The organism is Streptosporangium sp. NPDC051023, from assembly GCF_040689595.1.
Lineage (GTDB): Bacteria > Actinomycetota > Actinomycetes > Streptosporangiales > Streptosporangiaceae > Streptosporangium.
Window position 1 is genome coordinate 1 of record NZ_JBFBCE010000047.1, and the last position, 57166, is coordinate 57166.

Annotated in this window: 53 protein-coding genes (1 of these 53 cut by a window edge); 18 read left to right on the plus strand and 35 right to left on the minus strand. The window is 69.6% G+C overall.

The annotated features are described in order from the left end of the window. Window positions 1-327: 327 nt before the first annotated feature. On the minus strand, window positions 328-1194 hold the full coding sequence (locus AB0395_RS27860) for a potassium channel family protein (protein WP_366285794.1): 867 nt from the start codon (window positions 1192-1194) through the stop codon (window positions 328-330). 79 nt (window positions 1195-1273) lie between these two features. Between AB0395_RS27860 and AB0395_RS27865 the strand changes: the two genes are divergently transcribed. Both AB0395_RS27865 and AB0395_RS27870 read left to right on the plus strand, forming a co-directional pair. Continuing rightward, complete coding sequence (locus tag AB0395_RS27865) at window positions 1274-1822, plus strand: TetR/AcrR family transcriptional regulator (RefSeq protein ID WP_366285797.1); 549 nt, start codon at window positions 1274-1276, stop codon at window positions 1820-1822. Further along, window positions 1819-2343: a DUF2867 domain-containing protein gene (locus AB0395_RS27870; RefSeq protein WP_366285800.1), complete on the plus strand. Its 525-nt coding sequence runs from the start codon at window positions 1819-1821 to the stop codon at window positions 2341-2343. The genes AB0395_RS27865 and AB0395_RS27870 overlap by 4 nt, the downstream gene beginning before the upstream one ends. Here AB0395_RS27870 and AB0395_RS27875 read toward each other — a convergent pair. Genes AB0395_RS27875 through AB0395_RS27890 form a run of 4 tightly spaced genes read right to left on the minus strand, consistent with a single transcriptional unit; the run spans window position 2321 to window position 5503 of the window. Beyond that, on the minus strand, window positions 2321-2713 hold the full coding sequence (locus AB0395_RS27875; protein WP_366285803.1) for an Rrf2 family transcriptional regulator: 393 nt from the start codon (window positions 2711-2713) through the stop codon (window positions 2321-2323). The genes AB0395_RS27870 and AB0395_RS27875 overlap by 23 nt on opposite strands. A gap of 5 nt (window positions 2714-2718) precedes the next feature. Further along, window positions 2719-3609 (minus strand): ABC transporter permease, encoded by an 891-nt coding sequence (locus AB0395_RS27880; protein ID WP_366285805.1) that lies wholly within the window; start codon window positions 3607-3609, stop codon window positions 2719-2721. Then, window positions 3599-4390, minus strand: coding sequence for an ABC transporter ATP-binding protein (locus AB0395_RS27885; protein WP_366285808.1), 792 nt, complete (start codon window positions 4388-4390; stop codon window positions 3599-3601). Before AB0395_RS27885 ends, AB0395_RS27880 begins: the two co-directional genes overlap by 11 nt. A 30-nt stretch (window positions 4391-4420) precedes the next feature. Continuing rightward, entirely contained in the window at window positions 4421-5503 is a 1083-nt protein-coding gene (locus tag AB0395_RS27890; protein WP_366285811.1) for an ABC transporter substrate-binding protein, read from the minus strand. Window positions 5504-5812: 309 nt separating this feature from the next. On the opposite strand from AB0395_RS27890, the gene AB0395_RS27895 reads away from it, so the two are divergent. Further along, the gene (locus AB0395_RS27895) at window positions 5813-7636 is read left to right on the plus strand and encodes a DUF11 domain-containing protein (RefSeq protein ID WP_366285814.1); all 1824 of its coding nucleotides are present in this window, start codon (window positions 5813-5815) and stop codon (window positions 7634-7636) included. A 172-nt stretch (window positions 7637-7808) separates the two neighbouring features. Here AB0395_RS27895 and AB0395_RS27900 read toward each other — a convergent pair whose 3' ends face one another. Then, a complete protein-coding gene (locus tag AB0395_RS27900; protein ID WP_366285817.1) occupies window positions 7809-8480 on the minus strand; it encodes a hypothetical protein in 672 nt (223 codons plus the stop codon). 86 nt (window positions 8481-8566) lie between these two features. Continuing rightward, window positions 8567-9919: an LCP family protein gene (locus AB0395_RS27905; RefSeq protein WP_366285820.1), complete on the minus strand. Its 1353-nt coding sequence runs from the start codon at window positions 9917-9919 to the stop codon at window positions 8567-8569. 254 nt (window positions 9920-10173) lie between these two features. Here AB0395_RS27905 and AB0395_RS27910 point away from each other — a divergent pair, with 254 nt between their 5' ends. After that, complete coding sequence (locus AB0395_RS27910) at window positions 10174-11064, plus strand: hypothetical protein (RefSeq protein ID WP_366285823.1); 891 nt, start codon at window positions 10174-10176, stop codon at window positions 11062-11064. A 50-nt stretch (window positions 11065-11114) separates the two neighbouring features. Here the strand turns inward: AB0395_RS27910 and AB0395_RS27915 are convergent, their stop codons facing one another. From AB0395_RS27915 to AB0395_RS27935, 5 genes are all read right to left on the minus strand, one after another. Next, window positions 11115-12032: an NAD(P)-dependent oxidoreductase gene (locus AB0395_RS27915; protein WP_366285826.1), complete on the minus strand. Its 918-nt coding sequence runs from the start codon at window positions 12030-12032 to the stop codon at window positions 11115-11117. A 63-nt stretch (window positions 12033-12095) separates the two neighbouring features. After that, complete coding sequence (locus tag AB0395_RS27920; RefSeq protein ID WP_366285829.1) at window positions 12096-13727, minus strand: class I adenylate-forming enzyme family protein; 1632 nt, start codon at window positions 13725-13727, stop codon at window positions 12096-12098. Continuing rightward, window positions 13724-14845, minus strand: a complete 1122-nt coding sequence (locus AB0395_RS27925) for a cytochrome P450 (protein ID WP_366285832.1) — start codon at window positions 14843-14845, stop codon at window positions 13724-13726. Before AB0395_RS27925 ends, AB0395_RS27920 begins: the two co-directional genes overlap by 4 nt. Then, window positions 14842-15573 carry a glycosyltransferase gene (locus AB0395_RS27930; protein WP_366285834.1) on the minus strand — a complete coding sequence of 244 codons (732 nt, stop codon included), beginning with the start codon at window positions 15571-15573 and terminating at the stop codon, window positions 14842-14844. Before AB0395_RS27930 ends, AB0395_RS27925 begins: the two co-directional genes overlap by 4 nt. A gap of 51 nt (window positions 15574-15624) precedes the next feature. Further along, a complete protein-coding gene (locus AB0395_RS27935) occupies window positions 15625-16587 on the minus strand; it encodes a ketoacyl-ACP synthase III (RefSeq protein ID WP_366285837.1) in 963 nt (320 codons plus the stop codon). Between the two features lie 181 nt (window positions 16588-16768). Between AB0395_RS27935 and AB0395_RS27940 the strand changes: the two genes are divergently transcribed. Both AB0395_RS27940 and AB0395_RS27945 read left to right on the plus strand, forming a co-directional pair. Next, on the plus strand, window positions 16769-18211 hold the full coding sequence (locus AB0395_RS27940) for an MFS transporter (protein WP_366285839.1): 1443 nt from the start codon (window positions 16769-16771) through the stop codon (window positions 18209-18211). 195 nt (window positions 18212-18406) lie between these two features. Beyond that, on the plus strand, window positions 18407-18775 hold the full coding sequence (locus AB0395_RS27945; protein WP_366285842.1) for a metalloregulator ArsR/SmtB family transcription factor: 369 nt from the start codon (window positions 18407-18409) through the stop codon (window positions 18773-18775). Window positions 18776-18878: 103 nt separating this feature from the next. Here the strand turns inward: AB0395_RS27945 and AB0395_RS27950 are convergent, their stop codons facing one another. After that, window positions 18879-19877: a helix-turn-helix domain-containing protein gene (locus tag AB0395_RS27950; RefSeq protein WP_366285844.1), complete on the minus strand. Its 999-nt coding sequence runs from the start codon at window positions 19875-19877 to the stop codon at window positions 18879-18881. A gap of 103 nt (window positions 19878-19980) precedes the next feature. On the opposite strand from AB0395_RS27950, the gene AB0395_RS27955 reads away from it, so the two are divergent. After that, window positions 19981-21267 (plus strand): peptidoglycan-binding protein, encoded by a 1287-nt coding sequence (locus AB0395_RS27955; RefSeq protein ID WP_366285847.1) that lies wholly within the window; start codon window positions 19981-19983, stop codon window positions 21265-21267. Window positions 21268-21298: 31 nt separating this feature from the next. On the opposite strand, the gene AB0395_RS27960 is transcribed toward AB0395_RS27955, so the two are convergent. The 3 genes from AB0395_RS27960 to AB0395_RS27970 all read right to left on the minus strand — a co-directional run bounded on the left by AB0395_RS27960 (window position 21299) and on the right by AB0395_RS27970 (window position 27011). Then, on the minus strand, window positions 21299-22606 hold the full coding sequence (locus AB0395_RS27960; protein WP_366285850.1) for an ATP-binding protein: 1308 nt from the start codon (window positions 22604-22606) through the stop codon (window positions 21299-21301). A gap of 186 nt (window positions 22607-22792) precedes the next feature. After that, complete coding sequence (locus AB0395_RS27965) at window positions 22793-25483, minus strand: AAA family ATPase (RefSeq protein WP_366285853.1); 2691 nt, start codon at window positions 25481-25483, stop codon at window positions 22793-22795. A gap of 115 nt (window positions 25484-25598) precedes the next feature. Then, window positions 25599-27011 (minus strand): LCP family protein, encoded by a 1413-nt coding sequence (locus AB0395_RS27970; RefSeq protein ID WP_366285854.1) that lies wholly within the window; start codon window positions 27009-27011, stop codon window positions 25599-25601. A gap of 382 nt (window positions 27012-27393) precedes the next feature. Between AB0395_RS27970 and AB0395_RS27975 the strand changes: the two genes are divergently transcribed. Beyond that, window positions 27394-27963, plus strand: a complete 570-nt coding sequence (locus tag AB0395_RS27975) for an NAD(P)H-dependent oxidoreductase (protein ID WP_366285855.1) — start codon at window positions 27394-27396, stop codon at window positions 27961-27963. 183 nt (window positions 27964-28146) lie between these two features. Here AB0395_RS27975 and AB0395_RS27980 read toward each other — a convergent pair whose 3' ends face one another. The 8 genes from AB0395_RS27980 to AB0395_RS28015 form a co-directional block, all read right to left on the minus strand. Beyond that, window positions 28147-28923 carry a glycoside hydrolase family 16 protein gene (locus AB0395_RS27980; protein ID WP_366285858.1) on the minus strand — a complete coding sequence of 259 codons (777 nt, stop codon included), beginning with the start codon at window positions 28921-28923 and terminating at the stop codon, window positions 28147-28149. Continuing rightward, complete coding sequence (locus tag AB0395_RS27985; RefSeq protein ID WP_366285860.1) at window positions 28923-30434, minus strand: hypothetical protein; 1512 nt, start codon at window positions 30432-30434, stop codon at window positions 28923-28925. The genes AB0395_RS27980 and AB0395_RS27985 overlap by 1 nt, the downstream gene beginning before the upstream one ends. Window positions 30435-30451: 17 nt before the next feature. Continuing rightward, on the minus strand, window positions 30452-31213 hold the full coding sequence (locus tag AB0395_RS27990) for a hypothetical protein (RefSeq protein ID WP_366285862.1): 762 nt from the start codon (window positions 31211-31213) through the stop codon (window positions 30452-30454). Further along, a complete protein-coding gene (locus AB0395_RS27995; protein WP_366285865.1) occupies window positions 31213-32205 on the minus strand; it encodes an AAA family ATPase in 993 nt (330 codons plus the stop codon). The genes AB0395_RS27990 and AB0395_RS27995 overlap by 1 nt, the downstream gene beginning before the upstream one ends. A gap of 51 nt (window positions 32206-32256) precedes the next feature. Continuing rightward, window positions 32257-34455: a hypothetical protein gene (locus AB0395_RS28000; RefSeq protein ID WP_366285867.1), complete on the minus strand. Its 2199-nt coding sequence runs from the start codon at window positions 34453-34455 to the stop codon at window positions 32257-32259. Beyond that, window positions 34452-36230, minus strand: a complete 1779-nt coding sequence (locus AB0395_RS28005) for a hypothetical protein (protein ID WP_366285870.1) — start codon at window positions 36228-36230, stop codon at window positions 34452-34454. Before AB0395_RS28005 ends, AB0395_RS28000 begins: the two co-directional genes overlap by 4 nt. Before the next feature lie 30 nt (window positions 36231-36260). Then, entirely contained in the window at window positions 36261-37436 is a 1176-nt protein-coding gene (locus AB0395_RS28010; protein ID WP_366285873.1) for a hypothetical protein, read from the minus strand. Between the two features lie 711 nt (window positions 37437-38147). Beyond that, complete coding sequence (locus tag AB0395_RS28015; RefSeq protein ID WP_366285875.1) at window positions 38148-39704, minus strand: MFS transporter; 1557 nt, start codon at window positions 39702-39704, stop codon at window positions 38148-38150. Between the two features lie 214 nt (window positions 39705-39918). Here AB0395_RS28015 and AB0395_RS28020 point away from each other — a divergent pair, with 214 nt between their 5' ends. The 3 genes from AB0395_RS28020 to AB0395_RS28030 all read left to right on the plus strand — a co-directional run bounded on the left by AB0395_RS28020 (window position 39919) and on the right by AB0395_RS28030 (window position 43900). Beyond that, entirely contained in the window at window positions 39919-40797 is an 879-nt protein-coding gene (locus AB0395_RS28020) for an NAD(P)-dependent oxidoreductase (RefSeq protein ID WP_366285878.1), read from the plus strand. Between the two features lie 634 nt (window positions 40798-41431). Then, window positions 41432-42544 carry a TauD/TfdA family dioxygenase gene (locus AB0395_RS28025; protein ID WP_366285880.1) on the plus strand — a complete coding sequence of 371 codons (1113 nt, stop codon included), beginning with the start codon at window positions 41432-41434 and terminating at the stop codon, window positions 42542-42544. A gap of 234 nt (window positions 42545-42778) precedes the next feature. Beyond that, complete coding sequence (locus AB0395_RS28030; protein WP_366285883.1) at window positions 42779-43900, plus strand: epoxide hydrolase family protein; 1122 nt, start codon at window positions 42779-42781, stop codon at window positions 43898-43900. Window positions 43901-44139: 239 nt separating this feature from the next. On the opposite strand, the gene AB0395_RS28035 is transcribed toward AB0395_RS28030, so the two are convergent. Together AB0395_RS28035 and AB0395_RS28040 are read right to left on the minus strand one after the other, a co-directional pair. Beyond that, window positions 44140-44748, minus strand: coding sequence for an anthrone oxygenase family protein (locus AB0395_RS28035; RefSeq protein WP_366285886.1), 609 nt, complete (start codon window positions 44746-44748; stop codon window positions 44140-44142). 6 nt (window positions 44749-44754) lie between these two features. Then, window positions 44755-45585, minus strand: coding sequence for an NAD(P)H-binding protein (locus tag AB0395_RS28040; protein WP_366285888.1), 831 nt, complete (start codon window positions 45583-45585; stop codon window positions 44755-44757). Between the two features lie 181 nt (window positions 45586-45766). Between AB0395_RS28040 and AB0395_RS28045 the strand changes: the two genes are divergently transcribed. Next, window positions 45767-46690 carry a LysR family transcriptional regulator gene (locus AB0395_RS28045; protein ID WP_366285890.1) on the plus strand — a complete coding sequence of 308 codons (924 nt, stop codon included), beginning with the start codon at window positions 45767-45769 and terminating at the stop codon, window positions 46688-46690. Between the two features lie 133 nt (window positions 46691-46823). On the opposite strand, the gene AB0395_RS28050 is transcribed toward AB0395_RS28045, so the two are convergent. The 6 genes from AB0395_RS28050 to AB0395_RS28075 form a co-directional block, all read right to left on the minus strand. Next, the gene (locus tag AB0395_RS28050) at window positions 46824-47693 is read right to left on the minus strand and encodes an alpha/beta hydrolase (protein ID WP_366285892.1); all 870 of its coding nucleotides are present in this window, start codon (window positions 47691-47693) and stop codon (window positions 46824-46826) included. Window positions 47694-47769: 76 nt separating this feature from the next. After that, entirely contained in the window at window positions 47770-48420 is a 651-nt protein-coding gene (locus AB0395_RS28055; RefSeq protein WP_366285895.1) for a TetR/AcrR family transcriptional regulator, read from the minus strand. Between the two features lie 246 nt (window positions 48421-48666). Next, the gene (locus AB0395_RS28060) at window positions 48667-48870 is read right to left on the minus strand and encodes a BldC family transcriptional regulator (RefSeq protein ID WP_366285941.1); all 204 of its coding nucleotides are present in this window, start codon (window positions 48868-48870) and stop codon (window positions 48667-48669) included. Between the two features lie 239 nt (window positions 48871-49109). Next, window positions 49110-49355, minus strand: coding sequence for a hypothetical protein (locus AB0395_RS28065; RefSeq protein ID WP_366285896.1), 246 nt, complete (start codon window positions 49353-49355; stop codon window positions 49110-49112). 44 nt (window positions 49356-49399) lie between these two features. Next, window positions 49400-49786 carry a hypothetical protein gene (locus AB0395_RS28070; protein WP_366285899.1) on the minus strand — a complete coding sequence of 129 codons (387 nt, stop codon included), beginning with the start codon at window positions 49784-49786 and terminating at the stop codon, window positions 49400-49402. Continuing rightward, window positions 49783-49998, minus strand: a complete 216-nt coding sequence (locus AB0395_RS28075) for a hypothetical protein (protein ID WP_366275632.1) — start codon at window positions 49996-49998, stop codon at window positions 49783-49785. The genes AB0395_RS28070 and AB0395_RS28075 overlap by 4 nt, the downstream gene beginning before the upstream one ends. A gap of 887 nt (window positions 49999-50885) precedes the next feature. On the opposite strand from AB0395_RS28075, the gene AB0395_RS28080 reads away from it, so the two are divergent. After that, window positions 50886-51698 (plus strand): GntR family transcriptional regulator, encoded by an 813-nt coding sequence (locus tag AB0395_RS28080; protein ID WP_366285901.1) that lies wholly within the window; start codon window positions 50886-50888, stop codon window positions 51696-51698. 6 nt (window positions 51699-51704) lie between these two features. Then, the gene (locus tag AB0395_RS28085) at window positions 51705-52436 is read left to right on the plus strand and encodes a protein phosphatase 2C domain-containing protein (RefSeq protein ID WP_366285903.1); all 732 of its coding nucleotides are present in this window, start codon (window positions 51705-51707) and stop codon (window positions 52434-52436) included. Between the two features lie 41 nt (window positions 52437-52477). Here AB0395_RS28085 and AB0395_RS28090 read toward each other — a convergent pair whose 3' ends face one another. Both AB0395_RS28090 and AB0395_RS28095 read right to left on the minus strand, forming a co-directional pair. After that, window positions 52478-53152, minus strand: a complete 675-nt coding sequence (locus AB0395_RS28090) for a RibD family protein (protein WP_366285904.1) — start codon at window positions 53150-53152, stop codon at window positions 52478-52480. Continuing rightward, window positions 53145-53957, minus strand: coding sequence for a hypothetical protein (locus tag AB0395_RS28095; protein WP_366285906.1), 813 nt, complete (start codon window positions 53955-53957; stop codon window positions 53145-53147). The genes AB0395_RS28090 and AB0395_RS28095 overlap by 8 nt, the downstream gene beginning before the upstream one ends. Before the next feature lie 264 nt (window positions 53958-54221). Here AB0395_RS28095 and AB0395_RS28100 point away from each other — a divergent pair, with 264 nt between their 5' ends. The 4 genes from AB0395_RS28100 to AB0395_RS28115 are packed head-to-tail and all read left to right on the plus strand — an operon-like array spanning window position 54222 to window position 56838. Beyond that, a complete protein-coding gene (locus AB0395_RS28100; protein WP_366285908.1) occupies window positions 54222-54965 on the plus strand; it encodes a hypothetical protein in 744 nt (247 codons plus the stop codon). A 12-nt stretch (window positions 54966-54977) separates the two neighbouring features. Then, the gene (locus tag AB0395_RS28105; RefSeq protein ID WP_366285911.1) at window positions 54978-55868 is read left to right on the plus strand and encodes a hypothetical protein; all 891 of its coding nucleotides are present in this window, start codon (window positions 54978-54980) and stop codon (window positions 55866-55868) included. After that, window positions 55811-56305, plus strand: coding sequence for a class I SAM-dependent methyltransferase (locus AB0395_RS28110; protein ID WP_366285913.1), 495 nt, complete (start codon window positions 55811-55813; stop codon window positions 56303-56305). The genes AB0395_RS28105 and AB0395_RS28110 overlap by 58 nt, the downstream gene beginning before the upstream one ends. Beyond that, window positions 56302-56838 (plus strand): hypothetical protein, encoded by a 537-nt coding sequence (locus AB0395_RS28115; RefSeq protein ID WP_366285915.1) that lies wholly within the window; start codon window positions 56302-56304, stop codon window positions 56836-56838. The genes AB0395_RS28110 and AB0395_RS28115 overlap by 4 nt, the downstream gene beginning before the upstream one ends. Here the strand turns inward: AB0395_RS28115 and AB0395_RS28120 are convergent. After that, a protein-coding gene (locus AB0395_RS28120) for a CRISPR-associated endonuclease Cas3'' (protein WP_366285918.1) crosses the window boundary here: on the minus strand, window positions 56816-57166 show its 3' end. It continues 1005 nt past the right edge of the window; 351 of the gene's 1356 nt are visible here — the last part of the coding sequence; its start codon lies beyond the right edge, outside the window — the gene reads right to left on this strand; the stop codon is at window positions 56816-56818. The two genes, AB0395_RS28115 and AB0395_RS28120, sit on opposite strands and share 23 nt — an antisense overlap.

Below are 57166 nucleotides of genomic sequence, written 5' to 3' on the forward strand. Positions count from 1 at the left end.
CTCGCCACGTATCTCGTGAACAGCGCCGACAGCGTGGTCTTGCCACTGCCGCCCTTACCGACGAATGCCACCCTCACGACGACGATCCAATCTGATTATGAAAATCATTGCAAGAGTTGGGAGTGATAATCATGTCACGATCGCCGGGCGTGTGACGCCACCGCGAGAGGAAAGGCGCGGGGAGTTAGGTGATGGCACGCCTGATAGTGGCGCTTTCTAGTTGATAGAACGCATGGGGTGATCCATCACTGATGAGGATAGATCAGATGAAATATCCCTAATAGGGATGAATATGGTGGCAAGTGGTCAAATGGGTAGCCTGGGTGATCACCCTGGAGGTTCTTCGCGCGGGGCTTCCTCGCGTGGGGTTCTCTCGCCCGGGAGCTCGCTACCTCCGGTCTCCCCCGGCCTGGCCTGCTCATCCCTGGCTCGCCCGGCGAGGTCCTCCTCGCGGAGGCTGTCGAAGCGGGAGACGAACCACGAGGCGAAGGAGGCCGTGACCACGCCCAGCAGGCCGACCCCGCCCAGCATCAGGATGCCGCCGACCCATCGGCCCCGTGCTGTGACCGGATACACGTCGCCGTAGCCCACGGTGGTGATTGTGCTGACCGCCCACCACGCGGCGTCGCCGAAGCTCTTGATGGTCGCCTTCGGCGCGTCACGCTCCAGGCGGAGTACGGCGAGGGCCGAGGTCAGCCCGAGCAGCAGGGCGGTGAGGCCCGCGTAGGCCGCGACCTGCGCCTGGAACTCCAGTCTGCGCCGCCGGTGCCTGATCGTCGCCCTGCTGATCATGCCGACCGTCCGCAGGGGGCAGAGCATCGGCACGGACAGGATCACCAGTACCAGCCAGTTGCTCCGCAGGAACGCCGCGCGGTCGGAGGTGAGGGCCAGCCGTACGACGACGTCGGTCACGAGCAGCGCCCAGGTGCCCACGATGACCGCCCAGCACGCCGTGGTCAGCGGGGGAGGCATGTCCGGTTTCAGGGACAGTGCCGCGAAGGCCGTCAGGAAGGCCAGGGAGGCGAGGACGAGCGGGAACTCGCTCGCTCGTTCCCAGCGCTCCCTCGATGACGGGGCGCCGTCCTGGCGGGATGGCAGGTGTTCCGTCAGGGACTCCCCTCGCCTCGGCGCCCACCCGGCGGTGTCGCTCCGCCGGAGCTCGGCGGGCGCGCGCTCGATGTCCGTCCGTGGCAAACATCATACGGAACGTCACATCGGGATCCTCGTCTCCGAAACCCGGTCAACATACCAAACCATATGGCATGGTGAATGTATGGCGACAGAGCAGGACTGGCTTGACGAGGGGCTCGTCATCCTGGCGGCCCAGGGGATACCGGCACTGACGATCGAGTTGCTGTGCGAGCGGCTCGGGCTGACCAAGGGCTCCTTCTACCACCATTTCCGGGGGATGGCGGCTTACCGGGCCGCGTTGCTCGACCACTTCGAGGCCAGGTTCACCACGGAGTTCATCGACGCCGTCGAGTCGGGCGCGGGGGACTCGGCCGCGGTTCAGATGGAACGGTTGCTCGGCCTGGTCACCGCGGCGGACGACAGGGCGGGCCTGGAGATCGCCGTGCGGGCGTGGGCCCAGCAGGACGGGCAGGCCCGTGCCGTCCAGGAGCGGGTCGACCGGCGCAGGATCGACTACCTGAGCACCCTGTGGCGGCGGCGCGGCGGGCAGAAGCCCGAGACCATGGCGCTGCTGCTCTATCTGATCCTGGTTGGCGCGGGCCACCTGGTCCCCTCGCTGACGGGCGAGGAACTCCGCGAGGTCTACGACCTGGCCCTGCGGCCTTACTCCTCAGAACGGGAGCGGTCGTGACGCGAATCCGTGAGGTGGCCCTGTTTGACACCCTGACCGGCGACCTGCCGAAACTTCGCGCGCTGGCCACGGGCGCCGACCACGTCGACGTCAAGACCGTCGAGGGAGACCTCACCCTCAGGGAGTTCCTTCACGGGTTCCTCTCCTGGCAGCCCGGCTGGCTGCGCTTCCTCTATCGGATCCGCGCCGGGTTCGTGCGCCTGCTCGGCATGCGGCAGGAGGGTGTCCCGGCCGCCCTCGAGATCCGTCCCGAAAACATCTCGTTCACCCCCGGCGACAGAGCGGCGTTCTTCAGCGTCGCGGAGGCGGAGGAGGGGCGCTACTTCGCGGCGGTCGCCGCCGAGTCGCACCTCACCGCCCACCTCGTGGTCGTGGCTGAGCCGGGGATCTTCCACGTCGTCACGGTCGTGAAGTACAACCGCTGGACGGGGCCGGTCTACTTCAACGCGATCCGGCCCTTCCACCACCTGGTGGTCCGCGGCATGGCCAGGGCGGCCGTCAGGGGAGGGCGTCCTTCATGATGTGGGCGAAGGTGATCTCGCTCAGCAAGGTCTCCTCGTGCTCGCGCAGCGCGCTCCACACGTCGGCCAGGGGCCTGGCGACCCCCGGGTAGTCGGCGCGCTGGGAGTGCTCGGGATTGCCCTCGACGACCATGATCACATCGGCCAGGGTGATCTCCTCAGGGGGGCGGGCGAGCCAGTAGCCCCCTTCGGGGCCGCGCTGGCTGTTGATGATCCCGGCCCGCCGCAGCTGCAGCAGGATGTTGTCCAGGAACCTCCGGGGAATGTTCTGCGCGACGGCGATTTTCTCTGCGGGTACGGGACCCGGGGGCGCCGCGGCCAGTTCGGTGACCGCCCGCAGCGCGTACTGAGTTCTGGCGGAGATCCGCATATCGGTTAGTTACGCACCTGCTGGAGACCCCAGCGGCGGCGCAGCGCGTTGTCGCCGGTCTCGAACAGCAGGTCGATGCCGATGCCGATCACCAAAATCACGATCATCGTGCCGAGCAGGCCCGCCGAGTCCGCGAGCTCGCGGTCGTAGTAGAGCCGCTCGCCCAGCGAGGACTGGTGGGCGATGATGACCACCAGCTCACCGGCCATCAGCGAGCGCCAGGCGAAGGCCCAGCCCTGCTTGAGCCCGGCGAGGAACGACGGCAGCGACGCCGGCAGGATCACGTGGCGGTAGAGCTGCAGGCGGCGGAACCCGAGCACGTGGCTCGCGCGCAGCAGGATCGGCGGGGTGTAGTCAACCCCGGTGATCAGGCCGTTGGCGATGGACGGCGCGGCGCCGAGGATGACCACGAAGGTGATCGCGCTCTCGGTCAGCCCGAACAGCAGGATGGCCAGCGGGAACCAGGCGATCGACGGCATGGTCTGCAGGCCGGTGATCAGCGATCCGAAGGCGGCCCTGAGCACCTTGATCCGGGAGACCAGGGCGCCGATGACCAGGCCGACCAGTACGGAGATCGCGAACCCGGTGACCGCGCGGCGCATGGTCACCCCGATGGCCTGCCAGTACTCGGCGTCCGAGAGGCGCTCGCCCAGCTTGCCGAAGGTCTCGGCCGGGCCCGCGAAGACGTACTCGGGCCAGCGTCCGCTCCACACGATGCCCTGCCAGATCGCCAGCACGATGGCGACCGCCAGGAGCATCGGCCACAGGCGGCCCCAGAGCCGTACGGCCAGCCCGCTGCTCGTGGCGCCGCCCAGTTCGAGGGCGTCGAGGCCCGCGAGCTGCCTGGCGTGGACGTCGGCGGGCCGGTCGGCGGCGGATGCCTGGTCAACGGCCATGGCGGAGGACCTCCTGGCGCAGCCGGTTGGTGATGGCCGAGGCCAGCTCGGCGACCTCGGGCGAGTCCGTGACGCGGGGCCGCTCGATGTCCACGGGGAACTCCTCCGCGACCTTGCCCGGCCTGCTGCTCAGCAGCACGACCCGGTCGCCGAGCCGTACGGCCTCGCGCACGTTGTGGGTGACGAACAGCACGCTGAGCCCGCGCTTCTGCCAGATCCGCTCAAGCTCGTCGTGGAGCAGGTCGCGGGTCATCGCGTCCAGCGCGCCGAACGGCTCGTCCATCAGCAGCACGTCGGCCTCCTGGGCGAGCGCGCGGGCCAGGGAGACCCGCTGGCGCATGCCGCCGGACAGCTCGTGCGGGCGCTTGGCGCCGAATCCGCCCAGGTGGACGATGTCCAGGAACTCGGCGGCCCGTTCCTGCCGCTCCTTCTTGCCCACACCCTGCACCCGCAGCGCCATCTCGACGTTGGCCGCGACGGTGAGCCACGGGAACAGCGCGGGCTCCTGGAACATCATGGCGATCTTGCGGCCGCCGGTGCCCAGCGTGCCCGCCGTCGGCTTGTCCAGCCCGGCGACCAGCGACAGCAGCGTGCTCTTGCCGCAGCCGGAGGCGCCGAGCAGGCTGACGAACTCGCCCGGCTCGACGGAGAGCGAGATGTTGTCGAGGGCCAGTAGCCCGTTCTTGCCCTGGCCGTAGATCTTGGAGACGCCGTCCAGCCGGACCGCGGGCTCTTCGCCCTTGGTCCGGCGGGACGCCCGCTCCGTGAGCGGAGCTGTCACTTTGCCCTCCTGGGTTTTCGGATCAGGCGTTTACTTGTCGGCTACCTCTGGCTGCCCCTGGGCCTTGAGGACCTCGTTGAGGGGCTTGAGGTCGTAGATGCCGTTCAGGTCGACGGGCTGCAGCAGGCCGATCTTGATCGCGTGGTCGGCGCTGCCGACGAGGGAGGAGGCGATCGGGTCGTTGGTGAAGGTGATGTTCTTGAACGCGCTGTCCAGGACCTCCTGCTTGAGCGGCTTGCCGCTCAGCTTCTCCAGCGCGGCGTTCACGGTCTTCGCCGCGTCCGCGGGGTCCGCGTTGATCGCGGCGTTCGCCTCGACGTGCCCCTCGAGGAGCTGCTTGACCGTCTCCGGGTGCTGGGCGGCGAACTCCTGGCGGACGATCAGGTGCGTGATCACGAACTGCTTGTTCGGCCAGAGGTCGCGCTCGTCGACGAGGATCTTGCCCTTGCTCTCCTGGACCAGGCGGCTGGCGAACGGCTCGGGCACCCAGGCGCCGTCGATGTCGCCGGTGGCGAAGGTCTGCAGGGTCTGCGAGTTCTCCTGCGGGACGATGCTGACGTCGCCGCCGCCCTTGGTGTCGGTCTTCAGGCCCTTCTCCTGCAGCCAGTAGCGCAGGGCCACGTCCTGGGTGTTGCCGAGCTGCGGAGTGGCGATCTTCTTGCCCTTGAGGTCCTCCGCGCTGTTGATCTCGGGCTTGACGACCAGGAAGACGCCTCCAGAGGCCGCACCTGCGATGATCTTGATCGCCTTGCCCTTGGACTTGGCCCAGGCGTTGATGGCGGGGTTGGGGCCGATGTAGGTGGCGTCGATCGCGCCGGAGAAGACCGCCTCGATCGCGGCGGGGCCGGCGTTGAAGGTGCTGGTCGTGAGCTTGGTGCTGCCGAGGTGCTTGGCGAAGAAGCCCTTCTCGACGCCGACGAGCGCCGTGGAGTGAGTGATGTTCGGGAAGTACCCGAGCCGGACCTCCGCGAGTTTGTCTCCGCTGCTGCTGCCGCTGGAGCCCCCGCTGCCAGGCGTCGCCGTCGTTCCCGAGCTCCCGCAGGCGGTTGCCAAGGTCGTGAGCGCCAGTACGGCGAGTGCCGCCACCACCCCGCGAACACCGCGAGCGTTCATAACTACTCCCTAATTCCTACTTAATAAGTCGGTTAGATGCATATAAGAGCCGTGCGGGGGTGTGTGTCAAGCCGAACCGATAAGGGAGGGGGCACTGTTACCGCTTCGTGTTCTTCCGTGCGGTCTCGGTGACTCTTTTTGGGATTGGTGTGACAGATGTTTATTGATGATGCTGGTGGGACGTGTGTGACCTGGGTATTCAGAAGTCGGTATTGGATCTTGAGCCCCCCGAGCGAGGTCGGACCCTGAGAACTCGGGTGACAAGGGGCTTTGGTGGTGTTTGCCGGTGCCTGGTCGCGTTGCGGCCGTGTGCGATGGATCGGTGGGTTTGTCGCGTGCTGCGTCGCGCTCTCCATGGTCGTGACGCCTTCGGTCGCCGTCGCCGTCGGATCGCGCGCGGGGGGCGCCGAGGCGTCCCGTGCGGGAGGCGAACGGGCGGAGGGGACGCTCCGCGCGGGAGGCGGGCGGATAGAGGGGGTGTCCCGTGCGGGAGGCGGACGGGCGGAGGGGGCGTTCCGCGCGGGAAGGGTGCGAGCGGAGGTCGTTGGGGCGTTCCGCCCGGGAGAGGTCGCGATCCGGTCGGTGAGGGCCTCCGATCCCGGGCACGGGGACGTGGCCGTCCCCAATCTGCGGATCATCAAGACCGCCGCCCCCCTTCCGGTCAGGAAGGGCGCCAAGCTGCTCTACATGATCACAGTGGTCAACGACGGCGCGGCCGACTGTCCCGAAGCCACGATCATCGACGACCTGTCCGGTGTCCTCGACGACGCGGACTACAACGGCGACGGGGACGCGCCCAGCGGCACGGTTTCCTACGCCGCGCCCAGGCTGACCTGGACGGGCGGCGTGGCCAGGGGGCAGACAGTGACGATCACCTACAGCGTCACCGCGGGCGGCGGGGGCGACGGAGTCCTGGACGGCGAGCTGGCCGGGCCGCCCTCCGTCTCGAACTGCGCCCCGGGGTCGGCCGTGCCCGAGTGCGGCGAGTCCCTCGGTATCGCGGAGCTGAGGATCGAGAAGTCGTCCGCTCCCGCCGTAGCCAGGCCCGGAGAGACCGTCGAGTACACGATCAAGGTGACCAACGTCGGCAACGTCCCCTACCTGGGGGCGTCGCTCACCGACGATCTGAGCGGGCTGCTCGACGACGCGGTGTTCGAGGGCGACCTGCGGGCTTCGAGCGGCATCGTGTCCTACACGCGCCCGGCGGTCGGCTGGAGCGGCGACGTCGGTCCCGGGCAGGTGGTGACGGTCACCTACTCGGTGCGGCCGAACTCCCCGCCGACCGGCGACCGGAGACTCAGCGGGGTCGTGGTCGCCGGGGTGCCGGGCACCAACTGCCCCGAGGGATCGGCTGATCCGCGCTGTGGCGATCCCGAGGGGCGGGGGATCGCCGACCTGAGGATCACCAGGAGGGCCGAACCGGCCAGGCCGAGGCCGGGGGAGAAGGTGGTCTACACCGTGACGCTGGAGAACACGGGCACCGCCGCCTACGCGGGGGCGCGTTTCGCCGATGACCTGTCGGGCGTGCTGGACGACGCCGCCTACAGCGGTGACGCGACGGCGACCAAGGGACAGCTGACGTACGGCAGGCCTCTGCTGGAGTGGCGAGGCGACCTCCCCGCCGGGGCCACGGCCACGATCACCTACAGCGTCGTGGTCGATGACCCGCCGAACGGGGACCTCAGGCTGCGGGACGAGGTGGTCGGCGTCAGTCCCGGCTCCGGCTGCGGCGAGGGAACGGCGGGCCCGGACTGCGGCCCCGGGGACGTCTCGGTCGTCTCGGACCCGCGCCCGGCGACCACGGCTGAGCTGGTGGGCATCCCGGGGCACACCGGCGAGCCGGATCCGCGCCCGCATGACCGCGAGGACCGTGATCGCGAGGACCGTGACCATGTGGATCATGGTGACCGTGACCACGGGGACCACGGGGACCACGGGGACCACGGGGACCACGGGGACCACGGGGACGCGGACTGCGCGGACGCCGCGGGGTCGTGCCCCGGCCCGGTCACAGGCTCGGCCGGTTCCGGACCCGAACTGCCCTTCACGGGCTTCCCGATCGGGGTGGCGCTGATCGGACTGACGCTCTCCGGTCTTGGCGTGGCCGTGCGAGTTCTGGTCCCGCGCCTCTAGGAGTAGACCCCGGTGGGGAAGTCATGAGGAGAGGGCGTCACCCGGGCCGCGAGTCCCCGGCTGACGCCCTCTCCGCGCCCTCTCCGCGCCCTCTCCGCGCCCCGGCCGGACCGGCCCCGCCCTCTCCGGTCCCGGCGGATCGTCCCCGTCCGTTTCGCCGGCCCCGGAGGGTTCAGGCGTTCTCGCTGCGCCGGTGACGTCGGCGGCGGAGCAGGTACACACCGCCCGCCAGGCCGCCGCCTGCGATCAGCGAGAGCGGCAGCAACCATCTCGGCGACTCTCCCGGCTCGGCCAGCGTGTTGACGTCGACCGCGCACGCCAGCACGGGACCGCCGTCGCCCCGGCTGGCGCAGGCGGTCGTCGCCAGGTTCGGCACATCGTCCGCGGAGAGGTCGCCGACCCTGGCGCTCAGGTGGAGGACGGTCTCCCGCCTCGCGGGGACGTCGACCGTCCAGGAGACCTCGCCCTCCCGGACGCGGCCGCCCGCGTCGGCGCTCACGAAGATCAGCGATGGGGGCAGCGTCTGCTCGATGGTGATGTTTCTCAGCGCGGTGGTGCCCTGGTTGCCGATCCGCAGCGTGTAGGTGCTCTCGCCGCCGAGAGCGGCCTGCCGTGCTCCGTCGTCGAGGACGATGGAGATCGCGGGATGAGGACCGGCCGGGGCGGGAGGGTCGCCGGGAGGCAGCGCCCGGGCGGGAGAGGAGCCGCGGGCCAGGGCCCAGGCGGGAGGGTCGTCAGGGGGTGGCGCGACGGCTACGGCGAACAGGACTGCGGCCGAGGTGAACGGAACCGCGGCGAACGGAACCATGGCGAACGGAACCGCGCTCACTGGGCGATGCTTCATGCCCGAACCTCCACTGTCACGATGGGTAATCTCTCCATGACAGCACCTGAGGTGTCGTTCGCGCTCCCGTCTTGCCGGACCCGTCGTCAGCCGCAGACTGCGTCGAGGGTGGCGGGGTCGTCTCCGGTGTGCCGTTGGGCGGTTCCCGCGAAGCCAGAGGTCGCGGAGGAGGTGTCCGCGGGGCGCGACAGGATGGCGGCGACCTTGTGCTTGATCAGGTTGTAGTCGGGGTTACCCGTGTCGATCAGCGGGGGGACGAACTGGAAGCTCTTGATCTTGGAGCTCTTCACCTTCTCGGACAGCTCGATCAGGTTCGGCAGCAGCTCCCGCGGGATGTCGGTCGACACCGCGTGCGCGGTCGCGTCGGCCAGCTTCTCGAAGCTCTTGAGCACCGTCACCGCGTCCGCCTGCTTGGTGACGGCGTTCATCAGGCACTTCTGCCTGCCCATCCGGACGTAGTCGTCACTGTAGGTGCGGGCTCTGCCGAACCAGAGCGCCTCCTCGCCGGACAGCTTGCGTGTCCCCGGCGGGATCAGGCCCTCGTTCTGCCTGCCGTACACGATGGGGGCCTTGATGGTGACCTTCACCCCGCCCATCGCGTCGATGATCTTCGCGAAGCCGAACATGTCGACCATCACGTAGTTGGTCACGTCGAGGCCGGTGAAGTCGCTGATCGTCTTCTTCAGCAGCATCGGGCCACGCCGGCCGTCGGGGACGCCGGGGACCATGTCGGGATGCTCCTCCGCGTACTGGAAGACCTCGTTGAGCATGCCGGGGGTGTACGGCGGCTCGCCCCCGAAGCCGTACGGGAAATGGGTGCGGGGCGGGCCCGCGGGCATCGGGACGTTCTCCAGGTTCCTGGGCAGGCCGAACAGCACGGTCGCGCCGGTCCTGGTGTCGATGCTGGCCACGGTCATGCTGTCGGTGCGCACACCGATCCGGTTGGCCGCCGCGTCCGCGCCGACCAGCAGGATGTTGAGCCGCTCGCGGCCTTTCCACGGGTCGACCGGGATCGGGACCGCGCTCGCGGTGAACACGGAGGCCACCACGCTCTGGGAGAGGTAGGCCAGCCGGGCCGCGTAGGCCATCGGGGCGATCACCAGCGCGCACAGCAGGCCGACGGCGAAGGCGGACAGGTAGCGGGCCGGGCCGGACAGCGACTCGGGACGGACGAGCCGGTAGGACCGGATGACCACGGCCACCGTGGCGGCGGCGAACAGGATCGCGCCCAGCGTGAAGGCCCACAGCCAGTCGGGTTGCACGATCAGGGAGAGAAGCTCCGGCCTGCCGTTGACGAAGACGGACACGGTCGTCGTGACGATGGCCACGTAGATCCCCATCAGCAGCGCGCCCGTCACACGCCTGCCGACCCACAGATGCGCCAGGCCCCACAGCGTGGCGGAACCCAGCGTCAGTGCCAGGCCCGATGCGACGCTCAAGCGATTCCTGTTACCTGCCATCTGGTCAACATCTCCTGTCCTTCGGCCCCCCACCTCGCAGGTTAGTAATGGTTTTCGGATGAATGAGCTATGTACCCCCACGACGCGCTGAGAAGCCTGAGTCAAGATTCAGTGCGCGCATTCCCGCTGGTTGTGGGGATTTCGGGTTTTCCAAATCGCGGTCAAAAACAATATCTAGCGGGTTTTACCCGGTGAAGGCGGGGATTCCCGTTTAAGGCGGTGAGGAGGATTCTGTGCGAAGAATGATCAGCGTGATCTTCATCGTGCTCGGCTGCGTTTCCGCGCCGCTCGCCCTCGTCGGCTTCTGGGCGGCGGACTGGGTCGCCGGCGCCGAGCGCTACGTCGAGACGATGGCGCCGCTGGCCGTCAACCCGGCCGTCCAGGGCACCGTCACGGACCGGGTCACCGCCGCGATCACCGAGCCGTTGCGGGAACTGGACGCCTCCGTTCCCGACCACGCCGTCCACATGGCGGTGGACGCGATCGTCACCGGTGACAGGTTTCCCGCGATCTGGAGACGCGTCAACCAGGAGGCGCACCGGCGGCTGATCACGGCCCTGTCGGACGGGGGCGGCGGTGCGCGGGCCGTACGAGCCGGGAGCGTCGGTCTGGACCTCACTCCGATCTACGAGCTGGCCAGGAACGAGATGGCGCACTCCAGCCTTCCTGTCGCCGCCCGCCTTCCCGGGCTGCATCCGACGATCGAGCTGTTCTCCGCGTCGGACCTGGCCAAGGTCAGGCTCGTTCGCGCATGGCTGGTCGAGACGAGGCCGGGACTGCCGATCCTGTCCGCCGCCCTGCTCGTGACGGGAACACTGCTGGCACGGGATCGGCAGTGCGCGCTGATCGGCGCCGGACTGGGCCTGGCGGGCGCCATGGTCCTGCTGGCCCTGCTGCTGGTCGTGGTCCGCAGCGCCTCCCTGCCCGATCCCTCGGAGAACGAATCGCATACCGGGGCCCTCACCGTGATCTTCGACGCGCTGACCGGTTTCCTCTGGGCCGACCTGCGCACGGTCTTCGCCGTCGGCCTGGTCGTGGCCGTGATCGCCTTCGCGGCCCGTCAGGCGCGGTTGTCCCGCACCGGCTCGTCCGGTGCGGAGCCGACGCCGGAGGCAGGCACCTGACACCACGCGGCACGCGCGCGTTCACCCGGCACATTCACCTGGCGCGCCTCTCACCAGGTGGAGGCGCCGGCGAACGAGGTCGCGCCCGGACGGTAGCCGAGCCGGTCACGGGCCGCCGTGATGTCCAGGGTCCGCTCGACGGCCAGGTGGCCCGCGGCGTAGCGGGTGAGCCGAGGCGGGCGAGGACGCCGGAGCAGCCGGAACACGGTCTCCGCGGCGACGGCCACGGGCTCGACGAGCCCGAGGGGAAGATAGTACGGCTCGGCGTCGACACCGCGTTCTGCCATGATCGCCCGCAGGGCGTCGTCGAGAACGACGGGTTCGGCGTCGGTCACGTTGAAGACACCGTGCTCGACGGGACCGGCGGCGGCGAGCAGACACGCCTGGACCAGGTTGTCCACCGAGGTCAGGCTGATCCGCTGACGCCCGTCTCCCACCGCGAGGAGCCTGCGGCCCCGCACCGCCCCGAGGACCCGGGGGAGCAGGGTGGTGTCACCCGTGCCGTAGATCGCGTGCGGCCTGAGGATGACCGCCCTTCCCAGGACGCGCTCGGCGGCGGCCTTCGAGGCGCCGTACGCGTTGGCGTACCGGCGGACCGGGGCCGCGTCCTCGGTGGCCATGACGGTCGGCAGGAATGGGTCGTAGACGCTGGCCGTGCTCACGTGCACGAACCTGGTCCGGGGGAAGGCCGCGGCGGCGTTGCGGGTGCCGTCCACGTTGGCCGCCCAGATCGCCGAGGGTGGCCCCCAGTCGGTGACGCTCCCGGCACAGTGGATCACCGCGTCCGCCCCGGGTGGCCGTGACCTGTCGCCCAGGAGGTCCCAGGGCGTGTACGGCGCGCCGCCCACGTGCCCCGGGACGACGGAGGGGCGCCTGCCGAAGGCCAGCACCTCCCAGCCCTCGCCGACGGCCGCCCGGCAGACCGCCCCGCCCACGAACCCGGAGGCCCCGGTAACCGCCACCCTCACCGGGCCGTCCCTTCCCCGTCACACGGCCTGCGGGCACCCGGCTCCGCCGTACGTCCGCGATCCTCAGGCACGGCGCGCGACCAGCTCGCGGAGGGCGGCGCGGTCGAGTTTGTCCGCGCGGCCTGAGCGGGGGAAGGAGCCGAGCGGCTCGACGCGGTCGGGGAGGGCCGGGGCGTCCACGATCGCGGGCAGAGCCCTCCTGAGCAGGGCCTCGTCGTAGTCACCGGTTGGAATGACGGCGAGCACGACCTCCTCGTCCCCGGTCTCCGGGTCGGCGAGCCCGACGATGGCGGCCTCCGCGACCCCGGGCAGCGCGGAGATCGCGGGTTCGTAGAGGCCGGGGTAGATGTTCACCCCGTCACGAAGGATCATGTCCTTCTTCCTGCCGAGCAGGACCAGCCTGCCTTCCTCGATACGGGCCAGGTCCCCGGTCGCTATCTCCTCCAGCGGCTCCTCGCCGAGATAGCGCCGGGCGAGGTGCGGTCCCGAGACGAACAGCTCGCCGTCGTCCGCGATCCGCACGCCGACGCCGGGCAGGGGCGCTCCGAGGAGGTCTCCTTCCGCGTGGGCCAGCTTCTCCCGCGCGGAGGCGATCGCGATCGGCAACGCCTCGGTCATCGCGTACACCGACAGCACCTCGGGCCCGGCCTCGATCGCCCTGCGGAGCACGCCCGCGGGCGCGGGGGCCGCCCCGAGCAGCAGGTAGCGCAGGGTGCCGGGCAGTTTCGGCGTCCGGCGGAGCAGCCTGTCCAGGTGCACGGGGACGGCGAAGGTGTGGGTGGCCTTCCTGGCGGCCAGCTCGTCGGCGAGGTCCCCCCCTCCGGGGAGCGACCAGGTCGCCCCGGCGAGCAGCGCGGGCAGCCCCAGCATCAGCTGGTCGGTGTGCACGACGTCACCGGGCCCCAGCGGGAAGACGCTGCGGAACAACGCCAGCCCCGCCGCCAGCGACCCCCTGGTGTGCACCACGCCGCGCGGTCGCGCGGTGGTCCCCGAGGTGAAGATCACCGCCGCGGCCTGATCCGCCGAAATTTCGGATACGTCCGGTGCGCCAGCGGACGTTTCGAGGAGGCGTGACAGGCGCAGGGCTCCCCGGGGCACACCGGGCAGCCAGGGCCCCGTGTGGAGGTGGCGTACGGGGTGCCCGGGAAGCGGGTCCCTGAGGTTCGGCAGCAGCAGGCCACGACGGCGGGCCAGACCCCTGAGCGGTCCGCTCAGGGTGTAGAGGAGGGACTCGGCGACCACCCAGCCAGGACGGGTCGCGGCCATGCGGGCGGCGAGCACGTCGGGGGCCAGCCCGGGGTCGGCGAGCACGAGCGTCCCACCGGCGGCCACCGCCGCCAGCGCGAGCACCACCGCGTCCACCCCCGGCCGTACGGCGAACAGCACGCCGTCACCGATCTCCCCGGCGCCCGGGCCTGGGTCCCGGGCACCCTGGTCCGAGGCGTTGGCACCCCGGTCCTGGTTCTCGGCACCCCGGTCCGGAGACGCGTTTCCCGTGACGGTCCCGGCCGGTCCGCGCCCGTGTTCGCCTCCGGGAGTGGTGTCCTCCGGCCGCCGGGCCATCGCGGCGCGGACCGCGTTCACCCTGCGGGCCAGTTCTCCGTAGGAGAGCTCGCGGCCACGGCCGTCGATGATGGCGACCCGGTCCGGCTCCCGCCCGGCCGTGTCAAGAATCCCGGTGACGATGTCGTTCATGCCGCCGTGATCCACAGGTGTTCGTAGGTGGGGATGAGGACTCCTCTGGCCGCGCGCCGCCGTACGACGCGCACGTGATGGGAGAGCAGGACCGAGGCCACCGCCCTGATCTCGGCCAGGGCCAGCGGGTAGCCGATGCAGAAGTGCGGACCCGCGCCGAACCAGAGCCGCCGCAGCTCGGGCGGATGTTTCCGCGACGGGTCGAAGGGGCCGTGGGCGCGGGCGCAGTTGTGCGTCACGATCAGCACCCGGTCGCCGGGCCGTACCGCGACCCGGCCGACCCGCGCGGGCGAGCCGACGGAGCGCAGCATCACCGGTGTGGGGGTGGTGACCCGCATGGCCTCCTCGATCACCGCGTCCAGGTCGTCGACCGTCGTCCGGTGGTCGTGCAGCAGGGCGATCAGCCGGGGCACGAACGCGGCGACCGTCTCGGTGCCGGTCAGGAAGAACGCGCCCGCCGCCCCCCGGGCCTCGGCGGCGGACAGGCCCTGCGCCCGCATCCGGCCCATGACCGTCGACTCGTCTCCCGCCTCGTAGGCGGCCTGCGCGATGTCCCCGATCCCGTCCAGCACCTGCCTGGCGATCGCCACCTGCCGCTCTCCCAGCCGCCTCGAACGCAGCGAGACCATCGAGACGACCCGCTCCCCGTCGGCGAACAGCTCCCTGGCCCGCGCCTCGGAGACCTCGCCGAGCCCGATCACCCGGCAGATCACCGCCCCGGCCATCGTCCGCATGGCGTCGACCAGGTCGACCGTCTCCCCGCGCCCGAGGCGCGAGGAGAGATCGTCGAGCGGTTCCCGCAGCACGTCTGCGACCAGCGCGGAGACGTACGCCGGGGTGAACAGCGGCATCAGCTTCCTGCGCAGCGCGAGATGGCCCGCCCCCTCCATGTTGAGCAGCACCGAGGGGCCGAGCACCGGCGTCCACAGGTCCCCAGGAGATCCGGGACCGTCCTTGCGGAAACGCTCGTCGTTCAGCACGGCACGCGCCGTGGCGGCGTCGTTCACCACGACCCCCAGCCCCGGGACCCGCACCACGGGTCCCAGGCGGGCCAGCAGCCGCATCAGCGGGTAGACGAAGGGATGCGCGGCCAGGTACAGCCGGGTCTCGTGGTTCACCGGATGTCGATCACTTCGGGGCGGTAGCGGTGGTCGGCGTACCAGGCCAGGGTGCCCGCCAGGCCGTACGCGCGCAGGCGGCGGACCGAGCCGTAGACGACCACGTCGCGGCGCGAGCCGTACGCGGAGGTGACCTTGCGGACCCGGTTGACCAGGGCGCGGTCCTCGTGGACCTCTTCGATCGCGGTCCTCGGGAAGCCTCCGGCCCGCTCGTACAGCGAGGCCGTGATGGCCATCGCACAGCCGGGGATCATCACGTACGGTCCGAGGTACTCCGGTGACCGGTTGCCCGGCCTGAAACGGCCGAACGTCGCGGCCACGTCCACCACGAACGGGATGAACCGCCGCTCCCAGAACCTCAGCGGGAACTCGTCCGTCCTGGGCAGCAGCCTGCCGCCGACCATCTCCAGCCCGTCGCCGAACGCGCGCCTGACGTTGCGCACCCAGTCGGGACGGGGCAGGCAGTCGGCGTCCGTCCTGGCGATGTGGGTCGCGCCGTTCGCGATGGCGTGACGCACGCCGGTGTCGGAGGCGGCGCCGGTGCCCTTCCTGGTCTCGGTGATCACCTGGACCCCGTGCCGCCTGACGATCTCGGCGGTCTCGTCGGTGCTGGCGTTGTCCACCACGACGAGGGTGAAGTCACGGTCGTCCTGCGCGGCCAGCGCCCGGAGCGTCGCCTCGATGCCCCCGGCCTCGTTGTAGGCCGGAACGATCACCCATAGATCCATCACGTCTCCGCCTCCGTCAGGCACGGGTCCCCGCCCTCACGCCCTGGCCCGTCACATCTCCGCCAGCATCACGCCCGTGCTGATCCCGCCACCCAGGCCGAGCAGCGCGACCCGGTCGCCCGGCTCCCACTCGCCCAGCGCGAGCTGCAGCGGCAGCGTGGCCGAGGCGCAGTTGCCGTGCTCGGGAAGACTGACCACGAGCCTGTCCTCGGGGATGCCGAGCACGGTGGCCAGATGGTCGAGGTAGGGCATCGCGACCTGGTGCACGGCGACGACGGCGAAGTCGTCCCAGCGCAGGCCGGTGCGTTTGAGCGCGTTGAGGAAGACGTCCGGCCCCGCCAGCTCGAACGCCTCCTTCAGCCGCCGCCCGTCGCCGCGGAAGTAGGAGTACTCCGGGTCGCGCGGGTGCGCCGTCCCGCCTCCGGGCAGGGTGCCGATCGCCCACGCCGTCGACTCGGCGGAGAAGTCGCGGTAGAAGATGCCGCGCTCGGCGTCCGCGCTCACCAGCACGGCGGCCCCGCTGTCCGACAGCGTGTATCCGGCGAAGGAGTCGACGAACTGTGAGTGGTCCCGCACCTGCCACCGGACCGCCCGCGACGGGACCTCGCCCGAGCAGACCAGCACCCGGTGGTGCGCCCCCGTCAGGATCAGCGCCTCGGCGACCTGGATGCCGTTGAGCACGCTGTTGCAGGCGTTCTTGACGTCGAAGACCGGGCACGACAGGCCGAGCTTGGCCGCCACGATGTGCGCGGTCGCGGGTTCGACCATGTCCTGTGAGGCCGAGGCGAAGATCAGCAGGTCGGCGTCCGCGTGGCCGTCGAGCTTGCGGGCGGCCTCGGCCGCCAGGTCCGACGCCTGCTGGTCGTCGTCGGCGACGTATCGTGACCGGATGCCGGTCAGCCGCTCGATGACACCTCGGTGGGGGACGTATCCCTCGATCCGCCGTTCGACCTCCGCGCTGGTCATGGTCCGTTGCGGCAGATACGTCGCGACGCCCGTGATCCGGGCTCTCATCGCTCCCCCTCGTTGACGTCACGTCTCCCAATATCCGGGCAATGTATCGAAAAGACGGTTAATTGTCCTGGTCAGCTCGTGGGGTGGGAAACGTCGGCCCGGAATGCCGGAGGCCGCACCGGCCGCAGGGGGCTGCGGCCGGCGGGAATGGAGTGATCTCTCCTGGGTAGCCGGTAGTGCTATGAGCGATGTGCAGACGGGGACGGTGACCACGAAGGTCCCCGCGAGGTTGGACCGGTTGCCGTGGTCACGGTGGCACTGGATGATCGTCATCGGCCTCGGAACCGTCTGGATCCTCGACGGCCTCGAAGTGACCATCATCGGCAACCTCTCCGCCCAGCTCGCCAAGCCGGGCAGCGGCCTGGAGATCACCCAGACCCAGGTCGCCGGTACGGCCGCCGCCCTCTACGTGGCCGGCGCGTGCCTCGGGGCGCTGTTCTTCGGCTGGCTCACCGACAGGTTCGGCCGCAAGAAACTGTTCATCATCACGATGGTCGTCTATCTGATCGCCACCGCCGCGACCGCGCTCTCGTTCTCCGCATGGTGGTTCTTCCTGTTCCGGTTCCTGACCGGTTTCGGCATCGGTGGCGAGTACGCCGCGATCAACTCCGCCATCGACGAGCTGATCCCGAGCCGCCACCGAGGCCGCATCGACATCGTCATCAACGGCAGCTACTGGCTCGGCGCCGCGGGTGGTGCCCTGCTGACCGTGCCGCTGCTCAGCAACTTCGCGGTGAACGTGGGCTGGCGCATCGCCTTCGGCCTGGGCGTCGTCCTCGGCCTGGCCATCCTGCTCGTCCGGCGGCATGTGCCGGAGAGCCCGCGCTGGCTGTTCATCCACGGCCGGGACCGGGAGGCCGAGGAACTGGTCGACGACATCGAGAAGCGGATCGAGCGGGAGAAGGGGGGCCGTCTCGACGAGCCCGAGCGGTCCATCACCATTCACCAGCGCAGGTCCATCGGCTTCGGGCAGATCGCCCACACCATGGTCGCCCGCTACCCCAGGCGCACGATCCTTGGCTTCTCCCTCTTCATCGGGCAGGCGTTCCTCTACAACGCCATCACCTTCGGCTACGCCCAGATCCTGTCGACCTTCTTCAAGATCGACACGACCACCGGCTACTACTTCGCCGTCATCGCGGTCGGTAACTTCCTCGGCCCCCTGCTGCTCGGGCATCTGTTCGACACCGTCGGCCGGGTTCCCATGATCTCCGCGACCTACATCGGTTCCGGGGTGTTGCTGCTCGGTACGGCCTGGCTGTTCAACCAGGGTGTGCTGACCGCCGTCACGCTGACCGCCTGCTGGTGCGTGGTGCTCTTCTTCGCCTCGGCGGGGGCGAGCGCGGCCTATCTGACCGTCAGCGAGATCTTCCCGATGGAGACGCGGGCCATGGCCATCGCGTTCTTCTACGCGATCGGCACCTTCGTCGGTGGTGTCGCGGGCCCGCTGGTCTTCGCCAACCTCGTGGGGAGCGGCAAGCCGGGCGACACGGCGCTGGCCTTCTGTATCGGCGCGGTTCTCATGATCGCCGCCGGGCTGGTCGAGGTGTTCCTCGGGGTCAAGGCGGAGGGCAGGAGTCTGGAGGACATCGCGGAACCGCTGAGTAGCGCCCCGGCCACGTGAGACCGCCCACCCCGCCATGTGAGACCGCCCCCCGGCTGCCGGGCCGGTGGGTGAGCTGAGGGACCGGCCGGGCGTGGCAAGGGCTCACGGTGGGGTTCGTGCATTCCGTAACACGGCGAAGAACGTTCCATAATCCGGTTGAGGAACTTGATATGATAGTGATTATCATTTGAGCATCTGTTCAGGAGTGGGCCCATGGATGTCGCCACCGCTCTCGACATACGCGCCTCCATGGAGCCTGACGAGGCCGGGGCGGAGGTGACGCGGGATCGGCTCGTCACCGCCGAAGAGGCCACCCAGCTCGCCGAGCTGTTCCGGCTGCTGGGGGACCCGACCCGGGCCCAGCTTCTCTACGCCCTGCTCGAAGCCGGTGAGCTGTGCGTCTACGACCTCACGGAGACGGTCGAGGTCAGCGACACCGCGGTGTCGCACGCGCTCAGGCTGCTGCGGACCGCGGGCATCGTGGCCAGCCGCAGAGCGGGCCGGATGATCTATTACCGTCTCGCCGACGTCCACGTCCGGATGCTGCTCGATCTCAGCCGCGAGCACCTGCGCCATGGTTGACCGGCCGGCCGGTCTCAGCTCGGGGCATCCGCATCAGGGCTGAGTGACTGGCCGCTCTCAGCTTCGAGCGTTTGTGTCAGGGCTGAGCGGTTGGCCGGTCGTCTCAGCTTCGGATGTCCGCGTCAGGGCTGAGCGGCTGGTCCGCCGACGGCCTGAACGTACGGCGGTAGGTCATCGGCGAGACACCGATGGCCGCCTGCAGGTGCTGCCGCAGCGAGGCGGCGGTGCCGAATCCTGCCTGCTCGGCGACGCCGTCAACGGGCAGGTCGCTGGTCTCCAGCAGGCGGCGGGCCAGCTCGAGCCGTTGCAGGATGAGCCACTGGCCGGGACTGACGCCCACCTCGTCACGGAAGCGGCGGGTGAAGGTGCGGCGGCTCATCCGGGCGTGGGCGGCCAGCTCGCTGAGGGGAAGCGGCAGGTGCAGGCGCCCGAGCGCCCAGTTCCTGGTCGCGGCGGTTGCCGCCGTCGGCTGCTCGGGGATCGGGCGCTCGATGAACTGGGCCTGACCGCCGTCGCGCCACGGCGGGACGACGCAGCGCCTGGCCACCCGGTTGGCCACCTCGCTGCCGTGATCGCGGCGGACGATGTGCAGGCAGAGATCGATCCCGGCGGCGACGCCCGCCGAGGTCAGCACGTCCCCGTCATCGACGAACAACACGTCCGGATTCAGCTTGACCTGTGGAAACAGCTTCTGGAATCGATCGGTGCTGCTCCAGTGCGTTGTCGCGGGGCGGCCGTCGAGCAACCCGGCCGCCGCGAGCACGTAGGCGGCGGTGCAGATCGAGACCAGCCGGGTGCCCGGCCTGACGCGGGTGAGCGCCTCGGCCAGCGGTCGCGGGAGCACCCCCTCCAGGGAGATCGAGCCAAGTCTGTGGGTGGCCGGGATCACCACGGTGTCCGCGGTGGCCAGCGCCTCGGCTCCGTGGTCGACCGAGATCGAGAAGTCGGCGTCCGTCTGGACGGGACCGCCGTCCACGGTGCAGGTGACGACCTCGTAGAGCTGTTCCCCCGCCGGTCCCCTGGCCAGGCCGAAGATCCGTGCCGGGATGCCGAGTTCGAAGGGGATGACGCCGTTCAGGGCGAGCACGACAACTCTGTGCATGACCCGATCCTTACATATGAATGGTTCGAGCCAGTTATGGGCTGGATGATTCTTTGCGTTCCAGGTCATGGCCGCCCCGTGGGGCGAGGGTACTTATCGCGATGTGATCAAGTATCTGGCGGGAACAGTGGTTCTGTCCTTCGGCGTGCTGGGATTCGCGGCTCCGCCGCCGGACGGACCGTTGCGTCCCGGCGACTACGCCAAGCCTGTGGAGCGGCTGCAGCACAGGCTGCAGAAGCTGGGGTTCTCGCCGGGGCTGGTGAACGGCTACTACGGGTCAGAGACCCAAGCCGCCGTCTGGGCCTTTCAGAAGTCCCAGGGGCTCACACCGGAGGACGCGGTCGGCAGGAGGACCTGGAAGGCCCTCGCCCACCCGCGGGCCCTGTCGCCGCTCGTTCCCGAGGGAGAGCCCCGGCGGGTGGAGATCGACCTCGACCGCCAGCTTCTCACCGTCTACCGGGGGGACCGCCCGATGCTGGTCTCCCACGTCTCCGTCGGTGCGGGGCCGTACTTCTGCCAGTACGGCCACAGCTCGACGGAGACCACTCCCACGGGTGACTTCCACGCCGTCAGTCGCGCTCCGCGTCCCGGGGCGGACCCGCTGGTGTCGATGTATGAGACGTTTTCCTTCGACCGCACCCCCTGGAGCGACCTCGACAGCGGCACCAGGGGCGGCCCCCAACGCGTTTTCGGGGTCAACCTTCCGGTGAAGCCCGTGCGCTGGGTGAAGGAGCCGGTGGAAACGCTTTCTCCCGCCCAGTCGACCGACCGGCCCTGGTCTCCGGGGCCGGGCTCCGTGAACAGGCCGACCGGATCCTCCGGGCCGGGCTCCGTGGACAGGCCGACCGGATCCTCCGGGCCGGGCTCCGTGAACAAACCGACCGACCGCTTCCGATCCTCGGGGCCGGGCTCCGTGAACAGGCCGACCGGCCGCCCCTGGTCCCCGGGCCCGAGCTCCACGACCAGACCGACCCACCCGATTCTCACGACCGGGCCCGTCCAACCGATCCCCACGGTCAAACCGGTCTACCCGATCCTCACGGCCCGGCCGGTCCACCCGATTCCCACGGTCAGGTCGGTACACCCGGCCCCTACGGCCAGGCCTGCCCGCCCCATTCCCATCGGCAGGCCCGCCCGTCCGGTTCCCGCCGTCAAGCCGGTCCGTTCGATCTCCGCGTTCGGTCCCGCTCTCATGGCGTCTCCCGTGCCGCCCGCCGTCCGTCCCTCCTTCCCCCCGGCCGTGTTCCCCTTGGCGAGTCCTGTCTCCTTCGCGGCCCCGGTCCCGGCGACCGGTCCCGCCTCCGGATGCGTCCGGGTCCCCTCGCATGTCGCCGAGCGGCTCTTCGACCTGGTCAGAGTGGGTGATCCGGTCCACATCCGGCGTGATTGAGCGCCCCCGCTCACGACCCGCGCAGGCCGCTCTACACGGACAGACCGGCCAGCGGCAGCCTGAGGACCAGTTTGGCGCCGTTGCCGTTCGCGCTGTCGGTGGCGTACAGGATGCCCCGGTGCGCCGAGGCGATGTCCCTGGCGATGGGCAGGCCGAGCCCGGCTCCCCCGGCGTCACGGCTGCGCGCGGTGTCCAGGCGGGTGAAGCGCTGGAAGATGCGCTCGCGTTCCTCAGGGGGGATGCCGTGGCCGTCGTCGGCGATCTCGACGACGGCGTCGTTGCCCTCCCTGCCGACGCGGACCGCCACCTCCTTCGCCGCGTGACGGTCGGCGTTCGCGAGGAGGTTGGTCAGCAGCCGGGAGAGCTGGAACCGGTCGCCCCTGACGACCACGTCGGGGGTGAGATGGGTGAGCACCTCGTGCCGTGAGGGGCGTCGCCGTACCTCACCGGCGACCAACTCGGCGAGGTCGATCGGCTCGGAGTCCGCGCTCACGCCGGAGTCGAGGCGGGCGAGCAGGAGCAGGTCGTTCACGATGACCTGGAGGCGCTCCGTGTCGTCAAGCGCCGACCGTATCGTCTTGGCGGGATCTTCAGCGTCCGGCGCGGCGAGCGCCAGTTCGAGCTTGGTGCGCAGCCCGGTCAGCGGGGTGCGCAGTTCGTGTGAGGCGTCCGCGGCGAAGCGGCGCTGGTGCTCAACGGCCCGTTCCAGCCGTTCGAGGGTCGCGTTGATGGTCTGGGTGAGATCCGCGACCTCGGTCTCGTCGTCGCAGACGGGCATCCGGCGGCTGAGGTCCGAGGCGGTGATCTCTGACATCTCCCTGCGGATCCGTTCGACCGGTTCCAGGGTCCGTCCGACGACCCGCCAGGTGCCCCAGCCGAGCAGCGCGAGGAGCGCCAGGGAGAAACCGGTCAGCCCGGCCTCCAGGGAACGGCCGGCGAGCAGCGGGGGCTCGGGCTCCGCCGCGTACGCCATGACGTCGCCGAACGAGGACGCGCTGTCCTGGAGGCCGACGACCACGAAGCACGACCGTTCGCCCTGCGGCGTGACCGTGCAGGATCTCGTCTCCACCCGGTTGTCGCCCTCCGCGGGCCACACGTTGCTGATCGGGGGGCGTCCCTTCATCATCGGGCTGGCCGCGACGACCCGCCCGTCGCGGGTGACGATCTGAAGACGGCTGACCTGCTGAGTCGGCAGGACGTCGCTGTGCACTCTGCGGTTGAGCTCGTAGGCCTGCCGGACGGCCTGCGAAACCATGCGCATGGTCTGCTGCTGCAGCACGGCGCGCACGCCCAGTGCCGTCCCGATCGAGCCGATCCCCAGCACCACCGCGAAGATCATGATTGTGGTGAGCGTCGCCCGGGCCCGGATCGAGCGAGGCCCTCGCCATGAAGCCACGCTTCCCCCCGAGAGAGCCTTTTCCCACATTTATAAGCTTCGGGGCTTCATCGGGAAGCAAAGCGGGAAGCAAGGGCGGAATAGCTCTTACGTCCTTTTAGTCGGGCAGGTTAATCGGAGAGGATTGTCTCAGTCAGACAGGGCGATCGTCCCCAGCTCGCCGCGGGAGGCGACCCCGAGCTTGGGATACGCCTTGTAGAGGTGGTAACCGACCGTGCGCGGGCTGAGGAAGAGCTGGGCGGCGATGTCCCGGTTCGACATCCCCTGCGCGGCCAGCCGTACGATCTGCAGCTCCTGCGGGGTGAGCCGGGCCAGCACGCCGGGCGCCGGCGTCGCGGGCGCCGTGGAACCGGTCGCGTTCAGCTCCGCGCGCGCCCGCCCTGCCCAGGGCGTCGTTCCGAGCCGTTCGAAGGTCTCCAGCGCGGTGCGCAGGTGGGTGCGTGCGTCGGCCTTCCTGCGGGTACGGCGCAGCCACTCCCCGTAGAGCAGCTCGGTCCTGGCCCGCTCGAAGGGCCGCCCGCCGAGCCGCAGCGCCGCGGTGAAGTGCTCCTCCGAGTCCTCGAGCAGGGCTCGGCAGCGCAGCACCAGGGCCTCGGCCCAGGGGCGTCGCGTGGCGCGGGCCCACTCCCGGTAGCGGGCGAAGGCGACGGCGGCACGCTCGGGGGCGCCGAGCCGCACCGCCGCCTCGACCAGGTCGGGCACGCATCGCGTCTCGGACACCTGGTACCCGTCCGACATCGGTTCGAGGCGGGACAGCGCGGCCTCGACCCGCCCGTGCCCGAGGTCGAGGGTGCCCAGCGCCCACGCCGTCCACCCGCTGCCCGCTGAACCGCCGACGAGCGCCTCGTCCACGAGCCCACGGCAGCGCTCCTCCTCGCCCTCCAGCGCGGCGAGGTAGGCCAGGAAGGCGTTCATCTGCGTTGCCCACTGCACCTGCCCGGCGTCCCGCGCGATGCGCAGGCTCTCCGTCGCGGTGGTCAGCGCGTCGCGGTGCCGCCCGTGGAACAGCTCGGTCTCGGCGAGGAAGAACAGCAGTGTCGGCAGCACCCCGATGTTGCCCAGCGCCCTGGCCTCGGCCACCAGCGTCCTGGCCGTCTCGTGGACCTCCTCGTCCTGCCCGACGGCCAGCCCGATCCCGCAGGCCTGGACCAGGTCACGCGGGCTTTCCGCACCCGCCGCGCGGGCCTCGGCGACCACATCGGTGAGCGAGGGCGGCGTCTCGCCCCTGGACAGCGCCGATGTGATGAACACGACGACCGGTGCCAGCGGATCGCCTTCCGGCAGGGACAGCGCGCCGAGCCTGGCCGTGGCACGGCCGACCTCCGGCGCCCCCAGGTACCAGGCGGTGTGCAGCGCCTGGAACAGCATGCGCGCCGCCCGGGTGCCGCCCGCCGCCGCGGCGTTCTCGAGCAGCGCCTCGTACGCGGTGCGCGGCCTGCCGCGCAGGAAGTCGGCGGTCGCGCGGACATGTGTCAACCGCGCCCTGAGCGCCGCCCGATCCCCGTCGTCCCCGGGACGTCCGGAGTGCCCTGTCTCGTCCCCGGCCTGTTCCGTCCCGTCTCCGGGGAGCATGGCGAGCTGCCGGGTGCCCCGTTCCGCGAGCGACCCCGCCCGGTCCAGCTCGCCCGCGCACGCCGCGGTCTCCGCAGCCAGCGTGAGCCGTCGCGCCTGGGCGTCCGGCAGAACGCTGAGCCGGGCCGCCCGCTCGTAGGCGGCGGTCGCGACGGCGTACCCGCTGCGGTCGCTCGCCCGCGCGGCGGTGTGCTCCAGTTCCGCGGCGACCCCCTCGTCGGGGCCGGTCGCGGCCATGGCCAGGTGCCAGGCACGCCGGTCGGCGTCGTCGGGGCCGTCGAGCGCCTCGGCGAGCGCCCGGTGTACGGCCAGGCGGAGGCTGGGCGGAATCCCCTGGTAGACGGCGGCCCTGACCAGGGGGTGCCGGAAGGTCATGGTTCCCGCGTCGACCCTGACCAGGTCCGCGCTCTCCGCCGGGTGGAGATCCTCAAGGAAGTCTCCGAACCCCGCCGCGGCCCGCAGCACGACGCCCAGGTCACCGGTGTCCTCAGCGGAGGCGACCGCCAGCAGTCCCTGGGTCGCCTCGGGGAGCCGCCTGACCTGACCGAGGAAGGCCTCCTGGACCCGGCCGGTGAGCGGCAGCGCCGTACCGTCGCCGGGGGCGGCCTTCGGCAGCTCGATCAGCGCGAGCGGGTTGCCCCGCGCCTCGGCCAGCACACGGTAGCGGACGACGGGGCTGACTCCGGTTCCCAGCAGCGCCGCGGCTGCCGCCTGGTCGAGCCCCCCGACCGGAAGCTCGGCGATCCCCTGTGCGGTGAACGGCTCGCGCGCGGCGAGGATCAGCGCGACCCCCTCGGCGTCCAGTCGCCGCGCCGCGAGCAGCAACGCGTCCGTCGAGGCCCGATCCAGCCAGTGGGCGTCGTCGACCAGCACCAGCAGCGGGCCGTCCTCGGCCAGCTCCGACAGCAGGGACAGCACCGCGAGGCCGACAAGCAACTGGTCCCCCGCCTGTACGGAGGCCAGCCCGAACGCGGCCCGGAGGGCCCGCTCCTGCTGCTCAGGCAGGGCGCCCAGCCGGTCGAGCACGGGGCGCAGCAGCAGGTGGAGCCCGGCGAACGGCAGCTCGGCCTCAGACTCGACGCCGGTGCCCCGGATCACCCGCATGTCCGCGGTTGCCGCGTAGTCCAGCAGCGCGGTCTTGCCGATCCCGGGCTCGCCCCGCATGAGCAGGGCGCCACTGCGGCCCGCGCGGGCATCCGACAGCAGCCGATCGATCACGGCCTGCTCGGCGGCCCGCCCGTACAACATGCCTCGAACCTTACTCAAAAGGGGCGATCAGCCATCTCGCCCACGTACCGCTCGGGCCGAGAAGACCGGACGCCTGCATGGTGGGGATGGCCAGGCGCCCGGCTCGCCGGAGCGGTCACGTGCCCGCGCAGGAGTCGTGGGTGGCGTCGAATCCCTTCAGGCTGTCGACGTCGTCCTGCTTGGGCGGCTTGAGGCCCTTCCAGTCGTCGCCGATGGTCAGGATGAGCCTGGGCGTGGTCGCCTGCTGGACGAGCCTGCCGGAGGAGGTGAGCAGGTCACGGGTGAGGGTTGGCGCTCCCGGCGCTCCCTTCGGCGAGTACGCGATCGTGGTCTTCGGGTACGGCTTGTGCGGCGCGTCGCCGATCTTGGCGATGTGGTAGCCGAGCTCCTCAAGCTGTACGGCCACCTGCGAGCCGAGGCCACGGCGGCCGGTCCCGTTGCGCACCTCGACCTGGATCTTCGACCTGGGCACCTTGGCCTGGCCGCCCTTGACCCCCGAACCCTTGACCGTCGTGTCCTTGGCGACGATCTGGAAGAGCTTCCTGCTCTGCGGCTCGACCCACTCGACCCGGCCGGGGTAGGTGACGGAGTAGCGCCACGGGGTGGTGATGAAGTGGATCTGCCCGGCGGCCAGGCCCTGGGCGCTGGTGGCCAGGTCCTTCATCACTCCGGGCGTGAGTGCGGGGTCGGTGGTGACCGACTTGGTCGCCGCGTCGAGGAAGCCGAAGAGCCTGATCGGGTCGGTGAGCGTCTCGCCGCTCATCACCTTCTTGACCATGGAGGCGATGAACATCTGCTGCCGCTGGATGCGCCCGATGTCGGAGCCGTCGCCCAGGCTGTAGCGGGCCCTGACATAGCCGAGGGCCTGTTCGCCCTTGAGCGTCTGCCTGCCGGCGGGGAGGGTGAGCAGGGCCTTCTTGTCGTGGATCGGCTCGGGGATACAGACCTCGACCCCGCCGACCGCGTCGACCATGCCCTTGAAGCCGGTGAAGTCGACCTTCACGAAGTGGTCGATGTGGATGCCGGTGAGCGACTCGACAGTCTTCCAGGTGCAGGTGATCCCGCCCGAGTTGAACGACTCGTTGATCATGCCCAGGTGCGCTCGCTGGCCCGCCAGTCCCTGCTTGGCCCGGCATTCGGGAAGCTGGACCATCGAGTCCCTGGGGAAGCTGACGACCATCGCGTTGTCCCGCTTCGGCGAGATGTGCGCGAGCATGATCGTGTCGGTCCGCTCGCCGGGGAACTTCCCGTACTTGGCGTTCTTGCCGCTGCGCTGGTCGGATCCGACGATCAGGACGTTCAGCGCCTTGGGCGCGACCTTGACGGGACGGGTGCCCAGGTCCTCTTCGGGGACCTCGATGTTCTTGACGTTCCCGCTCAGCCTGAAAATCGCGCCTGTCACCGTCGCCGCCACCAGGAGGACGACGGTGGTGACGGCGGCCACGAGCCACCACAGCCATCTGCCGCGCCGCCTGTGCGGGGTCTGGCCCGCCGGCTTCGTGGGCGCGTCGGTCAACCCGCTACTCACGTGTCTCCTGGGAGGATGGGTCAGGGTGTGCGCCCATGACCGTTGAGCCGGTTTCCGGCCGTCGCTGAGTGTACTAATCCTCCATAAGGGTGGGATAAGAACCGAGAATCAGCCCATCTGCCCACGCAACCACAGCGAATCAGCGCATCCACAACGGCCGGCTCCCGCGACGGCCCGCCGGACCGGTGTGGCCGTCCTTGTGCGGCTCGGCGAGGACGGCTCGGCGGGGATGGCCTGCGGGGAGGGTCTGCGGGGAGGGTCTGCGGGGAGGGCGAGGTCGGCCCGCGGGGAGAAGGCACGACTGACATGGGGGCCGGTTGACCTCAAGCGCACTTGACGTTGCACGGTGGTCGTAGGAGCCCGTCGACCAGCGGAGGCCACCGTGCTGGACATCGCAGTGATCATCGCAAGCCCCCGCGAGGGTGGCGCAGGCACGACGATCGGCCGGTGGTTCCTTGACCAGGCCGGGCGGCGGACCGATCTGCGCCTGGACGTGATGGATCTGAGCAGGACCCCGCTTCCCCCGGTCCAGTCGACGCGCTCGGGCGACACCGGCGAGGAGGCCCGCGCGCTCGCCGCCAGGATCGGCGCCGCCGACGGCTTCGTGGTGATCACCCCGGAGTACAACCACGCCTATCCCGCCTGCCTGAAGCTGGCCATCGACGCGGTCCGCCACGAGTGGGCGGCGAAACCGGTGGGTTTCATCTCCTACGGTGGCCGCTCGGGAGGCCTGCGCGCCGTGGAACAGCTCCGTCTCGTCTTCGCCGAGCTGCACGTGGTGTCCCTGCGCGACACCGTGAGCTTCCACCAGACCCCGGTGCTGTTCGACGAGGAGGGAAAGCCGGTCGAGTCCGACGGCGCGGACGGCGCGGCCAAGGTCATGCTCGACCAGCTCATCTGGTGGGCGACCACCCTGAGGGAGGGCCGTCAGGCCAGGCCGTACACGCTCTGAGCGGGGCCGGGCCGTACCCAGGCGCTTGAGGAGAGCGCCGGGCCGTACCCGGCCGCTTGAGGAGGGGGCCGGGCCGTACTCCGCCGTCCCGCACGGCCGGTGGGGCGGAACCGAGGGCGCGGAAAACGGTGAGGAGGGCGCGGGATCGGTGTCCCACGCCCTCCTCACCGTGACGGCACGCGCTCAGCCTCCGCCATTGGAGTCCAGGGAGTAGATGCGCAGCCAGTCGACTTCCATCCACGCCTCTCCCGACTCGCCCTGCCCGGGGAACCAGTCCAGCTGCAGACAGGCTGACATCGGGCTGTGGGTGGCGTTCGGCGAGCGGAACCACTCCCGCCCGTCGATGTAGCCGACGACCCCCTCGGAGGTGTTCTCCACGGCGTAGGTGTGCCAGGCGGTCATGTCCACGCTCGCGTGCGCCTGCTCCTGGCCCTGCGGAGTGTGCAGGAAGAAGTTAGGTCGCTGCCTGGCCGGATCGTCGATGACCTCGAGGAAGTCGACCTCCTCCCCGGTTGAGCTACGCACGTTCCCGCCGCCCTCCTGCGGCCACAGCAGGGCGACGGGGTGGTAGGACCCGGCTCCCGGATACAGCCGGATGCGAGTTTCCCAGCGGCCGTAGGTTTGGCCGTGGCGGCTGGCCAGCCCGGCGGTCGTGCCGTCGGCGCGGCCGTACAGGTAGAGCGCGCCGTTGCCGAGGAAGAGCTGCTCGGAGGAGCGGCGGCCGTTGCCCGCGTGCCCCGGCGAGTCGTAGACCACCCAGTCGGCCGGGTCGAGGTAGTCGTCGAACTCCGCGCACCAGTCGGGCGTGCCCCAGCCGAGGGCTCCGGCCGCGCTCGGCTCGCCGTCCGGGGGAGAGCAGGCCGTGCCGGGCGCGACCTGGCCCTGGGCCGCGGTGAGGGTGCTCACCGCGAGCGCGGCCACCAGGCTGAGTACGGCTAATCGCACGTTGGATCTGGACATCACGATCGTTGCTCCCCGGGTCTGGCGCAGAGCGCGGACGGACTGAAACTCCAGCAGCCGGTCACCTTCGGCGACCAGGCCGCGGACCTGTCAGGTGTTTGGGCGTCACGGCCCGTCGGCGGCCCGAAGGCCCACCTGGGCGTGACGCTCGCTGAGCGCGGCGTGTTCAGCGACGCGGCGGGGAACTCGACGGTACGGCTCCGCCACGGCGCGAGGCTCCAGCACGCCGCGATCTGCTCTGCCCCGCAGACGTTTGAGGCGACGGACTGCCGCAGCGGCGGCAGCGGGACGACGGCCAGCGGCCGCGGGGACGGCGGGAAGGGCACGGCGGTCGGGTGACTTCCCGGCCCTCCTGACGGCTCCCCGGCCGGTCCGGTCGGCGCGGTAGAAACGTCGGTCGGGGCGGCGGTCGCGGTGGGCACGGCGGTCGCGCTCTGGCTCGGCGTTGGCTCCTGTGCCTGTGGCGGCGAGGTCGGCTCGGAGGTGGGAGTAGCCGTCGGGGCGGGAGCCACCGGGCTCTGCGTGGCCTTCGGCGCCCCCTTCTGCGAGGTCGGCTTGGGGGGCGTCGGGCGCGAGGTCGTGGGTTTCGGGCTCGGACTCGCCGGGGGTTTCGGCTTCTGCGTCTTCTCCCCCTCAGGCTTCTTGTCGTCTGGCTTCTTGTCATCCGCCTTTTTGTCGTCCGCCTTTTTGTCGTCCGGCTTCTTCGGCGGTTTTGGCTGCGGAGACGCGGGCTTGTCCGGCTTCTCGACCGGGGCCGGGACCGTGCTGCCGGTCGAACTCTGCGTTTCCGTGGACGTGGGAGGCACGACCGGAGGCGTTTCCTGGGTGTCGCTCTTGGCGGGCGTCGGGGCCGGTGCGGGAGTCTGGCTCTCGGTGGGGGCCGCCGTCTCCTCGGTGGTGGGGGGCGCCGCGAGGGACTGCTCCTCGACGGACTTCTCCGTGGGCGCCTTCGAGGCCTTGACCGTCGGCGGCGCCATGGCGGACTTGCTCTTCAGATGCGGTGCGGGAGCCTGATCCGGGTGATGCTTCGAGTCCGAGACCGGCGGGTGCTTCGGCGCGGACTTCTCCGAGGAGACCTTCTTCTTGGCGGGTTGATCGGCGGGTGGGTCGGCGGGCTGGTCGTCGGCCGGGGCCTTGGTCTCGGCGGGCTCGGGGTTATCGGCGAGCTCGGGATCCTTGGCGGGCGCGACCTCGCCCGAGGGCTCGACGGAGGAGGGCTCGTCGGAGGACGACTTCTTGTCCGAGGTCGAGGCCTCGGTGTCCGACGGGGACTGAGCGGACACCGAGGAGCCCTCCGACTCGGAGAGCGGAGCCCCCTCGGACTTCGCCGACGGAGAGTCGTCGGACGCGGTCTGGGGGGCGAGCATGGGTGAGGAGGCCGAGGTCTCGCCCGCGGGCTGTGCCAGGGCGCCCCAGGGCTGGGCGATGATCGCGCTGGTGGTGGCGGAAACCCCGGCGAGCAGAAGGCCTGACACCAGGGTGACGCGCCGGGACGGGCTGCGTTGGGGCATGGATCGTCTTCCTCGATCTAGGGGGTGGGATCGGGACCGGCGAGGGGCTTCCATCCCGCGGCGGTGAACTCGGGGGTACCGGGCAGGGCGACCTGGGGCACGGCGGTGGAGACGGGATCGGGGATGTTGACCCAGTCTCCGCTGTTCGGGCCACGCATGGTGGGGTTCCAGGTCATGAGCAGGTTCATGGCGTACGGGCTCGAGTAGGTGGGGTCGGTGTCCTGGACGCCCTTGGTCGCGGTCACCTGGACCAGTACGGAGACCTGGACGAGGTCCTTGGACCTGGGCCGCCACTGGATCCCGATCGTCTTCGTCCGCATGGCGGCCTCTTCCGGGAGCGGCCCCGTCTTGGGGAGGCCGAGGGTCTCCCGCCATCCGGCGACCGCGGCCCGCGCGCCCGCGCGGGCCGCCTCCTGCTGCGCGGGCGGGGCGTAGAGGACGGCGGCGTGCTCGGCCTGGGCGAGGTCCAGCGTCCAGGCCCCCTCCAGGGCCGCCGCGGCGGCCGAGGCCGCCCCAAGCTCCGTGTGGGGGAACCCGATGGGGTAGCCCGCCTCGCTCTCGTAGCCCGCGGGCGGTGCGAGTGTGACACTTCCGTCGGCGACTTCGGCGCTGGAGACCGACGGGTTCTCCGGCCCGCCCCCCACGAGGTGCCACACCCCTATCGCGAGCAGGATCGCTCCCACGATCGAGACGACAACGATGACCATCCGGCGGTTGTTGCGCGGCGGAGGACCGAGATCCCAGTCGAGATCCCGGTTCTCCCCGATCGGTGGCCGCACTAACGGCTCCGATCCTGGCGCTGGCCGAACGCCTGGCCCGCCGCGGCGGCCAGGCGCAGGTAGGCGCCCCGGGTGGTCGGCCGCAGACGGACCAGGTCGACCTCGGCGCCCTCCTTGAGATGCGGGTCATACGGCACGCGGATCACGGCGCGGCAGCGGGAGTTGAAGTGGCGTTCCAGCAGTTCCACGTCCACGTCGGACTTGGGCTCGACGGCGTTCAGCACGACGATGGCGTTCCTGACCAGGTCCGCGTGCCCGTGGGCGGTCAGCCAGTCCAGCGTGGCCGCCGCCGAGCTGGCCCCGTCGACCGCGACCAGGCTGACCAGCACGATCTGGTCGGCCAGCTCCAGCGTCGCCCCCATGGCGCCGTGCAGGAGCCCGGTCCCGCAGTCGGTGATGCAGATCGAGTAGTAACGCTCGATGAGTCCGGCGACCGTGCGGTAGTCCTCGGCGTTGAACGCCTCGCTCACCGCGGGGTCGGTGTCCGAGGCGAGGACCTCAAGCCGGGCGGGGGACTGGGAGGTGAAGGCGCGCGCGTCGGCGTAGCGGAGGATGTGGGGGGCTTCGGCGAGCATGGTGCGGATGGTCGCGGCGGTCTCCGACTTGACCTTGATGCCGAGTGTGCCCCGGTCGGGGTTGGCGTCGATCGCGATCACCCGGTCCCCCCGCAGGGAAGCCAGGGTGTTGCCCAGGGCGACGGTCGTCGTGGTCTTGCCGACCCCGCCCTTGAGGCTCATCACCGCGATCCGGTGATGGCCGCTCGCCACGGGAGTCTGGGCCTGGGCTATCAGCGTGCGGCGTTCCACCTCAGCGGTCGACTCCGCGGGGGTGATCCTCCCGCCGGAGAGCTGCCACACGAGTCGGCGCCATCCGCCGGCCGGCTCGGGCCGCCGGTTGGTGAGCAGGTGTTCGGCGGTGAGCGGAACCGTCTCCTGGAACGGTTCGCCCTGTGGGGGCGGCGAAGCCTGAATCTGGGGGGACGTTTCCGTCATGGCCGGGGTCCTTTCACAGAGAGCTGCGTGAAGAGTCGTGAGGGCGGGCGGTCAGCAGGTCTGCCATCGCACCGTCGTGGCGATCGAGTCGTCGGGTCCGTAGACGGTGAGCGAGGTGGTGGCCGAGAAGGGGGTTCCGCACCAGTGGCGGATTCGGTGGGCGCGCAGGGTGATCACGTCCGGGTGTCCCGGTCTCGACGTGCCGCTTGAGGGCTTCACCGTCAGCCCGGGAGCTGTTATCCGCCACCGCAGCGCGGGTCCCGTCACGGTGAGGATCATGTTTCCCTGACCGAACTCGTCGAGCGTCACCAGCGGCGGGATGCGCACCCGGTCGGCGAATCCGTTCCGGTCGCCGGGAGAGGCATCGGGGGTCGTCGGCTCCGTGGCCGTCCCGGGAGGCGCCGTTCCCTGGGTCGCGGTCTCCGGGAGCGGCGTCTCACGGGGCATCGCCTCGTCAGGGGTGTTCTCCGCCGTGGTGGTCCGCAGGGAGGTGGCCGCGTCCTCAGGGGTGATCGCGGGGGCGAGGAGGTTCATCCCCGTCAGGGTGCCCGCAGCCCCCGCGACCACGATGATCACGATTTTGACGGTGGTGGTCCTGACCCATGCCCCAATCCAGGCGAGCGCCTCCGCGAAACGGACTCCGGGAGGATCCTGCTCGGCCTCGCCGTACGACTTCTTCGCCGCTCCGCGGGCACCGGTCGCGGCACGTTTCTTGGCGGATGGGACGGACGGGATGGACGGCATGGTCGCGGACATGTCGCTGGCGCGCGAGGCGGTGTCACGCGCCAACGCCTGGGAGAACAGCGCGTTGTAGAGCGGCGTGTCCTGCCCCGGGACCGGTGGCGCCAGTGGCGGGCCCGGGGGAAGGGCGGGCAGCGCGGGCAGGGACGGCAGCGTCGGACGGTCCTGGAGGGCGGGGCCGTACGGGATTCTGGAGCGGTCCTGGCGGCTCTGGCGGTCGGCGCGTCCCTCGGGGGCGGGCTGATCCTGGCGGTCAGGCTGTTCCGCGCGGTCGGGGCGCTCCGCCCGGACCGGCTGGTAGGGGAGAGTGGAGCGGTCCGCTCTGGGGGGACGGGACGGCCGTGCGGGCTGGTTCCCGGCCGGTGGAGTGGTGGCCGGGCCGGGGGTGGGCGCACCGGTGCCTCCGGCACCTTCAGCACCTCCGGCGTCCCCAGTGGCCCCGCTGGTGGCGGGGGACTCTGGGGGTCCGGCGGTCCTGGCGGGGACGGTGGTTCCGGTGGTCGTGGGGGGCGCGGGGGTTCCGGCGCGGGCCGTGGTTCCGCTCTTGCCGCGGGCGGGGGGAGCCGCGGGAGCCTCGATGGCCGCGGTCGGCGCGGCGAGCAGGGGAGAAGCGGCGGGGGACATGGTGGGGGACACGGCGGGGGACACGGCGGGGGACACGGCGGGGGACACGGCGGGGGACACGGCGGGGGACACGGTGGGGGACACGGCGGGGGTCGGGGACGGAGACGGGGTGGGGGCGGCGTCACGTCCGGTCGGGCGCGGGCTCGCCGAGGGTGGCGAGGAGGCGGGCAGGGAGTCGACGAGCCGCCGTCTGGTCTCCGGGGGCAGGGAGCGGACCCGCGGGTGGGAGATCATCTGCGGGACCGTGTAGCGGATGTTGATCGGCCGCGCGCACACGGGGCACTTGCGCATGTGGGACAGCAGGTTCGCCCGCGCGCCCTCCTCGATGTCGGACTCCGTCCACTCCTCCTCGGGGAAGAGCGTCTCGACGAGGGGACCGAGTTCGGGGCAGGTGCGGCGCCTGTTGGCGAGCGCGTCCAACCCGCTCGCCAGGATCTCGATCGTGTCCTGGGTGCGGGTGGCGAGCCTGGCGGCCTCCTCGGCGGGCATCGCCAGGACGTGGGAGAGGTCCTCTGTGGTGAGCTCGTGACGGTACATCAGCCTGAGCGTCTCCGTGCCCAGCGGCTCGACGAGCGTCCAGACGCGTGCGGTCACCTCCTCGTCCGGCATGCCGGGCCCCGAGTCGGGAATGTACCGCTCCCGGTAACCGGGAGCGGTGAGGCAGTCACGTCTGAGTACGGCGAACAGATGTCCCCGGGCACTGACGCCCGCAGGGGGTCGTACGGCCAGGCAGGAGGCCAACACGGAGGCCACCGCGGGCACCACCCGGCCGGGAGCGAGATGGGAGGCGGCGTAGTCCATCAGGTGCGCGCCGTGCTCGCTCACCCACGCAGCCCCCTGGCCGGCGCCGGGCGTGTCACGCCCGGCGCCGGTGGACGCTTTCATGGGCCGGTGTGCCCGTCCTGGTACGGCTCGACCTGGCCGGGACCAGGCTTGACGTGGCGTCGGCCACGCGGGTCGGACTGGCCGGACTGGTCGGGGGGAAGCTCGCCGGATCGGTCGAACCGGCTCGTCTGCTGGTCGGGCTGCGGCTGGGCGGACTCGAAGTCGCCGGAGGGACCGGACTGGCCGGACTGACCGTGGTGCGCGGGACCCTGCTGGCCGTTCTGACCCTGCTGACCCTGCTGGCCGTACTGACCCTGCTGGTCCGGTCCGACCTGGCCGGGCTGGTCGGGGTCGTACTGGCCCTGCTGGCCTTGCTGGTCGGTCTGGCCCTGCTGGTCGTTCTGGCCGGGCTGTGCGGGGTCCGGGTTCGTCACCACGAACTCCAGGTTCCGCTCGGGCAGCCCGGTGAACTTGGTCCAGTTGCTGACCTCTCCGGGCGCGGGCTCGGCGTAGAGCCAGCGGACGAAGGCGGGCCACAGACACGAGTCGCGGGGGATGACCGCGCCCTTCTGGTCGGCACCCAGCGCGTGCAGCTCCTCCTCGGAGTAGTTACGGCACTGCGGAGTTCCCGGCGGGGCGATGTTGAGGTCCCACACGCCGTTCTCGTCGGTGTAGCGCATGTTCTTGTCGAGCCCCAGGGCCTCCTGGGCCCGCCGGAGAAGCTCGGGGTCCTTGAAGACCGGCAGGGAGTCGGCGCCGTCGGGGGTGCCGCCCTCCTGTGCGGGGGGATCGGCGGGCTTCAGCACGGTTCCGTCGGCGTTCTGCTCCTGGTCGGGCGTGGGAAGCGTCTGCTCGATCTCGCCGGACGGCTCGGGCTCCGCGGTGGGCAGCGCGGGCTTGAGCGTGCCCGACGGCCTGGGCGTCGGGGTGGGCGACGCCTGCTTGGCCGTACTGGGGAGCTTCGCCTTCTGGCCGGTGCCGTGCGTCGGGACCGGCTTGACGGGGCCGGAGGGCGCGGTCGGCTTGACGGTGCTGTTGGGCAGGGCGGGCTTGAGGGTGCCGGTCGGCTTGGCCTGCTTGGGAGAGTCGGGCTGCGGCTTCTCCGCGCGGTCGTCGACGGCCTTCGGACCGGTGGAGGAGCCGATGCCGAGCTTCGGCTTCTCCGCGAGGTTGCCGACGGGCTTGTCGATCTGGCTGCCGCTGTCCGAGATGTCGCCACTGACCTTCTTCGTCGGTGCCGGTGCGGGTTTCGTGGTCGCCTTCGGAGGCTGGACCGGCGCGGGGTCGGGCGCCTTCTGCACGTTCGCGCCACCGCCACCGCCTCCGCCACCTCCGCCGCCCTGCTGGGGATTGGTGTTCTTGACGGGCTTGACCTCGGCGGTACGGCTCGGCTCCGGCGCGGAGGAGGCCTTCGGTGGCGCGGCCTCCTTCGTCGTCCCGGTCTTGGGATTGCCGGGCCGCTGCAGGGGGGCGATCGCGCTCGCCAGCACGGGAAGGCCGAGGCAGCCTCCCACACCGCCGGAGACGGCGTGCCCGTCGGCGGTCGCGGCCAGGCAGACCTTCGTGTTCGTCAGGCTCTTCTCGAGCGCGCCCTTGTTGCTGATCGCGCTGCCCGCGTCGGAGCCGGAGAGCGGGACGGGGTCGTTGCCCACCTTCCACAGCTGCGCCGCGTCGTCCAGGTGATAGGTACCCGCGGCCAGGCGCATGACCTGGCTCTTGGGAGGCTCGGAACGAGCGGCTATGACGGTTCCCAGCCCAGCGCCGGCCCCGAACACGCCGATCGCGATACTCGCGGTGATCACCGTCGCGCGTGAGGGCTTACGTGAGGGTGTCATGATGGGTGTTCCTCTTCTTCCAGTGGGATGTCAGTCGCCGTGGCTCTCCAGGACATCGCTCCACTCGCCCAGCACGCGGACGGGCTCGGAGGAGCCGGCGGGGGGGACATAGGTGACGTACATCCGTCCGTAGGTCGCGCTCGCCGAATGGGTGAACGCCTTGTTCTTCGTGCGGACCGCGGCCGATCCCTTCAGGGTGACCTTCGCCCCCACGCGTTCGGCCATCCGGGTGTCGGTCGATCGTGCGGCGTACCAGACCAGGGCGCCCCCGTCCCCGGTTCGCATCGCCCGGACCGGGCCGTCCTGCCGGTACGACAGGCTGAGAATCCAGCCTGCCTGCTCAAGCTGGGCACGCTCCTGCTGCCAGAACTGGACGATTTCGCTGGTCCACGGCCCGTCCTCGAACCTCGGGTCGGGCTTGGCACTCTCCAGGCTCGCCAGGTGGGCGCCGGCGATCTGGCGCGGGGTCGCGACCAGGCCGGTCGCGTCCTCCGGCAGGCTCGTCGCGTATCCCTCCGCGTCAGTCGCGATCTTGGGAAAGCGCGGGGGGACCGCCCGCGTGTCGGCGCCGGAGGCGACCAGGCGCCAGCCCGCGGGGGTCGAGCTCATCAGGTCGACGACCCTCGCGATTCCCGTCTCGTGGGAGACCGCGACGAACCAGTCGGGAGTGCCCTCGACGTGCCGGGGCACCCACACCTGGGGGTTGGGCCAGACGCCGGACGCCACCGACTCGCCCTGCATCTTGGCCGTCTTGAAGCTCGCCCGTGTCATCTCGACCGCCAGCTCGGCCTCCAGCTTGCCCATCGCGACCTCGTCCAGCCTGGACTGGGCCGCGGACAGCCCCTTCTGGTAGTGACCGTGGATGCGGTACGCCTGCCGGATGGTGAGCTGGGCCGCGTCGGTCCCGGTGGAGGGGACGACGGCCGGCGGGGAGGTGGTCTCGACACGGGTCTTGCCCGTGGTGGCCGGATCGGGGGCGGCGGAGGCCTTCGTGTCCTTGGCGCCGCCGGAGCCGTTCTTGCCGCTTCGGTCCTCGAAGATGGAGGCCGAGGGGATCGGCTGCCTGGTGTTCGCGCCGGAGGAGTTCTGCGGCGGGGCCGTACCCCAGCCGGTCCCGGAGAGCTGGGGGGAGGGGTCGGCGACCAGGGTCTGCGGCGCCGAGGCGTTCGCCCTGATCAGCCAGATTCCCGCCCCGCCGATGACCACGGAGAACGCTCCGAACAGGATGACTCTCCGCCAGTTGAACGTCGGGAGGCTCTCGGGGTGCCAGTCGGACTCGTGCTCAGATTCGTCTCCGGTGGAAGCGCTACCACGGCCGGGAGGCCAGGCTTCCTCATCTGGGAAATCTGATGCACGCCATGACATAGGTCCAAATATTAGACTGACCGTGATCCATTGGGAAGGTAAAGCGGACTCGTAATCGGCACTTATGGTTATTAGGTTATAGATAATACGTAATCGGTAATAGGTGCTGTCCGAAACCTCCTGCCCGATGACCTGCGGTGCGGGTGCCCGCAGGCCCCATCAGGACTTCTCTGGAGATCCCCCGGGCTGATGGTTTGTGCTGGTCTGTGGCGTTTGCTGTTGATCTGTTATTTCCCTTGGGCGGTGTTTCCGTTCTCCATGCGTTGTATTTCCGGTTCCGCTGAGGGGGTGTGCGCCACGGGCGGTGAGTGTGAAATCGTTTCCAGACGCGGATTGCCGTTGGCTCTCAACCGGACCCGATACGAATGGTCATCGTGTATTCGCGGTGCCCGATCGGGCGGGCTGACCGGGCCAATTAGGGCCCGACCTTTTCCCGGCTCCCATGGCCGGGCCCGCCCCCGCGAAGCCCGTTCCATGGAATGACGCCGTGGAACGACGCCGTGAAATGACACCGCCCCGCGCCCGCCCCGCCTCTTCGGGGGAAGCCGCGTGCTAACCGGCCGGGACCGGCTCGTCCCGCGCTCGGCCCTCGTCGTCGAGGATCACCTCGGGGATCACCGGGGGAACGCCGCGCAGCGCGAGCAGTACGGCCACCGCCAGGACGGCGAGTAGCGCCGCGCCGGTCACCAGGGTGGTCTGCATGCCCTCGACGAACGCCTGTCTGGCGGCCCGCGCCACGGTCTCGGCCACCTCCGCGGGCAGTGCGGCGGCGGTCTGCAGCGCTCCGCCGAGCGACTCCCCGATCTGCTCGGCCGCCCGCGTGGGAACCTCGGAGGGCAGCCGCAGGTTGTCGCGGTAGGCGCTGTTCAGCACACTCCCCAGTACGGCGATGCCCAGCGCCCCACCGATCTCCTGGCCGGTCTCCGCGATCGCGGACGCCGCGCCCGCGCGCTCCCTGGGAACCGAGGCCAGGATGGTGTCGCTCGTGACGGCGAAGGTGAACCCGTTCCCGACCGCGGTGACGACCATGGCCACGACCATGTACGCGTACCCGGTGTCCGTCCCGAACCGGCTGTAGAGCACGAACCCCGCCGCGCTCATGACCAGCCCCAGCGCGACGACCCGCGCCCTGCCGATGACGCCGACCAGCGGGGTCGCCAGGATCCCGCCGACCGCCGCGCTCAGCCCGCCGGGCAGGCCGGCGAGCCCGGAGACCAGCGGCGACCAGCCGAGGACAAGCTGGAAGTACTGCGCGAAGGCCAGCGAGGCGGCGAGCATCGAGAAGATGCAGACGACGTTGGCCCCGACCGATCCGGAGAAGGCACGGTGGCGGAAGAGCCGCACGTCGATGAGGGGCTCGGCCAGCAGGGTCTGCCGCCGGACGAACACGGTGAGCGAGACGAGACCGAGCGCGGCGGCGGCCCAGACGCTGGGCGCGGTGACCCCATCGTGGGCCGCGGTCTTCAGTGCGTAGATCACCGCGATCACCCCGGCTACCGAGAGCGGCACGCTCACCACGTCGAGGCGCCCAGGGCGCGGGTTGCGTGACTCGGGGAGCACGAAGGCACCGACGGCGACGATCAGCGCGGCGACCGGGACGTTGACGAGGAAGACCGAGCCCCACCAGAACCGGTCGAGCAGCGCCCCGCCGATCACGGGGCCGAGGGCGAAGCCGAGCGCGGAGACGCTGCTCCAGATCCCGACCGCGGTCGCCCGCTCCTTGGGGTCGGTGAAGACGTTGCGGATCATCGACAGGGTCGAGGGCATGATGGTCGCCCCCGCGACGCCGAGCAGCGCCCTGGCGGCGATCAACAGCTCCGGGGTCATGGCGTAGGCGGTCAGCGCGGAGGCGCCCCCGAAGGCGGCCATGCCGACGAGCAGTAGCCGCTTGCGGCCGATCCGGTCGCCGACGTTGCCCATGGTGACCAGGAGGCCGGCCAGTGCGAAGCCGTACACATCGACGATCCACAGGAACTGGGTCGCCGAGGGGCGCATGTCCTGGACCAGCTTCGGCGCGGCCAGGTGGAGCACGGTGAGGTCGACGGCGAGAAGCAGCATGGCGAGACAGGCGATCGCCAGTGTGCCCCATCTGTGTGGGGAGGAGGTCATGCCGGAAGCTTCGGCGGCGGCGTTGACGAAGCGCTGACCGAACGCTGACGATCTCCGCGCGGGCGCCTCGACGGTTGTCCACCGGGGCCTCGCCCGGTGACGCGGGCCGTTCCTCGGTACCGGCGATCAAAAAGCGACATCAGCTTACAGTTAGGTAATTATCACCCTTTGTGATTGTGGCTCGGTGAATCCGGGAAGCCTCCGTGAAGCGGGGATGAGGGGGCGGCACATGCGGGTGGCGGTGCTCGGAATGGGCAGGATGGGCAGGGCGCTGGCTCGTCGGCTGCTCATGCGAGGTCACACGGTAAAGGTCTGGAACCGTACACCGGGCAGGGCCGCCGAGGTGGTCGCCGCGGGCGCCGTCGAAGCCTCCTCGCCGGTCGACGCCGCGCGCGGCACCGAGGGCGTGCTGATGTCACTCGCGGACGATCGGGCGAGTCGCGACGTCATGGCGCAGCTCGCCGGTCTGGGGGCCGACGAGACGCCGGTCGTCGCCGACGCGAGCACCGTCTCCCCCGTAACCTCCCGCGAGCTGTGGCAGGCGGCGCCCGGACACCGGTTCGTCACCGCGCCCATCGTCGGAGGGCCCCTGGCCGTCGTCGAGGGGGAGGCGATGGGGCTTCTGGGCGGCGAAAGGGAGCACGTGCGCAGGCTGGACCCCCTCTGGCGCGACATATTCGCGGTTCAGCGATACTGCGGTGCGGACCCGGGCAGCGCGCTGACGTTCAAGCTCCTGAACAACTATCTGCTCATGGCCGGGCTCGCCGTGGTCGCCGAGGTCGTGGCCACGGGGCAGGCGGCCGAGCTGGACGAGTCGAGGCTGCGCGACCTGCTGCTCCAGTGGCCGACCGTCGCCCCCGCCCTGCACAACCGGCTCGACGACGTCATCGGCGGCGATCATCAAGGCTGGTTCACCACGCGGCTCGGCGCGAAGGACGTACGGCTCGCCGTCGAGCTCGGGGAGTCACTCGGCCTCGACCTGCGGATCGCCAGGCTGGTCCAGCGGCGCTACGAGGAGGCGGCCGAGCACGGCTGGGCGGACGCGGACATCGGGGCGATCGTCGAGCTGGTCCGCGAGCGGCGGCACGTCTGACCGGCATCGTGCTCTTCTCCGACGCGGACGGCCATGAATCGCCGATCGAGAGCATTGTTCTCTTAAGCTTAATAAGCGTACTTTTCCCCTGTTTGATGGGTTTTCCGCAAGGCGACCGGCCTGGTCAGCGGATATACGGTCGGTACGGGCAGCGCGCTTGACTACGCCCGTTCCCGCGCGTCACGATTCGGTTTCACCACTTCTTCCGCAGTCCAGCATGGACGCGACGCTCACCTGCCTGGACCTCATCCAGCGAAGCGATGCCCTCCGGCGGGAGCCGATGGACAACGTGCGACACCCGACAGATGCACCGCACGGCACGGGGATCGGTTTCGTCGACGCGAAAAGTCCCCCGGTGGCGGTTCCCGGGGCCGAGCGCGTGCGACGCCCATGGAAAGAGCGCGTGCGATATGTGTCACGACGCCTGCGGAAAGAGCGCATGCGATATATGTCACGACGCCTGCCGGAAAAGCACGTACGACACATGTCACGATGCCCGCGGGAAAAGCGCGGAATCCACGGCGTCTCGATCGGCTTCCCCTCCGTTCCCAGGGGGCGGAACGCCTCCGGGGCACGGTCACCCCCTCCGGGCCGCACGAGCGGATCGACGACGTCGTCACCGTGCCGCATCACCGTGCCGCAGAAGATCCTCGCCTCCGAGGAGGAACCATCGCCCGCCCGCGAACAGGCGAGAACGGGCGAGACCCCGTCCGCGAACAGACGAGAGGACACCATGAAGATCAGCGAGATAGCCCCGTTCATCGGCGCGGAGATCTCCGACGTCACCTACGACGACCTCGAACGACAGGAGGTCTTCGACCGGCTCGTCGAGAGCCTGCGGCAGCGCGAGCTGGTGGTCGTCCGCGGCCTCGAGCTGACGCCGCGACGGCAGATCGACCTGGCGGCGCGCCTGGGGAAACCGGTCCCCTTTCTGGTTGAGAAGTACCGCCACCCCGAGTTCGAGGAGATCATGATCTCCTCGAACGAGATCAGGGACGGCAGGCCGGTCGGCGTGGCCAGGGGCGGCAACTTCTGGCACCAGGACTCGTCCTTCGTCGCCGCCCCGGCGCCTTACACCATGCTGCACGGCGTGAACGTGCCCTCGACCAGCGGGCACACCCTGTACGCGAACGCGAGTGACGTTTACGACCGCCTGCCGGAGGAGTGGAAGAAGAAGATCGCGGGCCGGACCGCACTGGCCACCGTCGGCAAGCGCCTGCGAATCGGGAGCGAGCACATCGGCCTGTCCATCGCGGAGTTCCGTGCGCTGGCCGATGCCCAGTACCCGAAGGTGGAGCACCCCCTGGTGCGGGAGGACCCCTTCACCGGGCGCCCCTACCTGTACGGCGCGCCCGAGTACCTCGACTCGGTGATCGGCTTCGACGCCAACGAGAACGAGGCGTTCTTCGCGATCGTCGACGAGCTCGTCCAGGCCCCGGAGCACGTCTACACCCACCAGTGGACGCCCGGTGACCTGGTCATCTGGAAGACCGCGACGACCTACCACTGCGCCACCGAGGTCGAGCCGGGCGTCTCGCGAACGGTGCACCGCATCAGCATCGAGTCCGATGACTGGCGGGCGGAACGGCAGGGAGGCGGAAAGCAGAGGGGTGAAACAGCGGGGCAGGGTGAAACAGCGGGGCGGGGCGAAGCAGCGGGGCGGGAGGCGGAGAGAGGCGGAACGGCTGGAGGGGCGGCGAGAAGGGGCGGAAAGCAGAGGGGAAAGCAGCGGGGCGGAAGGCGGTAGAGAGGCGAAACGGCGAGGGGGCGGTGAGGAGGGGCGGCCGTTGGAGGTCGCCTCGCTCGTTCGGTCGTCGCCTGGCCCGGTGACGAGCACATCGATCCCGGAGGTCATCGGCCCCGTCCAGCGGAGCCCATGAGTGGAACGGAATGATTTGTTCTGCTATTCTGGAACAGAGCATTCCGCTTCGCGTGGGATCCGGGTCACCCCGCATCCCGCCGGCACCAGAGAGGCATCGCCGTGACCGAGATCAAGCCCTTCCGCATCGACATCTCCGACGCCGACCTGCAGGATCTGCGCGACCGGCTCGGCCGTACCCGCTGGAGCGGTGAGATCCCCGGCGCGGGCTGGAGCAGGGGCGTGCCGGTCGACTACCTGAAGGGCCTGGCCGACCACTGGGCCAACGGATACGACTGGCGCGGGGCGGAGAAGAGGCTGAACGGGTTCCCGCAGTTCACCACCGAGATCGACGGGCAGAACATCCACTTCGTGCACGTCCGCTCCGCCAAGGCCGACGCCACACCGCTGCTGCTCCTGCACGACTGGCCCGGATCGTTCACGCAGTTCACCGAGGTGATCGAACCGCTGTCCCAGGACTTCCATGTGATCGTCACCTCGACGCCCGGGGTCGGCTTCTCCGGACCGCTCAGCGGCCCCGGCTGGAACACCGGCCGCATCGCGGGCGCGTTCGTCGAGCTGATGGCCCGCCTCGGGTACGACCGCTACGGCGTCCAGGGCGGCGGCGGGGGCGCCTGGATCGCGACGGAGATGAGCCGCCAGGCGCCCGAGCACGTCGTCGGCGTCCACCTCAACGGCCTGGTCACCTTCCCCTCCGACGACCCGGCCGATTTTGCGGACCTGACCGAGGGCGAGCAGGAGCGCCTGGCCAGGCTGCAGAACTTCCGCGACGACATGATGGGCTTCAACGTCATCCAGTCGACCCGCCCGCAGACCCTCGCCTACGGCCTGCACGACTCGCCGGTCGGGCAGCTGGCCTGGATCACGGAGAAGTTCAAGGAGTGGACCGACGCGGCCGCCGACCTGCCCGAGGACGCCGTCGGTCGCGACCACCTGCTCACCAACGTCAGCGTCTACTGGTTCACCGGTACGGCGGGCTCCTCGGCCAACCTCTACTACGAGATGGCCCACGACCCCGCGGCCTGGGCTCCCAAGGAGCGCGGCACGGTTCCCGTCGCCGTGGCCGTCGCGCTGAGCACCGACGTCGCCATCCGCCGCTTCGCCGAGCGCGACCTCAACGTCACCCGATGGACGGAGTTCGAGCGCGGCGGCAACTTCCTGTCCCTTGAGCAGCCCGCTCTCCTCGTCGAGGACATCCGCGAGTTCTTCCACACCCTCCCCTGAGGGTTCCGGGGATCGCTGAGGGCACCGCGGAGACCCCTCCCGGTCTTCGCGCTCCGCCCGCCGTACACACGAGAACGGCTTCGCCGGACATACCGGCGAAGCCGTTCGTTCTTCGGGATCTGGCCCGGTGATCGCTTGTCTTCACGGTGTGGGGTGTTTTCGGGGCGCCGGTACGGCGGGTAGTGGAGCGTGCCTGGTCGGCGCGGGTGCGCGGCCCGGTGGACGTTCCCGGTCACGCGTTAGAAAGCGGGGCTGTCGCCGTACCGGGCAGGCGGCCCGGGGAGGTGGGGTGCGGCGGCGGACACGCCGTGCCCCGGGCCGACGCCCGGGCCGGGAGCGGCCGTCGCGGTCGCGGTGACCCGGCCGTGCAGGACGAGGGCCCAGGTGAGGACGGCGAAGGCGGCGATGTTCGCGACCGCCCTGACGATGTTCCAGGTCACCCACCGGGACTCGAAGGCCTGGCGCACGGCGGCCAGGTCCGTGACGCTGCCGAGGTGACCCGCCTTGGCGAGCTGGTCGTTGAGGGGCACGTTGACGGCGCTGGTGACGACGAACATCACCGCGTACAGGACGAACCCGGCGATGATCCATGGCAGGACCTCCTGGCCGGAGCGCAGGTGCAGCACCAGGGCCACGATGGTGAACAGCAGCCCTCCCAGGAAGCAGAACATGAACCAGCCGTTGATGATGGCCACGTTGATCTTCTGCATCGCCTCGACGAAGGTACGGTCGTGCGAGCGCCCGAGGCCGGGCATCACCGCGTAGGCGAAGGCGGCGAACAACCCGGCCATGAGGCCGGTGGTGACGGTCGCGGCGAGCAGGGAGACCGTCTGCAGGATCTTGATCATGGTGCGTTATCCCTGGTTCCAGATGCCGGTCGCGGCGGTTTCACGGGCGTAGTCGGCGAAGTCACGGGGCTGACGCCCCAAGACGCGCTGTACGCCGTCGCCCAGGTGGGCGTTGCGGCCGTCCAGCACGGTGGTGAACAGGTAGGTCAGCAAGTCGACGACCTCGACGGGGACCTGCTCCGCGAGCAGCGCGGACGCGTACTCCTCTGCGGAGACCTGGACGAAGCCGATGTCCCGCCCGGACGCCTCGGCGATGGCGGCGACCGCGTCGGCGAAGGTCAGCAGCCTCGGACCGGTCAGCTCGTAGACCTCGCCCACGTGCCTGTCGTCGGTGAGCGCCGCCGCCGCGACGTCGGCGATGTCGTCGGCGTCGACGAACGGCTCGGGCACCTGTCCCGCGGGCAGTACCACCTGACCGGCCAGCACCGGGTCCAGCAGGTAGCTTTCGCTGAAGTTCTGGTTGAACCAGCTGCAGCGCAGGATCGTCCAGTCGGCCCCCGAAGCCCGCAATGCCTCCTCGGCGGCCCCGGCCTCCTCCTCACCCCGGCCGGACAGCAGCACCAGCCGCCGTGCCCCACCGGCGACCGCCAGCTCTGCGAGGGAGCCGATCGCCTCCGGCGCGCCGGGCACCGCCAGGTCCGGGTAGTACGACATGTACACCGCCCTCACCCCCTGGAGCGCAGGCTGCCACGTGGCCGGATCCTCCCAGTCGAAGGGCACCCCGCCGGAGCGGGAGCCGATCCGCACCGGCAGGTCCCGCCCCGTCAGCCGCCGCACGACACGACTGCCGGTCTTGCCCGTACCCCCCAGAACCAGCGTCGGCGCGTGATCGCCCATGTTCTTCTCCCCGTTCCTCATGAATGGCCTTGGTCTTCCGGGGTTTTCGGTCCTCCGGAAGGCCCCCGCCGGGCCGATGGCCCTTGGCCTGACTCCTCAAGGATCGTCCGAGCCGAAACCGGGAACAACGGCTGATCACGCAACGTTCGTTAACACTGAGGTTCACAAACGGGGGTTAACGGTGGAGCGCCGCGATATAGAGATCTTCCTGGAGCTCGGCCGGGAGTTGCATTTCGGACGCGCCGCCGAAAACCTACACGTGTCCACGGCCAGGGTCAGTCAGACGATCAAGGCGCTGGAACGCCGCTTCGGCGTCCCGCTGTTCGAGCGGACCAGTCGCAGGGTGGCGCTGACCCCGATCGGCCGCCGCCTCCACGACGACCTGAGCCCCGCCTACCAGCAGATCCTCGACGGCATCGAACGGGCGATCACCGCGGGACGCGGTGTCGACGGCGTACTGAGGGTCGGATTCATCGGCACAGCTGTCAGCCGGTTCCTCTACGAGGCGGCCGACGCCTTCCGCACCCTCCACCCCACCTGCCAGGTCCAGATCAGGGAGAGCCCGTACAGCGGCGGCACCGCGCCGCTCACCAGCGACGAGATCGACGTCCTGCTCGCCGTGGTGTCGCCGTACGCCGACCCCGATCTCGCCGTGAGCCCGGTCCTGTTCCGCGAGAACCCCATGCTCGCCGTCTCGGCCCGGCACCCCTTTGGCCGCCGAGCCTCGGTCTCGCTCGACGACCTCGCCCGAGAGAGGGTCCTGCGCCCACGCCTGATCCCCGACCACCTCGACGAGGCCCTGGTTCCCCGCCACACCCCGAACGGCAGTCCCGTCGAACGCGGCCCCGTCTTCGACACCATCCAGGAGATGCTCGCACTCGTCGGCGTCGGCAGAGGTGTCTTCCCGGTCCCCACCCACGCCGTCCAGTACGACGCGCGCCCTGACGTCACCTACGTCCCCCTCCTCGACGGCCCGCCCTTCGAGTGGCGGCTCATCTGGCGGGCCACGGCGGAGACCAACCGCGTCCGCGCCTTCGTCCAGGCCGCATGCGACTACGCCACAACCACCCAGAACCTCCTGACCGGCCCCGGCCCCGGCCACTAGGACCTACGCCGAAGCCCGGCGCCCCCTGAACGCCCTGGGCCGCGAATCCCCGCCCTCTCGGAGCTCCTGGGGACTCGCGCGGCGAGGCCCTGAGCGTATGTTGGGCTCTCTTCTGTGCCGTTCGGGGCGGAGTTCAGAGGCCTGCGCGGTTGGTGTGCTGGAGGATCGCGGAGGCGATGAGGGGAAGCGCCAGCGTGGGCATGGTGTGGCCCATCCCCTCGATGGGCACCAGGACGCTGCCGGGGATCGCCGCGGCGAGTGCCCTGCCCTGCTCGAAGGGCGCCATGGGATCCTCCGTGCCATGGATCACCAGGGTGGGGGCGGTGATCGAGCCGACGAGCTCGGAACGGTCACGTGAGGCCGTCACCGCGAGGATGTGATTGCGCATGGTGTGCGTCGTGTCTCCGGCTCGGGCGGACTCCCGCGCGATTATCCGGCGTGTCGCCGTCTCGTCGAACGGGGTGAGGGAGCCGGTCAGGATGCGAGCGAGGTCGACTCTGGCCTGGATGTGCTGTTCCTCCGTGATGGGCGGGTCGGCGGCCTGCCGGGCGTCCCACTCGAGAAGTCGCGGATCCCGTTCGGAGCCGCGGATGGTGCTTGTCTCGGGGTCGATGGCGGCCACTATGGACATGACAGCCGTCAGAGTGCGCACCCGCCCAGGATGTTCCAGGGCGATCTCCTGCGCGATCATGCCGCCCATCGAGGCCCCGACCACGTGCGCGGTCTCGATGCCCAGCCCGTCGAGCAGGCCGACCGCGTCATCGGCCAGGTCGGTCAGCGTGTACGGCCGCGCCTCGTAGTCGACACGCTCGGACAGGCCGGTGTCCCGGTTGTCGTAGCGAACGACGTAGTGCCCTTCGCCTCGAAGCATCTCGCACAGGTCCTCCGGCCAGGCGGTTCCCTGAGCGCCGAGACCCATCACCAGCAAAATCGCCGGGTCGGCCGGATTTCCCCTGGTCTCGCACCACAGCCGAACGCCATTGCTCTCGATCCATTGTTCCACCGCGCACCTCATCTTCATGGGCATGCTGCCGCGCACGGCACTCACGCACGCCGATCATGAAAAAAGTATAGCTCCGTTAACTTTTTGCCGGAAGCGGTGCGGAAGGAGCGGGTGCTCGCATCACCGCGAGCATCTGAGCTCTCAGATGCTCGCGGACGACCGCGGTCTCTCCCCCGAGGCGGGCGGCGACCACCGGGGTGACCATTCCGATGACAGACGTGACCGCGATCTGGGCGCCCAGGGCGGACAGATCAGGCCGCACCTCGACGAGCAGGGCGCCCCACTCTTCGCGCAAAGTCCGCATCTGGTGATGGAGACGCCGCCGATCCTCCTCGGGCAGTCTCGACAGTTCCCCCTGCAGGATCAGCATCAACTCCTGGTTCTCCAGAGCGAAGGCCGAGAACCAGTCCACCAGCATGGCCAGCCGCTCCCACGGCTCCCGCTCCCGGGCCTCCAGCACGACACGGCTGCCTTCTTGCAATCGTTCCATCGACAACTCGATCAGAGCGAGGAGAATGCCCTGCTTGCCCGCGAAGTGCCGATAGACCGCAGGCCCACTCACACCGGCAGCGGCGCCGATGTCGTCGATCCCGGTGAGGTCATAGCCGCGCTCGACGAACAGGCGGGCGGCCTGCAGCAGAATGACCCGCTTGCGCGCCCCGTGCTTTCGTCCCTTGGCGATGAGGTCCTCCAGCTCAGCCATCACCGGCCCGTTGGATCCTGCCATCATCCGCTCCATTCCAGACGTTAACGACGCTCAACGTATCGTCATCTGCCATGTCCTCATGGGGGAGGTTGTCCCGAGTTCCCGTTTGGGCTTCCGACGGAACCGGCGCTCGGGACCTGCGTACGGTCTTTCGTCAACTGGCGACGAAGGTCCACTTCACGCTCCTTGATCAGGCGCATGGAGAGCCGTGATCTGACCATGGGTTGGGGGGCGTTGATGACAGGGGAGTGGTTGGCAGGGCCGGGTTCAGGGGGTGGGGTGGGGGTTGGTGAGCAGGGCGCGGATTTCGGCTTCCTTGTAGCGGCGGTGGCCACCGATGGTGCGCACCGAGGTGAGCTTTCCGGCCTTGGCCCATCGGTTGACGGTTTTGGGGTCCACTCGGAACAGGGCGGCGACCTCGGCGGGGGTGAGCAGAGCCTCGAAAGCGGGTCTGTCGGTGGGGGCGGTGATCTTGATGACCTTCATGGATTCTCCTGGTGGGGTTGAGCGCTCATGGTGAAGCGGGCGGCCTGGCCCGAGGTGGGGGGCGGGCCGGACTCCGGAGCTGGAGATAGGCCTCGTGCGGTTCCCGCTTCCCCGGTGTGTTCCGGGAACCGCACGAGGGGGTGCGACCCGGGCCCCTCCTCCCGGATCGCACGTTCGAGGGGTACGGCCTGCCGCAGGTGCGCGTGGTGCCGTACCGGGTGGGGTCAGGACCGAAGGAAGGTCCGGGGGATGCCCGGCAGCGGCCCGGGGGCGGGCAGAGCGGCCAGGGCGGCCTGGATCTCGGTCTGGGCGGTCAGTTTCCCCTCCAGACGTTCGGCCGAGTCCGCCCTGATCAGGAGCCTGATGCCCGCCCCGATCTCCCGTTTGTCGGGGAAGGTACGGCGGTAGGCGTTCCAGATGTCGGTCTCCGAGTTGTGGAAGATCAGCCAGCCGGGGTGCGCCTGTTGCACGGTGTCGCATCGTCGGCGTGCAACACCGGAGTCCGGGGCGGAGGTCATGCGGCCCTCCGGTAGGGGTGCTGTGGTGCGAGGGCCTGCCGCGCGGCATGCGCCAGGGAGGCAGCGCCGCCCTGTCCGGCCGGGGACGGAGCAGAGGAGGGGAGGGGCTGCCGGATGAAGATCGTCTCCTTCTCCCGCATCTGCTCCTCCAGCCCTGCGGCGGTGTCGTCCTCGACGATCACCGGTTCGGGGGTGGGCCAGGTGGCGATGGCGTAGAAGCGGCGCCGTCCCAGGCTGTAGAGGACTGCCCAAGCAGACCTGGAACGTTCCAGACATTCGGCTTCGGCGCGGGCGGGACCGTCCCACAGGCGGCGGTGGACGGTGGTGCGGGGCTGTCCGGCGCGGTGGCGGCCCGCCGTACGAGACGAACGCGACCGGATCACGAGGTCACCTGCCGGGCGATCTCCTCCTGCCGCTCCACCATGGCCCGGACCTCGGCGAAGGTGTCGGCGTCCACCGCCGGATCGGCTCCCGCGCGCATCGCCGCGATCGGGAAGGGCGTCTGGCGGATGGCCCAGAACCGCCCGGCGTCACTGATGATCAGCCGCCAACCCGGGATCGCCGGGCTCGTCGGGAGGGACCTGGCATTCTCCATGGATCGGACCTCCATCCGATCAGGGGTTCGGCTGGCGCTGACGTCCAGCCGAACCCGGCTTCTGGGGTGAGAGAGCAGAACACGCGGTTCGCCATCCGGTACGGACGGCCGGAGCCTGGGAACGGTGGCCCGGACCGGGCCGGGGCCACGAGGGATGGGCGGCCGGTCGCGCGCGGGACGAGAGCCGCCAGGCCGGGGCGGTCTGGCGGAGCGAGGGTGCGGACGGGGGGAGGGATGCCGTGTCCGTCTGGGCAGCGGCGGCCGTACCGGCGGCGTGGCCGGGACCGGCGCATCCGAGGCGGCCGGGGACACCTGCGCAACCGGGGGCGTCTGTACGGCCGACGCCTGTACTGCGGCAGGCCGCTCGGGACGGCGCTGGGCGGGCACCAGGGGGATCACATCGACCGGAGCCACCTCACCGGGCGCCTCGACCCGAGGAAGAGTGCACGTCCCGGCGCGCCGCCGTTCCCGAAGCCGGGCCGCCATCAGCGTGCCATCCGGCTGGACGTAGTCGTGATCGGCACGTCGGCCGGGGCAACCGTGCGCGTAGGGAGCGTGTCCACACAGCGCACACCCCATGGGCATCGGTACGGCATCGACAAAGCAGCGACAGGCGCCTCTGGGCGTCGTGGTCCGGTCGAGGACCGGAGCACTAGGGTTGGTCATGGTTCAGGAGTGCCTTCCTGATCAAGGGTTTGCCCGGACGTGCGGAGCGCCAGGCGAATCCGTTTTCAAGGTGGTCTGCCTGCAGTTCGGACGTTGACCGTGTCGACTCCTCCAGGCACCCAGTTCTTCTGGAGGGCAATTGTCTTGGGACTATATTGGGTCGACGTTGGTCCTCTGTCAATTGTCCCAAGACAATTTTCGACGAAAGGGGGAGGCGTGTGATGGCCGTGCACTCGCGCTATCTGGACCTTGCTGCTCAAATCCGGACACGGATCGAGGCGGGCGAGTGGAAGCCCGGAGCTAAACTCCCGCGCCTGGATGACTTCGCGGCGCAGTACGGTGCGAACAGAGACACGATCGGCCGGGCGATCGGCGTGCTGGAGTCAGAGGGGTTCGTCTGGGCGGTGCAGGGGCGGGGGATCATCGTCCGGCACGGCATGATGCGGCTGCGCAGACCACGCGGGAACCTGGTGAAGCGGAACGTCGCCACCGACGCTCCTGGCTATTCGTTCCCGTCAGCCTCCGGGCAGGAGGTTTGGAGACACCACGTTCCGCCGACCACGTCCCCAGACCCTCTGACCGACCCGCGAATCGCGAAATTGCTGGGAGTACCTGTCGGCACAGAAGTAATGCGCCGGTTCAGAGTCACCGGGCCGGAGTCGGAGCCCCCGTTCCAGATCGCCATCTCATGGATTCACCCGCGCGGCGTCGCCGACGCCCCCGAGGTCGTCACCCAGGCGGCAGGACCAGGAGACTGGCTCTACCGGCTGGAGAGAGCCGGGCACTGGCCCATCACCTGGATGGAGTTCCACAGGGCACGGATGCCGACCAAAGGCGAGGCTGCTCTGCTGGAGATCCCCATCAGCCTGCCCGTACTGGAGATCGTGCGGCAGGGCGTCTCGGGACGTGACGACCAGCCCATCGAGGTGACCGAGTACATCGTGGCCAGTGATCGCGTCGAGACCGTACACGTCCTGCACCGCGACGAATCCGCGCAAGCCCCTTGGCCCGACGACACCGAGACGGGCGTGTGAGTGGCCATGACTCTCACCATCGAGGTCGCCGCTTGCACCCACATCGGTCTCGTCCGCCGACGCAACGAGGACGCCGTTTACGCTGGCCGATTCCTGTTCGCCGTCGCCGACGGTCTCGGCGGCCATACCGCCGGTGACGTCGCCAGCACCGTCGTGATCGAAACTCTGCGGGCCCATGACCGCCAGGTCGATCCGGCGGGCCTGCCCGCTGTCCTGGGACAGGCGGTCCACTCCGCCAACCAGGCCCTGCGCCGCAGGATCGAAACCGAACCCGAACTGGCGGGCATGGGCACCACGCTGGTGGCGATGCTGTGGTCCGGGACGACGGCGGTTCTGGCGAACGTGGGTGACTCCCGTGCCTACCTGCTGCGTGATGTCGACTCCAACACCAGCGGGGCCTCGGAGATCGTCCAGATCACCGAGGACCACACCTACGGGAACCTGGTGGCCGACGCCAACAGCATGCCGAACCTTCCCGGACGCATCTCCCGTTTCCTCGACGGCCGCCCCGATGGCCGCTCTCCCGACCTCACCGTCCGGGCACTCCACCCCGGCAACCGGTTCCTGCTGTGCTCGGACGGGCTGAGCTCTGCGGTGCCCAATGAGCTCATCCGGGACGTTCTGTGTTCGTCGGGCGATCAAGAAGAAATCGCCGATCGCCTCATCACGTTGGCTATCGACCACGGGGGCCCTGACAACATCAGCGTGATCGTCATCGACGTGCGGAGCGCTCGCTGATCGCTCCGGTACGTGCCGCCTGCCAGCCCAGAAGCGAAAGCTCAGTGCAGTAGGTAACGGGTGAGGACAACGTCGCCGATCTGGCGGGTCTCGGCGAGAGTCATGCGGTTCTTGTGGGTGTGTGGGAAGGCCCCGGGGCCGACGAATCTCGGGGCTGCCGGGTCGCCGACGAAGAACGGAGCGATGACGAGCTGGATCTCGTCGACCAGGTCGGCGGTGAGAAATTGGGTGTGGATGGTGCCGCCGCCCTCGACCATGAGGCGTTCGACGCCGCGCCGGGCGAGGTCGGTCAGGACGAGGCGAAGGTCGAGGGGCTCTCCGGCGTCGACGACGGTTGCGGCGTCGGCCAGGCGATCGCGGCTCTTGTCCAGGGCGGGGGTGGCACAGTAGACGATCTTCTGGGTGTCTCCGGCGGTGAAGAACTGGGCTGTCGGATCAAGATCGCCCTGGGCGGTGAGGGTGACTTTGATAGGACTCTCGGAAAGCGCCTTTTCGACACGGGCGGCGCGACGTTCCCGCGAGCGGACGAGCAGGCGGGGGTTGTCGGCGCGAATGGTGTTGGCGCCGACGAGGATGGCGTCGACTCCGGCGCGTTCGGCGTCGACCCGGTCGAAGTCCTCGTCGTTGGAGAGGATGAGCCGTTCGTCGCTAGTGTCGTCGATGTAGCCGTCGATGCTGGTGGCGCAGGAGAGCAGGACGTAGGGGCGATCAGTCATTTTCGGCTCCAGGGGCCAGTAGTCGTCCGACGAAATGGGCGAAGGCATCCACGAGGCGTGCGTGTTCATACATACCTGTGAAGGTGTCCAGGGCGGTGAAGTCCTCCTGACACATCCAGGATCGGAGATGCGGTTCGGTACAGGCGCGCTCGTAGAAGCGGCGGGCGGTGCCGCCGCTGGTGGGCAGCGCGACGACCTTCTTTGACATGGCGAGGGCGAGATCTATTTCAATCTGGGTGCCAGGACCCCCGCCGACGACGATGACGACATCCACGTCACGGACGACGTTGCGGTGGCCAAATAGGCCTACGGCTTGGGATATGTGCGGCGGGGCGTAATGATCGGCGAGATAGGTCATGACTTCCATCCCCACGCCGACCGGGCCGTGGCTGACCTGGTACTGGCCGGACATGACGCACCGGGCGAGCGCGCAAACCGCCGCGTCGATGACCGTGCTGTCGGTGTCATGAGTACGGCTGCCGCAAATCGCGATCAGGCCGGTTGGCTGGGGATCCGCTGAGGTAGGGAGGGGAGGCGGGCATCGCGAGCCGGAAAGCGGAGGTTCGGTCGGGGCGAGGCCGAGAAGCATGCGGCCCTCGTCGGTGATCTGGAGGCCATCGGCGATGCGCGTGAGTACTTCTATGTCGGATACTCGGCCGGTGCGAGTACCGCGGACCCAGTTGGAGATGTCGGAGCGGTCGTGCTGGGTGAGGACGGCGAGACGGGTCTGTGTGCATTCCGGGAACGTGGCGGAGATAACACGGAAGATCACCCCCACATCCCTGTGTCTCAGCGCCGCGCGCACGTCGTCCCTCCGCCAGAACGCAGCAGGTACCGATCCTGGATCGAAGACTTTTCGCCTGGCCACAAGTCGCCCTTACCGCTGATCGTCCTGGAGGCTACTCGCCCGGCAGGGATATGCGAAGGCCGAGCGTTGGGAGGGGTTCGTGGAACCGTTCCACGTTTATCGCACGTGGTACACGTCACTGTCCTGAACTTTCCGAGGTCCCCACACTGACGTCGTCGCAGTGCGCGGATCGGCCGTGCACCGAGGTTTGGAAGGAGCCGCGTGAAAGTCCAGAACACCGTCAAGATCAGCGTCGAGCTGCCGGAGGCGTTCGACGAGCGCTGGAACCGCATCCCGGGTGTCACCGTCAACGGCCGTCGGGTGACCATCACTCCCGAGCAGTACTTCTTCAAGTTCACCAACCACTCGTGGCTCGTGATTCCCTGGGCGCAGGTGGAACGGGACATGCTCGGCGTGACCGAGACCGACGACAAGGCGCTGGAGCAGATCGCGCTGGAGTACATCCAGGCCCACGCCACTTCTACTCGTGACGCCGCCACGGTCCTGGCGATCGGGTACGAGGTGTACCGGTATATCTTCCGAGAGGAGCATCTAGCTGACCTGGGCATACCCCAGATCACCGCCGAACACCTGACGATGCTACGGCAGGTCGGCACCTTCATGGCTCTGAACAAGGTCGAACTCACTGGAGAGATCTCCAACATCGGCCCGGCCTGGTTCTTCAACTCCACCACCCGCGCTGTTTTCGACCTCACCGACGTCCAGGGCGACATGCTGGATGAGGTCTACCACGGCGGCTGGTTCAACGAGCCCCGGCGGCTGGAGCTCGTCCGTGCGCACACCGCCCTCGGCGGGCGTCTGGTACACGGCTGCCAGTCGGTGCCCTCGCAGACCGGTGGCGCGGTCGTTCCGTACGGCGCTCCGCTCCAGACGTTCCGCGAGGAACTCGCCAGGATGAAAGACACCTGGATCGCCGCCGTCGAGGCGTGCCGAGTCGCACCGTAGGAGGAACCGTTCATGGACATCACCGAGGTCAACGCCGTGCTGAGTCAGCTCATGGACGAGTACGGCGCATTACCGACCGCCCGTGAGGAGATCCGTGTCTGGAACCGCTCCGGCGTGGAACGTCTTCACCTCGGTGACGGGACCTCGGTGGTGTTCAAGTACGCCGAAGGCCCTTTCGCCAACGAACACATCGCGCTTGGCATCGCTCAGAACGCCGGTCTACCCGTCCCGGAACGACTCGCGATCGTCCGAACCCCCAACTTGCTTGGGATGCTGCTGGCAGACCTCGGCCCAGCCGTCCGGGATGCCACTGACAGCGAAGGGGCGGCCCTCGCCGTCGCGGTGCATCAGGTCACTGACACCGGCGGGCTTCCCACCCTCGACAGTTCGCAGTTAGCCCTGATGCCAGAACGCATGATCAACCAGTTCGGACTACTCGGTGTCGACGGCACGGCCCTGGAAGCCGCCCACGCTCTCGACAAGATCGCAGATAGTCGCATCGATGGAGCTGAGCTGGAGCCCTTCGGGTTCTGCCACTCCGAATGGCACCCTACTTCCGTCCACGTCGGTCAAGGTGGCACTCACTTGCTCGATTTCGCCCGAGCGTTCCGTGGACCGGGGCTGCTCGACCTGGCCTCCTGGTACGGCACCGTCACTACACCCGACCCGGACCTTCTGACCGGCTACATCGAGACCTACATCGCCGCAGGTGGTCCGAACGACGCAGGACGAGACCGCGGAGGCCTACCAGCAGCCCTCTGGGCGCTCGGCTGGCACCGTGTCTGGGCAGCGGACTGGTTCACCCACCAGATGACCATCGGGTGGGCCTGCGGAGTGGAGAAGACATGGACTACCGCGATCAGCCGCCACCTCACCGAGGCCGTGAAGCTGCTCAACGGATAAACGAGATTCGCGACCGTTTCGAATGGACTCGAGCCCCGGGTATAGGGCCGTCCCTCTCGATCCTGGGTGATCTTCGAGATAAACACGTCATAGAAGTCGGTTGTGGCGGCGGTCATAACCTCGCCCACCTCGTTGCCTTCCACGGTGCCTGTGGGGTCGGCATCGATCATGACTCCGCCAAGATCGAACGAGCGTGCCGAACCTACGGCATGGTCGCGAACCTGGCCTTCGTCGAAGCCGAGGCATCGGCCTACATGCGGGCGCAACCTCATGCATCCATCGACATCTGCCTGTCCATCTTCGGTGCGTTCTCTTTCAGCGCCCCAGCGCCTTTGACGGTCGGAGTGGCGCACGCTCTTCGATCAGGAGGTCTGCTCGCCATGACCTTCCGCAAGTCAGATACCACCGACATGGTTTTCATCCTTCAACGGAGATGAACATGTACTTGCTCTGCGACATCGACGGCGTCCACATTCCTTTCCCGGGCCCTCATGGTGAGATTCCCGCCGGTTTCCAGCGCCAGACTGTCACTCCGAGCGGTTACGAGAAACCTGTCGAGATCTGGCTCAACCCCGCAACCGGACGAGCCCTTCTTGACGCCATCGCCCATCTCACGCTGACCCCACTGTGGTGCTCCAGTTGGCGCGCCGATTCTGCCTACCTCATCGGGAACCGCCTCGGCCTGCCTACCTGGGGGCACCTTGACCTGCCTTACCTGCCCATCACCACCAGCCACCCGAACGGCTACCTGTGGAAGCGCGACACCGTCGCCGATTTCGTCAGCGACGGCCAGCCGCTCATCTGGATCGACGACGACTTCGCTCCCGTCGACCACACATGGGCGCGACAGCGAACAGAGGCAGGGGCGGAAACCCTGCTCATCCAGCCTGACCCATACGTAGGGCTGCGACCAGCCGACCTCGAAACGCTCACCCGTCGAAACCGAATCACCCCAGCTGTTCGGTCCTGATGATGTGTCTCATGCGCGTCGGGTTGGTATTGAGCAAAACGAAGGAACTCATACGGAACACCTGCCTACGCAGGGAGAACGCAGCCGGACGGTTCGTCTCCCAAAGGGTGATCGTGTCGGCGACACGTGAAAACTGACCCCCAGCCTGCGCGGGGAGAACGGGTACATCTGGGACAATTGAGGCACCAGCCTCGGAACACCCCTGCCTGCGCGGGGAGAACCCCATGGTGACGCTGGTGTCCCATGTGCCGACCGGAACACCCCCGCCTGCGGGGGGAGAACCCGGGCCGGGCTGCCCCTGCCTGCGGAGGTGGCGGAACACCCCCGC

Bases quoted from the DNA above. Each gene is read 5' to 3' on its own strand.
- AB0395_RS27865 (WP_366285797.1), top strand. From the start codon at position 1,274: ATGGCGACAGAGCAGGACTGGCTTGACGAGGGGCTCGTCATCCTGGCG.
- AB0395_RS27875 (WP_366285803.1), bottom strand. From the start codon at position 2,713: ATGCGGATCTCCGCCAGAACTCAGTACGCGCTGCGGGCGGTCACCGAA.
- AB0395_RS27880 (WP_366285805.1), bottom strand. From the start codon at position 3,609: ATGGCCGTTGACCAGGCATCCGCCGCCGACCGGCCCGCCGACGTCCAC.
- AB0395_RS27890 (WP_366285811.1), bottom strand. From the start codon at position 5,503: ATGAACGCTCGCGGTGTTCGCGGGGTGGTGGCGGCACTCGCCGTACTG.
- AB0395_RS27900 (WP_366285817.1), bottom strand. From the start codon at position 8,480: ATGAAGCATCGCCCAGTGAGCGCGGTTCCGTTCGCCATGGTTCCGTTC.
- AB0395_RS27920 (WP_366285829.1), bottom strand. From the start codon at position 13,727: ATGAACGACATCGTCACCGGGATTCTTGACACGGCCGGGCGGGAGCCG.
- AB0395_RS27930 (WP_366285834.1), bottom strand. From the start codon at position 15,573: ATGGATCTATGGGTGATCGTTCCGGCCTACAACGAGGCCGGGGGCATC.
- AB0395_RS27935 (WP_366285837.1), bottom strand. From the start codon at position 16,587: ATGAGAGCCCGGATCACGGGCGTCGCGACGTATCTGCCGCAACGGACC.
- AB0395_RS27940 (WP_366285839.1), top strand. From the start codon at position 16,769: ATGAGCGATGTGCAGACGGGGACGGTGACCACGAAGGTCCCCGCGAGG.
- AB0395_RS27945 (WP_366285842.1), top strand. From the start codon at position 18,407: ATGGATGTCGCCACCGCTCTCGACATACGCGCCTCCATGGAGCCTGAC.
- AB0395_RS27950 (WP_366285844.1), bottom strand. From the start codon at position 19,877: ATGCACAGAGTTGTCGTGCTCGCCCTGAACGGCGTCATCCCCTTCGAA.
- AB0395_RS27960 (WP_366285850.1), bottom strand. From the start codon at position 22,606: ATGATCTTCGCGGTGGTGCTGGGGATCGGCTCGATCGGGACGGCACTG.
- AB0395_RS27965 (WP_366285853.1), bottom strand. From the start codon at position 25,483: ATGTTGTACGGGCGGGCCGCCGAGCAGGCCGTGATCGATCGGCTGCTG.
- AB0395_RS27980 (WP_366285858.1), bottom strand. From the start codon at position 28,923: ATGTCCAGATCCAACGTGCGATTAGCCGTACTCAGCCTGGTGGCCGCG.
- AB0395_RS27985 (WP_366285860.1), bottom strand. From the start codon at position 30,434: ATGCCCCAACGCAGCCCGTCCCGGCGCGTCACCCTGGTGTCAGGCCTT.
- AB0395_RS27995 (WP_366285865.1), bottom strand. From the start codon at position 32,205: ATGACGGAAACGTCCCCCCAGATTCAGGCTTCGCCGCCCCCACAGGGC.
- AB0395_RS28000 (WP_366285867.1), bottom strand. From the start codon at position 34,455: ATGAAAGCGTCCACCGGCGCCGGGCGTGACACGCCCGGCGCCGGCCAG.
- AB0395_RS28005 (WP_366285870.1), bottom strand. From the start codon at position 36,230: ATGACACCCTCACGTAAGCCCTCACGCGCGACGGTGATCACCGCGAGT.
- AB0395_RS28015 (WP_366285875.1), bottom strand. From the start codon at position 39,704: ATGACCTCCTCCCCACACAGATGGGGCACACTGGCGATCGCCTGTCTC.
- AB0395_RS28020 (WP_366285878.1), top strand. From the start codon at position 39,919: ATGAGGGGGCGGCACATGCGGGTGGCGGTGCTCGGAATGGGCAGGATG.
- AB0395_RS28035 (WP_366285886.1), bottom strand. From the start codon at position 44,748: ATGATCAAGATCCTGCAGACGGTCTCCCTGCTCGCCGCGACCGTCACC.
- AB0395_RS28040 (WP_366285888.1), bottom strand. From the start codon at position 45,585: ATGGGCGATCACGCGCCGACGCTGGTTCTGGGGGGTACGGGCAAGACC.
- AB0395_RS28055 (WP_366285895.1), bottom strand. From the start codon at position 48,420: ATGGCAGGATCCAACGGGCCGGTGATGGCTGAGCTGGAGGACCTCATC.
- AB0395_RS28075 (WP_366275632.1), bottom strand. From the start codon at position 49,998: ATGGAGAATGCCAGGTCCCTCCCGACGAGCCCGGCGATCCCGGGTTGG.
- AB0395_RS28080 (WP_366285901.1), top strand. From the start codon at position 50,886: ATGGCCGTGCACTCGCGCTATCTGGACCTTGCTGCTCAAATCCGGACA.
- AB0395_RS28085 (WP_366285903.1), top strand. From the start codon at position 51,705: ATGACTCTCACCATCGAGGTCGCCGCTTGCACCCACATCGGTCTCGTC.
- AB0395_RS28090 (WP_366285904.1), bottom strand. From the start codon at position 53,152: ATGACTGATCGCCCCTACGTCCTGCTCTCCTGCGCCACCAGCATCGAC.
- AB0395_RS28105 (WP_366285911.1), top strand. From the start codon at position 54,978: ATGGACATCACCGAGGTCAACGCCGTGCTGAGTCAGCTCATGGACGAG.
- AB0395_RS28110 (WP_366285913.1), top strand. From the start codon at position 55,811: ATGGACTACCGCGATCAGCCGCCACCTCACCGAGGCCGTGAAGCTGCT.
- AB0395_RS28115 (WP_366285915.1), top strand. From the start codon at position 56,302: ATGAACATGTACTTGCTCTGCGACATCGACGGCGTCCACATTCCTTTC.